The 57,317-nt window shown below is 35.5% G+C and carries 49 protein-coding genes, 2 tRNA genes, 1 pseudogene, 1 riboswitch and 1 other annotated feature; of the genes and pseudogenes, 43 read left to right on the top strand and 9 right to left on the bottom strand.

The features are described from left to right. The 9 genes and pseudogenes from tuf to NH286_RS06000 form a co-directional block, all read left to right on the top strand. Positions 1–128, top strand: a pseudogene (gene tuf / locus NH286_RS06040) (elongation factor Tu); the annotation flags it as partial. 218 nt (positions 129–346) lie between these two features. After that, entirely contained in the window at positions 347–568 is a 222-nt protein-coding gene (locus NH286_RS06035; RefSeq protein WP_265237615.1) for a hypothetical protein, read from the top strand. A gap of 32 nt (positions 569–600) precedes the next feature. Next, positions 601–1,413 carry a hypothetical protein gene (locus NH286_RS06030; RefSeq protein WP_265237613.1) on the top strand — a complete coding sequence of 271 codons (813 nt, stop codon included), beginning with the start codon at positions 601–603 and terminating at the stop codon, positions 1,411–1,413. Then, complete coding sequence (locus tag NH286_RS06025; RefSeq protein WP_265237612.1) at positions 1,394–1,990, top strand: response regulator transcription factor; 597 nt, start codon at positions 1,394–1,396, stop codon at positions 1,988–1,990. Before NH286_RS06030 ends, NH286_RS06025 begins: the two co-directional genes overlap by 20 nt. A 151-nt stretch (positions 1,991–2,141) precedes the next feature. After that, positions 2,142–4,397 carry a formate C-acetyltransferase gene (gene pflB, locus NH286_RS06020; RefSeq protein ID WP_265237610.1) on the top strand — a complete coding sequence of 752 codons (2,256 nt, stop codon included), beginning with the start codon at positions 2,142–2,144 and terminating at the stop codon, positions 4,395–4,397. A 129-nt stretch (positions 4,398–4,526) separates the two neighbouring features. Next, positions 4,527–5,243, top strand: a complete 717-nt coding sequence (pflA, locus tag NH286_RS06015) for a pyruvate formate-lyase-activating protein (RefSeq protein ID WP_265237608.1) — start codon at positions 4,527–4,529, stop codon at positions 5,241–5,243. A gap of 9 nt (positions 5,244–5,252) precedes the next feature. After that, positions 5,253–5,924 (top strand): Crp/Fnr family transcriptional regulator, encoded by a 672-nt coding sequence (locus NH286_RS06010; RefSeq protein ID WP_265237606.1) that lies wholly within the window; start codon positions 5,253–5,255, stop codon positions 5,922–5,924. A 27-nt stretch (positions 5,925–5,951) separates the two neighbouring features. Next, a complete protein-coding gene (locus NH286_RS06005) occupies positions 5,952–6,764 on the top strand; it encodes a putative ABC transporter permease (protein WP_265237604.1) in 813 nt (270 codons plus the stop codon). A 64-nt stretch (positions 6,765–6,828) separates the two neighbouring features. Next, entirely contained in the window at positions 6,829–8,166 is a 1,338-nt protein-coding gene (locus NH286_RS06000) for a hypothetical protein (protein ID WP_265237602.1), read from the top strand. Positions 8,167–8,229: 63 nt separating this feature from the next. On the opposite strand, the gene NH286_RS05995 is transcribed toward NH286_RS06000, so the two are convergent. Next, positions 8,230–10,941 carry an ATP-binding cassette domain-containing protein gene (locus NH286_RS05995; RefSeq protein ID WP_265237600.1) on the bottom strand — a complete coding sequence of 904 codons (2,712 nt, stop codon included), beginning with the start codon at positions 10,939–10,941 and terminating at the stop codon, positions 8,230–8,232. 105 nt (positions 10,942–11,046) lie between these two features. Here NH286_RS05995 and NH286_RS05990 point away from each other — a divergent pair, with 105 nt between their 5' ends. The 7 genes from NH286_RS05990 (at position 11,047) to NH286_RS05960 (ending at position 17,210) form a co-directional block, all read left to right on the top strand. Beyond that, on the top strand, positions 11,047–11,664 hold the full coding sequence (locus NH286_RS05990; protein ID WP_265237598.1) for a class I SAM-dependent methyltransferase: 618 nt from the start codon (positions 11,047–11,049) through the stop codon (positions 11,662–11,664). 24 nt (positions 11,665–11,688) lie between these two features. Continuing rightward, complete coding sequence (locus NH286_RS05985) at positions 11,689–12,696, top strand: hypothetical protein (protein ID WP_265237596.1); 1,008 nt, start codon at positions 11,689–11,691, stop codon at positions 12,694–12,696. Between the two features lie 64 nt (positions 12,697–12,760). Further along, positions 12,761–13,921 (top strand): nucleotide sugar dehydrogenase, encoded by a 1,161-nt coding sequence (locus NH286_RS05980; protein WP_265237594.1) that lies wholly within the window; start codon positions 12,761–12,763, stop codon positions 13,919–13,921. 4 nt (positions 13,922–13,925) lie between these two features. Continuing rightward, complete coding sequence (locus tag NH286_RS05975; protein ID WP_106459870.1) at positions 13,926–14,603, top strand: hydrolase; 678 nt, start codon at positions 13,926–13,928, stop codon at positions 14,601–14,603. Next, entirely contained in the window at positions 14,603–15,526 is a 924-nt protein-coding gene (locus NH286_RS05970; protein ID WP_265237591.1) for a P1 family peptidase, read from the top strand. Before NH286_RS05975 ends, NH286_RS05970 begins: the two co-directional genes overlap by 1 nt. Positions 15,527–15,681: 155 nt before the next feature. Beyond that, positions 15,682–16,884 (top strand): cation:proton antiporter, encoded by a 1,203-nt coding sequence (locus tag NH286_RS05965; RefSeq protein WP_265237589.1) that lies wholly within the window; start codon positions 15,682–15,684, stop codon positions 16,882–16,884. After that, positions 16,881–17,210, top strand: a complete 330-nt coding sequence (locus NH286_RS05960) for a P-II family nitrogen regulator (protein WP_265237587.1) — start codon at positions 16,881–16,883, stop codon at positions 17,208–17,210. The genes NH286_RS05965 and NH286_RS05960 overlap by 4 nt, the downstream gene beginning before the upstream one ends. A gap of 85 nt (positions 17,211–17,295) precedes the next feature. Here the strand turns inward: NH286_RS05960 and NH286_RS05955 are convergent, their stop codons facing one another. Next, on the bottom strand, positions 17,296–18,045 hold the full coding sequence (locus tag NH286_RS05955) for an SDR family NAD(P)-dependent oxidoreductase (RefSeq protein WP_265237585.1): 750 nt from the start codon (positions 18,043–18,045) through the stop codon (positions 17,296–17,298). A 158-nt stretch (positions 18,046–18,203) separates the two neighbouring features. On the opposite strand from NH286_RS05955, the gene rpsF reads away from it, so the two are divergent. The 5 genes from rpsF to NH286_RS05930 all read left to right on the top strand — a co-directional run bounded on the left by rpsF (position 18,204) and on the right by NH286_RS05930 (position 21,933). Then, positions 18,204–18,488, top strand: coding sequence for a 30S ribosomal protein S6 (gene rpsF / locus NH286_RS05950; RefSeq protein WP_106459874.1), 285 nt, complete (start codon positions 18,204–18,206; stop codon positions 18,486–18,488). 1 nt (position 18,489) lies between these two features. Then, positions 18,490–19,032 (top strand): single-stranded DNA-binding protein, encoded by a 543-nt coding sequence (locus NH286_RS05945; RefSeq protein ID WP_265237583.1) that lies wholly within the window; start codon positions 18,490–18,492, stop codon positions 19,030–19,032. A gap of 21 nt (positions 19,033–19,053) precedes the next feature. Then, positions 19,054–19,281: a 30S ribosomal protein S18 gene (rpsR, locus tag NH286_RS05940; protein WP_106459876.1), complete on the top strand. Its 228-nt coding sequence runs from the start codon at positions 19,054–19,056 to the stop codon at positions 19,279–19,281. 292 nt (positions 19,282–19,573) lie between these two features. Then, positions 19,574–21,538 carry a sodium-translocating pyrophosphatase gene (locus tag NH286_RS05935; RefSeq protein ID WP_265237581.1) on the top strand — a complete coding sequence of 655 codons (1,965 nt, stop codon included), beginning with the start codon at positions 19,574–19,576 and terminating at the stop codon, positions 21,536–21,538. A 62-nt stretch (positions 21,539–21,600) separates the two neighbouring features. Beyond that, on the top strand, positions 21,601–21,933 hold the full coding sequence (locus NH286_RS05930) for a hypothetical protein (RefSeq protein ID WP_265215385.1): 333 nt from the start codon (positions 21,601–21,603) through the stop codon (positions 21,931–21,933). Between the two features lie 167 nt (positions 21,934–22,100). On the opposite strand, the gene NH286_RS05925 is transcribed toward NH286_RS05930, so the two are convergent. From NH286_RS05925 to NH286_RS05910, 4 genes are all read right to left on the bottom strand, one after another. Beyond that, positions 22,101–22,190, bottom strand: a tRNA-Leu gene (locus tag NH286_RS05925). A gap of 41 nt (positions 22,191–22,231) precedes the next feature. Then, positions 22,232–22,951, bottom strand: coding sequence for an amino acid ABC transporter ATP-binding protein (locus NH286_RS05920; protein WP_265237579.1), 720 nt, complete (start codon positions 22,949–22,951; stop codon positions 22,232–22,234). Further along, a complete protein-coding gene (locus tag NH286_RS05915; protein ID WP_265237577.1) occupies positions 22,938–23,642 on the bottom strand; it encodes an amino acid ABC transporter permease in 705 nt (234 codons plus the stop codon). The genes NH286_RS05920 and NH286_RS05915 overlap by 14 nt, the downstream gene beginning before the upstream one ends. 6 nt (positions 23,643–23,648) lie before the next feature. Continuing rightward, complete coding sequence (locus NH286_RS05910) at positions 23,649–24,416, bottom strand: transporter substrate-binding domain-containing protein (RefSeq protein WP_265237575.1); 768 nt, start codon at positions 24,414–24,416, stop codon at positions 23,649–23,651. 42 nt (positions 24,417–24,458) lie between these two features. Beyond that, positions 24,459–24,690: a binding site (T-box leader), on the bottom strand. Positions 24,691–24,784: 94 nt separating this feature from the next. Here NH286_RS05910 and ispE point away from each other — a divergent pair. The 10 genes from ispE (at position 24,785) to thiE (ending at position 34,876) form a co-directional block, all read left to right on the top strand. Further along, entirely contained in the window at positions 24,785–25,630 is an 846-nt protein-coding gene (gene ispE / locus NH286_RS05905) for a 4-(cytidine 5'-diphospho)-2-C-methyl-D-erythritol kinase (RefSeq protein ID WP_106459882.1), read from the top strand. Continuing rightward, positions 25,623–26,375 carry a glutamate racemase gene (gene murI / locus NH286_RS05900; RefSeq protein WP_106459883.1) on the top strand — a complete coding sequence of 251 codons (753 nt, stop codon included), beginning with the start codon at positions 25,623–25,625 and terminating at the stop codon, positions 26,373–26,375. The genes ispE and murI overlap by 8 nt, the downstream gene beginning before the upstream one ends. Further along, complete coding sequence (locus NH286_RS05895; RefSeq protein WP_106459884.1) at positions 26,372–27,277, top strand: exopolyphosphatase; 906 nt, start codon at positions 26,372–26,374, stop codon at positions 27,275–27,277. The genes murI and NH286_RS05895 overlap by 4 nt, the downstream gene beginning before the upstream one ends. A 2-nt stretch (positions 27,278–27,279) precedes the next feature. Then, on the top strand, positions 27,280–29,463 hold the full coding sequence (ppk1, locus tag NH286_RS05890) for a polyphosphate kinase 1 (RefSeq protein ID WP_106459885.1): 2,184 nt from the start codon (positions 27,280–27,282) through the stop codon (positions 29,461–29,463). Between the two features lie 230 nt (positions 29,464–29,693). Next, positions 29,694–30,692, top strand: a complete 999-nt coding sequence (locus NH286_RS05885; RefSeq protein WP_106459886.1) for a M15 family metallopeptidase — start codon at positions 29,694–29,696, stop codon at positions 30,690–30,692. Between the two features lie 8 nt (positions 30,693–30,700). After that, complete coding sequence (locus NH286_RS05880) at positions 30,701–31,072, top strand: RidA family protein (RefSeq protein ID WP_106459887.1); 372 nt, start codon at positions 30,701–30,703, stop codon at positions 31,070–31,072. A 735-nt stretch (positions 31,073–31,807) separates the two neighbouring features. After that, positions 31,808–32,293, top strand: a complete 486-nt coding sequence (locus tag NH286_RS05875) for an NUDIX hydrolase (protein WP_106459888.1) — start codon at positions 31,808–31,810, stop codon at positions 32,291–32,293. Between the two features lie 136 nt (positions 32,294–32,429). Further along, a riboswitch (TPP riboswitch) is annotated at positions 32,430–32,530 on the top strand. A 405-nt stretch (positions 32,531–32,935) separates the two neighbouring features. Continuing rightward, entirely contained in the window at positions 32,936–33,481 is a 546-nt protein-coding gene (gene thiW, locus NH286_RS05870; protein ID WP_106459889.1) for an energy coupling factor transporter S component ThiW, read from the top strand. Further along, complete coding sequence (gene thiM / locus NH286_RS05865; RefSeq protein WP_265237570.1) at positions 33,450–34,265, top strand: hydroxyethylthiazole kinase; 816 nt, start codon at positions 33,450–33,452, stop codon at positions 34,263–34,265. Before thiW ends, thiM begins: the two co-directional genes overlap by 32 nt. Next, positions 34,262–34,876, top strand: a complete 615-nt coding sequence (gene thiE / locus NH286_RS05860) for a thiamine phosphate synthase (RefSeq protein WP_265212969.1) — start codon at positions 34,262–34,264, stop codon at positions 34,874–34,876. Before thiM ends, thiE begins: the two co-directional genes overlap by 4 nt. Before the next feature lie 63 nt (positions 34,877–34,939). Here the strand turns inward: thiE and NH286_RS05855 are convergent, their stop codons facing one another. Next, positions 34,940–36,157 carry an FprA family A-type flavoprotein gene (locus NH286_RS05855; RefSeq protein ID WP_265212971.1) on the bottom strand — a complete coding sequence of 406 codons (1,218 nt, stop codon included), beginning with the start codon at positions 36,155–36,157 and terminating at the stop codon, positions 34,940–34,942. 203 nt (positions 36,158–36,360) lie between these two features. Between NH286_RS05855 and NH286_RS05850 the strand changes: the two genes are divergently transcribed. The 4 genes from NH286_RS05850 to NH286_RS05835 all read left to right on the top strand — a co-directional run bounded on the left by NH286_RS05850 (position 36,361) and on the right by NH286_RS05835 (position 40,756). Then, entirely contained in the window at positions 36,361–38,037 is a 1,677-nt protein-coding gene (locus tag NH286_RS05850) for an acyl-CoA dehydrogenase family protein (RefSeq protein ID WP_265237568.1), read from the top strand. Positions 38,038–38,108: 71 nt separating this feature from the next. Continuing rightward, a complete protein-coding gene (nadE, locus tag NH286_RS05845) occupies positions 38,109–39,902 on the top strand; it encodes an NAD(+) synthase (protein WP_265237566.1) in 1,794 nt (597 codons plus the stop codon). Beyond that, positions 39,892–40,692, top strand: coding sequence for a metallophosphoesterase (locus NH286_RS05840; protein ID WP_106459895.1), 801 nt, complete (start codon positions 39,892–39,894; stop codon positions 40,690–40,692). The genes nadE and NH286_RS05840 overlap by 11 nt, the downstream gene beginning before the upstream one ends. Further along, a tRNA-Arg gene (locus NH286_RS05835) sits at positions 40,683–40,756 on the top strand. Before NH286_RS05840 ends, NH286_RS05835 begins: the two co-directional genes overlap by 10 nt. A gap of 77 nt (positions 40,757–40,833) precedes the next feature. On the opposite strand, the gene NH286_RS05830 is transcribed toward NH286_RS05835, so the two are convergent. Together NH286_RS05830 and NH286_RS05825 are read right to left on the bottom strand one after the other, a co-directional pair. Further along, positions 40,834–41,520 (bottom strand): thermonuclease family protein, encoded by a 687-nt coding sequence (locus tag NH286_RS05830; protein WP_265237563.1) that lies wholly within the window; start codon positions 41,518–41,520, stop codon positions 40,834–40,836. After that, a complete protein-coding gene (locus NH286_RS05825) occupies positions 41,513–41,932 on the bottom strand; it encodes a Fur family transcriptional regulator (RefSeq protein WP_265237561.1) in 420 nt (139 codons plus the stop codon). The genes NH286_RS05830 and NH286_RS05825 overlap by 8 nt, the downstream gene beginning before the upstream one ends. A 98-nt stretch (positions 41,933–42,030) precedes the next feature. Between NH286_RS05825 and NH286_RS05820 the strand changes: the two genes are divergently transcribed. Genes NH286_RS05820 through NH286_RS05785 form a run of 8 tightly spaced genes read left to right on the top strand, consistent with a single transcriptional unit; the run spans position 42,031 to position 56,227 of the window. Then, positions 42,031–43,107 carry a metal ABC transporter solute-binding protein, Zn/Mn family gene (locus tag NH286_RS05820; RefSeq protein ID WP_265237559.1) on the top strand — a complete coding sequence of 359 codons (1,077 nt, stop codon included), beginning with the start codon at positions 42,031–42,033 and terminating at the stop codon, positions 43,105–43,107. Positions 43,108–43,133: 26 nt separating this feature from the next. Further along, positions 43,134–43,793, top strand: a complete 660-nt coding sequence (locus NH286_RS05815) for a metal ABC transporter ATP-binding protein (protein WP_265237557.1) — start codon at positions 43,134–43,136, stop codon at positions 43,791–43,793. Further along, positions 43,787–44,602: a metal ABC transporter permease gene (locus NH286_RS05810; RefSeq protein WP_265237555.1), complete on the top strand. Its 816-nt coding sequence runs from the start codon at positions 43,787–43,789 to the stop codon at positions 44,600–44,602. The genes NH286_RS05815 and NH286_RS05810 overlap by 7 nt, the downstream gene beginning before the upstream one ends. 60 nt (positions 44,603–44,662) lie before the next feature. Beyond that, positions 44,663–45,385 carry a peroxide stress protein YaaA gene (gene yaaA, locus NH286_RS05805; RefSeq protein WP_265237553.1) on the top strand — a complete coding sequence of 241 codons (723 nt, stop codon included), beginning with the start codon at positions 44,663–44,665 and terminating at the stop codon, positions 45,383–45,385. Next, positions 45,382–46,503 (top strand): exonuclease SbcCD subunit D, encoded by a 1,122-nt coding sequence (locus tag NH286_RS05800; protein WP_265237551.1) that lies wholly within the window; start codon positions 45,382–45,384, stop codon positions 46,501–46,503. The genes yaaA and NH286_RS05800 overlap by 4 nt, the downstream gene beginning before the upstream one ends. Next, complete coding sequence (locus tag NH286_RS05795) at positions 46,493–49,528, top strand: AAA family ATPase (RefSeq protein ID WP_265237549.1); 3,036 nt, start codon at positions 46,493–46,495, stop codon at positions 49,526–49,528. The genes NH286_RS05800 and NH286_RS05795 overlap by 11 nt, the downstream gene beginning before the upstream one ends. Next, positions 49,525–52,881, top strand: a complete 3,357-nt coding sequence (locus tag NH286_RS05790) for a PD-(D/E)XK nuclease family protein (RefSeq protein WP_265237546.1) — start codon at positions 49,525–49,527, stop codon at positions 52,879–52,881. The genes NH286_RS05795 and NH286_RS05790 overlap by 4 nt, the downstream gene beginning before the upstream one ends. Beyond that, entirely contained in the window at positions 52,868–56,227 is a 3,360-nt protein-coding gene (locus NH286_RS05785) for a UvrD-helicase domain-containing protein (RefSeq protein ID WP_265237543.1), read from the top strand. Before NH286_RS05790 ends, NH286_RS05785 begins: the two co-directional genes overlap by 14 nt. The last annotated feature ends 1,090 nt before the right edge of the window (positions 56,228–57,317 follow it).

The following is a 57,317-nucleotide window of genomic DNA, read 5'->3' as shown; positions in this document are numbered from 1 at the left end:
CAGGAGACAACGCAACATTCAAGATCACACTTCAAAAGCCAATCGCTCTAGAAGAAGGTCTAAGATTCGCTGTTCGTGAAGGTGGTAGAACAGTAGCATCAGGAGTTGTTTCTAAGATAGTTAAATAATCCCATTTGGTGATTAATTTACAACAATTTCAATAAATTTAAAAAGACAAGCTTCAGGGCTTGTCTTTTTTTAATCATTAATTATGCAGAAATGTCCCATATATATAATTAACAAATAGCGATAAGATAATACTAAGAAAAGAAAGGAGTACACCTTATATATTTTAAAGCTAAATATATAAATTTACTATGAAAGCTTGTAACTAGGAGCATTTGAAATGAAAAAAAGTGGAATAATTATATATATTCTTACCATAGCAATATTGGCAAGTCTAACTATTATATGTATACCTAAAGCTTTTACAGGAAAAATAATTTATATTATTTATACTATATTTTTCCTAGGACTGACATTAATAACAGGTATGATGTTTAGAAAGTATAAGCAATTAATAAATGATAAGGAAGAGATGGGTGACATAAACTCATATTTTGATTAATTTATTATTTATATGAATGTAGGAGTATGAATTTGAAGAAAAATACTGGGATTTTAATTTATTTTATATTTACAACTTTATTAGGCTTTATTACAGTACTCATGATCCCTTTTGCTTTATATAAAGATGAATGGTTTTTATATATAATTATATTAATTTTGATTTTTTCAATCTTTTTATCAGGTTTTATGCTAAAAAAGTATAAGGATATATTAAGATTCTATGATATTGCATATTACATTGCAAATGAAAGAGAAGAATTTGCAAGAATAATTCATGATGAAATTATTCAGGATTTATATAGTATTATCAATAATTTAAGTCTAAGTAAGGCTGATATTGATTTAAGCAGAGAAATTACTAGAAATTTAGAAAAGAAATCACGTAATATAATGATGCAATATAGAAATTCCTTATTGGATGAAGTAGATATTTTAGATAATTTTAGAAGTATAGTATATGATCTTGAAAATTTATTTCCCAATAAGCACTATAGTACTGAAATGGATATATTGTTAGATGAAAATAAGTTAGACAATAAGGATAAACTAAGGATATTAATAATTATTAGTAAGGAGCTATTAAATAATATTTATAAACATTCCAATGGTTATAAAATAGAATTTAGAATCTATATAGCTGATGATGGTTATAAAATTGAAATAGTAAGCGATGGAGCGAATGAAGAAGACTATCATAACATTCTTAACTCAAAATCAGGAATTCTTTTTATTAAATTTTTAGTGGATTCAAATGGTGGTAGTATTGATTATTTTTATGAAGATGGAATCTTAAAAACGAAAGTATTTATTAAAGGTGATGGAATTGAAAATAATTTTACTTGATGATCATAAAATATTTGGTGAAAGCTTATCAAGACTATTAGAAGAAAAATCTGAAATTTCAGTATGTTCATACACTAACGATGTTAGTAAATTATTTAAGTTATTAGATGAGAATATTTATGATATATGTCTTATTGATTTAAGTCTAAATAATTCAAATTCAGGTTTTGATGTATTAAAAAGATTGAATAATGAAAATAATTGTATAAAAAAAGTAATCCTATCATCATATAATAATCCTATATATAAAAATAATGCGTATAAATTAGGGGCTGATGCATATTTTACAAAATCAATTGACGTTGATTTCTTGTTAGAAAACCTTAAATTAATATGTGATGGAAAATACAATAGAGTTGATAATTTATATAAAGATCTTTTAACAAGAAGAGAAAAAGAAGTCCTAAAGGAAATAATTAAAGGTAAGAAAAATTCGGATATAGCAAAAGAACTTTTTATTAGTGAAAGGACCCTATATCATCATATAGAAAGTATTTATGATAAGCTTAAAGTAGACAATAAAGTTGATTTATACTCTAAGGCTATTGAGCTTGGCTATATCGAACCAATAATTTAAAATCTAAAAACTATTTTTAAAGACATGCTTCAGGGCTTGTCTTTTTTTTATGGCCAAGTGACCAAGGTCACATACAAGAAAACTTTTTCCATATATAATATAGTCAGAAAATAAAAAAGCTTAGCTTTTAAAAAATATATTAGGAGGAAGTATGGAAAAATTAGCATACGATGGATTTAAGGGACAGAAGTGGAAGGATGAGATTAACGTTCGTGATTTTATCCAAGAAAACTACACACCTTATGAGGGAAGTGATGAATTTTTAGCTGGTAAGAGTGAAAAAACAAGGAAACTGTTTGACCAAGTAGAAGAATTAATTAATAAAGAAATAAGAGATTCTTACAGAAATGCAGATACAAGCAAGTTTTCTTCTATAGATGGGTTTGACGCAGGCTATATTGACAAGGAAAACGAAGTTATAGTTGGTCTGCAAACTGATGAAGTTCTTAAAAGAATAGTTAACCCTTATGGTGGCTACAGGATGGTTGAGCAATCTCTTGAAGCTTATGGTCAAGAGATGGATCCTGTTCAAGCTAAGTATTTTAAAGAATTTAGAAAAACTCATAATGAGGGTGTTTTCGATGCCTATACAAAGGATATGAGAAAGGCAAGAACTGTGGGACTTTTGACAGGTTTGCCAGATGCCTATGGTCGTGGAAGAATAATAGGTGATTATAGAAGAGTTGCCCTATATGGTATTGATAGGTTAATAGATGAAAAGAAAAAAGACCTAGACAAGATAGAAATAGATGAAACAAATTTAGAAGCAACTATAAGACTAAGAGAAGAAGTAAGTGAGCAAATCAGAGCCTTAGGAAAAATTAAAAATATGGCGGCTAAATATGGCGTAGATATTTCAAAACCAGCTACAGATGCTAGGGAAGCTGCACAATTTTTATACTTTGGCTACCTAGCAGCTGTTAAGGAAAACAATGGCGCTGCCATGTCAATTGGTAGAAATGCAGGTTTCTTAGATATTTATATCAAAAGAGATATGGATATGGGTATCCTAGATGAGTTTGGTGCTCAAGAAATAATAGACCAACTTGTTATCAAACTAAGACTTGTTCGCCATCTAAGAACTCCAGACTATGATGAAGTTTTCGGAGGAGACCCAACTTGGGTAACAGAATCAATTGGTGGTATGGGTCTAGATGGAAGGACTCTTGTTACAAAGACAGCCTTTAGATACCTAAATACCCTAATAAATCTAGGATCTGCTCCAGAACCAAACATGACGATTCTTTGGGCTGAAAAACTTCCTGAAGGTTGGAAGAAGTTTTGTTCTAAGGTTTCAATTCTTACAGATTCTATCCAATACGAAAATGACGACTTGATGAGAAATATGTATGGGGATGACTATGCCATAGCTTGCTGTGTATCAGCCATGGAAGTGGGCAAGGAAATGCAATTTTTCGGAGCCCGTGCTAACCTTGCAAAATCATTGCTATATTCAATAAATGGAGCAGTTGATGAAAAGAAAAGGAATAAGGATGGCAGCCTAATAAGAGTCTTTGATGATATTGAGCCAATCACTACTGAATATCTAGACTATGATCAAGTCCTCACAAATTATAAGAAAGTCTTATCAGAATTAGCAGGACTTTATGTTAAAACCCTAAATGTTATCCACTTTATGCATGACAAATACGCTTATGAAGCTGGACAAATGGCCCTTCATGATACCTATGTAAAGAGGAATCTTGCGACAGGAGTGGCTGGACTTTCAATAGTAGCTGATTCCCTATCTGCAATAAAATATGCCAAAGTTAAAGCAGTAAGGGATGAAAATGGAATAGCTGTAGACTTTGAAACTGAGGGAGACTTCCCTAAATATGGCAATGATGATGATAGGGTAGATGAAATAGCTGTAGAAATATTAACCTACTTTAGCAATGAGCTTAAAAAACACGCAACCTATAAAAATTCTAAGATAACCCTATCAGCCTTAACCATAACATCAAATGTAATGTATGGTAAGAAAACTGGATCAACACCAGATGGAAGAAAGGCAGGAGAAGCCTTTGCACCAGGTGCAAACCCAATGCATGGTAGGGATGAGTCAGGTGCACTAGCAAGTCTAAACTCAGTAGCTAAGCTTCCTTACGAATGTGTATGTGAAGATGGCATTTCAAATACCTTCTCTATAGTGCCAGATGCCCTAGGTAAGGAAGAAGAGGTAAGGATAGAAAATCTAGTAAATATAATGGATGGCTACTTCGGCCAAGACGCCTTCCACCTAAATGTAAACGTCCTACAAAGGGAAAAATTACTAGATGCCTACCATAACCCAGATAAATATCCAAACTTAACAATCAGAGTGTCAGGATATGCTGTTCACTTTAACAGGCTCACAGATGAGCAAAAGAGAGAAGTCCTAGAAAGAACCTTCCATCAAACAAGATAGGAAAATATTTTAAAAATAAATGTAAGGGGGACTCAGTAGAGTCCCTTGGACTTTTCTTTTATAAGATAAGTAGATTTTACTATATACAAGAGAAATAATTTTAAATAAGGATAATTTTAAGGAGTTTATATGAAAGTTCATTCTATAGAAACAATGGGACTAGTTGATGGACCTGGGATTAGGACTGTATTTTTCCTATCAGGTTGCCCTTTAAGATGTGCTTTTTGTCACAATCCCGACACCCAATCTCCTACTTTTGGTAGGGAATTTAGCCTGGATGAATTGGTAAAGATGGCCCTTAGGATGAAACCTTATTATAAAAATGGAGGCGGCGTTACCTTATCAGGTGGTGAGCCTCTTTTTAGTGGAGAATTTGTCCTTGATGCCATAAGAGCTCTTCATAAGGAAGGAATCCATGTGGCAATTGACACTTCAGGTATAGGAAATCCAAAATATAATAGGGATATAGTAAGGGAAGCTGACCTCATTATCCTTGATATAAAACACTATGACCCTTACTTTTTTAAGGCCCTTACAGGAATTGACCAAAAGCCTCTTCGCGAATTTATGAAACTAATAGAAGACTCTTCTACCAGGATTTGGATTAGGCATGTAATGATGCCTTTTGTGACAGATACAAAAGATGATATGGAAAAACTTATCGAATTTATATCTCCCCTCAAGAAGAATATTGATAAGTTTGAAATTTTGCCTTACCATACCATGGGTGTTGATAAATACAAGCTTTTGGGCAAGGATTATAGGCTTAAAAATATGGAGCCAATGGATAAGGATAAGGCCAAGGCTCTTGAAAAATATGCTAGAGATATGATAAAATCCATATAGGAGTAATATATGGATAGGAATGAAATAAAAATTTTGTCATATCTTGATGAAAAAGAATTAAATAGCTTTCGAATAAGGCCTCAAGTCTTAGAATATAGGAAGGGAGATATCATATTTTCCTTCGGTGATGAGCCTAATTTTATGTATGTTATCATAGAGGGTTTTGTAAAAATTTCTATGTATCTTACAGATGGAAGGGAGCAGATTTTGTATACTTACAAGAAGGATGATTTCGTAGGGGCTCATAATCTATTGACTGATGAGAATTATTTATATGAGGCCACAGCCCTTGATAAGACAAGGGTTCTTCTTATATCAAAAATTGATTTTGATAATATTTTAAAAAAGAACAATGACATCCTACTTAAGATTTTGGACCAATCCTTTAGGAGGATTAGGAGGAGTGAAGAGCTTATTGATAGGCTGGTTGGCCTAAATGCTGATATGAAGGTGGCCAAGCTCTTACTTGATCTGGCCTATGATATAGGTGTTGTCAAAAAGGATGGAGTTTTGATTAGATCCCACCTAAGCCGTGAGGAACTTGGCTCTTATTCGGGAGTTGTAAGGGAGACCCTATCTAGGAAACTTTCTAGCTTTGAAGATAGGGGTCTTATCAAAATTATTGCTAGGGGCAAGATTTTAATTACAAATATAGAAGCTCTAGAAAAGATGACTTCATAATTTATATAAATAAGGGGAGATGATTTTATGAATTATTACATAGGATATTTTTTTGTCTATGCCTTTATCGGTTGGATAATGGAGGTGGCCTTTCAAGGTGTCCACAGGGGTAGGTTTATCAATAGGGGCTTTCTTAATGGACCCTTATGCCCAATTTATGGCTTTGGAGCCCTGGGAGTTATTTATTTTTTAACAGATATAGCAAAGACTAACAAATTAATTTTATTCTTTGGATCTGTCTTTATTGCTACAGCCTTAGAGCTTGTTGGGGGCTTTTTACTTGAGAAAATCTTTCATAAGAAGTGGTGGGACTATTCCGGTATGCGATTTAATCTTGGCGGCTACATATGCCTTGAATTTTCAATACTTTGGGGCCTAGCTTGTTTTGTCTTATATGAGGCAGTTCATCCTATGGTTGTAAGGTTTTTTACATTCTTGCATCCTAAATTTATTTTTTATACCAATCTTATCTTACTCATAATTTTTGCTATAGACCTTGCCCAAACTATCCTCACCCTTGTCGGCTTAAATAAGAAATTTAAGAAGCTAGAAGCAGCTAGCAAGGATATTAGGGAAGTTTCTGATGATATTGGTAAGCGTGTCTATGATAGGACTATGGCTATAAAAGAAAAGGGCGAAGAGATTTCTGAAAGACCTGAAATCAAAGAACTTGAAGGAAAAAGAGCCAAGGTTCGCTCTAATCTTAAAGACCTTGAGAGCAAACGAGCTAAGCTTCGTGCAGATTTAATAAGTAAATTTGATAAGATGGGTGAGAGAAGAATTATAAAAGCCTTCCCTAACTTATTAGATGATTTGCTTGATAAGATAGATAAGAAATAAGCTTAAAACTATAATATCTTTGAAAAATAGGCAAAAACAAGTATTATTGTAGGATGGAGGAATTATGAACAAGAAAACAATAACGATAATGCTTGCCTATGTAGGAGTCTTAACTGGAGCAGGACTTGCATCTGGTCAAGAACTCATGCAATATTTTGTATCCTTAGGGATTTCAGGCATGGTCGGCATATCTATAGTAGCAGTTTTACATATGCTCATAGGTGGCGTCCTACTTATCCTAGGAAGTCATTATCTAGCAACAGACCATTCAGATGTTTTTAGCAAGATAACCAACCAAGTTATTTCGAAATTTATGGACTTTTCTCTTATATTTACCTGTTTTGTAATAGGTTTTGTAATGATAGCAGGGGCAGGTTCTAACCTTAACCAGGCCTTTGGAGTAAATATAAATGTCGGTAGGGTAATATGTGCCTTAATGATTGTAATAATCGGCATGATGGACTTTGATAAGGTTAGTAAGATAATCGGATCATTTACACCTTTTATTGTCGTACTTAGCCTAATTGGGGGAATCTATACCTTTACAACAGCTGATATTAATTGGCAAGAACTTGATAATTTCGCAAGGACTCTACCATCAAATTTCAACTCACTTAGCCTTACAGTTTTAAACTATTTTGGTATGTGCCTGATGACAGCTGTATCAATGGGATTTGTCCTAGGTGGAGATGAACTTGCAAGCGAAGATGCAGGCAGGGGCGGCCTTTTAGGAGGAGCCATAGCTGGAATCATGGGTATAATCATTGCCTTTACCTTATTTATCAGGATAGAAGATGTTTACAGTCTTGATATACCGATGCTTGAAATAATCAAGGAAATCAATCCTTACCTTGGAATCTTCATGGCCCTTATAATTTTTGGCATGATTTTTAATACAGGAATTTCCCTATTTTATGCTCTTGCCAGAAGATTTTCAAAGGGAGAGGAAAAGAGATTTAGGCTAATGCTTATAGGCCTTACCCTAGTAGGATTTATCCTATCTTTTGCAGGCTTTAAAAAGCTAGTTTCCATATTTTATCCAATAATCGGCTATGTGGGAATCTTTATGATAGGCCTTTTAGTTTATGCATACTTTAAGGAAAGACAAGAAATCAAAAAAGAATCCCTAAAAAGAGTCGGAATTAAGCACTATATGAGAAAGAAGCTTGACGAAGATGTAGAATTTACAGAAAATGATGAGTTTAGGCTCAAAAGGTTAATAAGTTCTTCTCATATAGACAATAAGGAAATGCTCGAAAAGGCAGAAGAAACTGTACAAGAAGAAATCGACGCTGAAAATGAAGATTATGATATAGAAGATGCCAAAGAAGACATTTCAGATCTTAAAGAAGAGATTAGTAAACTAAAAGAAGAAATTGACCTTCTTAAAGAAGGCAAATAAAAAGAAGCTTAAGCTGGTGGCCCAACCCTTATTTGGGTTGGGACCACCGGTTTGGCTTCTTTTTTATTCAGCAGATAAGGCTTCCACTGGGTCCTTGTTTGCAGCTATCCTTGATGGGATGAGCCCTGCTATTAGGCTTAAGGCTACTGAGATTAGGATTAAGATAAGGGCTGCTTCTAGAGGAAGTTTTGCTCCGATATCAGCAAATCCTGACATTTTTACCATTATCCTTGTTATAAAGATATTTAAAATATAGGATAGGCCGACTCCTATGAGACCTGATAAGAGGCCTATTATCATGGTTTCTGCCATAAAGACCTTGTAGATATCTTTTTTGCTAGCACCGATTGCCCTTAATATTCCAATTTCTTTGGTTCTTTCAAAGACTGAGATATAGGTGATAATTCCAATCATGATTGATGAAACTATTAGGGAAACTCCCACAAAGGCTATGAGTATATAGGAAATTGCTCCAATTATATCTGTGATAGACTTTGAAATTATCCCGATTAGGTCGGTAAAGGAGATTTGATTTTCAATATCTTTTCCTTGGTTATATTCGTCGATAAAGACTTTGACCTTGTCCCTATTTTCAAAATTGTCTACATAAATCGAAATCTTTGATGGATTTTTTTCTTCTATATAGCCTAGGTTTTCCAGGTTTTTCTTGTAGGAAAAGTCTTTTAGGAAGTCATCGTAGATTTCAAGGAAGGTATTTTTATCATCTTCTTTTAAAAGATAATCTACCATTTGCTTGTTATTCTGAGACTCGTTTGGACTAGCAAGACCCTTGCCTACCATGGCAAGTTTTTTGCTTTCCTCTTGCATTTTCTTCACCAAATCTTCCTTATTTTGAAGAATCCATCCATTGACCCTTGCAAGGTCAGTTTCGGTTAAATTATTTAGGTAGTCCTTACTTTGCTTTATTTTTTCATCGTCATTTGCTGCCCTAAATTTTAGGCCGTTTAGGACATTGGTATCTTGGTTTTCTATTTGTTTTTTGATAATCTCCTGATTATTTACATAGGCAATCATATCCTTGGTAAAGCCCTCCGTATAGGCTAGGGGAGTTTGGATTATCCTATTGTCATCATCCTTTGTCTTTTTTGCTATGCCTACGATTTTAAGGGTCTTGGCGTCTTTGATTTTCTCATCTACTTTTGCCTGATTCTCCTTAATAGATACAAAGTTATTGCCTTCTTTTTCGTAATAATCGGAAGGGCTTAGGATTTTATATTCCTTGCCGAGGATTTCTTTTGAATCTAGACTGACCTTTTTGATGTCAACTTTTTTCTTATCATCCAAACCTTTTAAGATATCTTCATATTCTTTTTTTGGAAGAAAGCCTAATTCATAAAATTTGGACCTTAGGATCTGATTGTTGTAGTCGGTGAAAAGGATTAGTTCACTAGGATTTTCTGGCCAATGACCTGCTACAATTTCATATTCATCCTTGACCATAGGGGAGATTTGTCCATCCTTTGTAGTAATTAGTTGGGATATATTTGGGTTTTGCTTAGAAGCTCCAAAGGCAAATAGAAAATTAAAACCAGCAGGTCTTGAATTTTCAAAATCAGATCCATCTGTATTTACAAGCTCTCCCTTAGGGTCCTTTGTGAAGATATCAAATTTACCATCGTAGGTGTAGGAGATAAAGTGGTTTCCGACTTCATTAGATAATTTTTGGTCATTAGCCTCTAAGTATGACTTGAATTTCTCAAGGTCATTTTCTAAGCCGTTGCCAGAAAGCTTGGACCTATTTTTAAGGCCTATGTCATTTGATGCGACCTTGCTTTGATCTGTATTTTTATTTTTATCTTCTCCCATTTGGCCAAGGGAAGCTAAGTCGACTGAGCTTTTCTCAATTTCTATAGGATAGGATTTGAGGGCATTTTTCTGGTTTTCTTCGATAAATACGCTTGCACCATTTGAAATGGATAAGATTAGAGCAATCCCTATTATCCCGATTGACCCAGCAAAGGCTGTAAGGAGGGTCCTGGCTTTTTTATTTAAAAGATTATTAAAAGAAAGGCCTAGGGCTGTCTTAAGCTTAAGGGCAATCTTAGAAATCTTGAAATTATCGGATGTATCAGTATCCTCGTAAGGATTTGAATCTGATATAATTTGACCATCTTTGATACCGATTATTCTTGTTGAATACTCTTCGGCAAGGGACTGGTTGTGGGTTACCATGATTACAAGCTTATCCTTAGCAATTTCCTTTAAAAGGTCCATGATAGCAAGGGATGTTTCGCTATCAAGGGCACCTGTAGGCTCATCTGCCAGAAGGATTTGTGGGTCATTTACTAGAGCCCTGGCAATGGCGACACGCTGCATCTGTCCCCCTGAAAGCTCTGATGGCTTTTTGTGGATGTGGTCTTTAAGGCCGACTCTTTCAAGGGCCTTGATGGCCTTTTCTTTCATATTGGCAGTATCCTTATTAGATAGGGTGAGGGAAAGAATTACATTATCAAGGACAGATTGGTGGGAAATTAGGTTGTAGGATTGGAAGATAAAACCTATCCTGACATTCCTATAGTAGTCCCAGTCCTTGTCGGTAAATTTCTTTGTCGACCTGCCATCTATAATTAAATCACCTTCATCATAGCGCATAAGACCGCTAATTATATTAAGGAGGGTAGTCTTGCCACCTCCAGACTGGCCTAAGATTGAAACAAATTCATTTTCTCTAAATGAGATAGACACGCCATCAAGGGCTTTCTGAGAAAAGCCCTGAGTGTGGTAAATTTTTGATATATTTTTAAGTTTTAACATATTTTTCCTTTCTGGTCTATTATACATTTTTTCAAACCTATGCAAAGGAGTATAATCTAAGCAAAAAGTACTTATAATAAGTAAATGTTAAACTTGGAGGAGACAATGCTAGATAATACAGGCTTTGACTTATGGGCGAAAACTTTTGATCAGACAGTCAAGGAAACTGATGATGAAAAGTCCTATCCCTTTGCCGGTTATAAGGAAATTATAAATGAGATTTATAAGAGGATTTTAAATTCTAAAGTTCATAGGGTATTAGACCTGGGCTTTGGAACAGGAAGGCTAGCTCATGCCTTATATGACCAGGGTCTTGAAATTTTCGGTCAAGATTTTTCAGAAGAGATGCTAAGGCTAGCTAAAGATAAGATGCCAAAAGCAAATTTATACTTGGGAAATCTTGCTGATGGCCTAGCTAGTGGTTTGATTGATAAAAAATATGATGCCATTGTTGGAACATATTCCCTCCACCATTTGGATGATAAGGAGAAAGTAGTCCTCATAAAGTTTTTACTTACTCTCCTTAATGATGGCGGAAAAATATATATTGGTGATGTGACCTTTGAAAGCCGTAGGGATTTGGACGCTTGCAAGAGAGAAGCGGAAAAATATTGGGATGATGATGAGATTTATTTTGTATATGATGAAATAAAAAAATCCTTTCCTGATATAAACTTTGAAAAATTTTCCTTTTGCGCAGGTCTTTTGACTCTTGCTAAATAAATTTAAGAAAAATAGAAAGATGATATGGGCGATATAATAATTATAGGGACTGACCTAAAAGATTTTAAGAAATTACAAGTAAATACAAGGTTTTATAAGTCTTTGGGTGCTGATTATATAATTTTAAGGCTCTCTGATAAGCTTAATGAGGCAGGGATAAAAGAACTTTTTAATCTTAATGATTATTATAATAAGCAAGGTCTGGGGCTCGGCCTAGGCTTCGACCTTAGGGATTTGATGGCAGCTTTACTTTCTAAACCTGCTTCAGCCATTGATTTTTCTGATCCGAAAATTAGAAAAAGCCTTTATCATTTTATTGAATATTTAATTAAGCATGGGATTTCATTTTTAAATTTAGAAGGTCTGGAAAATTTAAAAAGTTCTAGTTTGGGACTTTTTGAAGCTATAAGAGAGCTTAACAAAAATACCTTTTTTAATAAGGAAATTACAAGCCTTGGAACCTTTAAAAATCAGAATCTAAGTATGAGGTCCCTATCAAATCCCAAGCTTCCTGGCCTAAGCCTAATTGGCTATGATGGGCAGGTAAGAGATTTACTTAAGCTTAGTTTAAATTTTAGGGAAACTGGGTCTGGACTTTGTTTGACTTATTCAAATTTTTGGCAGGATGGAATTAATTACCGAAATTATCCAATCTATGCTAAGAGGATGATTTACATGACCTTATTTTTCCTGAAATCTAGCCTTTATGTAAATGAGAGTGATTTAGATTTTGATGATGTGATATTTTTACGAAAGCTATTTGATCTTAAAAGCAAAATCGCTAGGGTAAGAGGCCTTAGGAAAATTCTCCCAAAAGAATCTGAAATTATAGCCTTTATTAGGCAGCAAGATGACGAAAAGATTTTATTCTTAGCAAATAAGGGCCAAAATGAAGTCTTAATTGATATAGGCTACCAGGTTATGGATTACAAAAAATATAAATATTTGCTAGGTTCTTATACATCAAGGAGTCTTTATAGAAATATCCTCTTAAGACCCTACGAAGCTGTCGCTTTTATAAGGTCTAAATAATTGTAAAAGTCGCTAAATATTGTAAAATCTAATATAGATAAGTCAGGAGACATCAGGAGGAAATATGAAAATTGTTGTACTTGGCATGGGCTATGTGGGCCTTTCAAATGCTATTTTGCTAGCTCAATCAGAAGAGGTGGTTGGGGTAGATATAAGTAAAGAAAAAGTTGACCTTATCAATAACAATATATCACCAATTAAGGATGATTACATAGAAAACTATCTTAAGAACAAAGAATTAAATCTAGTGGCAAAGACTAGTGGAGTAGATGATTTTAAGGACAGCGACCTAGTAATCCTTGCTCTTCCTACAAATTATGATGAGGAGGAATCTTATTTTGACACATCTTTCTTAGACGATGCTATAAAGGAGATTAAGGCTATAAGGAAAGACTTGCCAATTCTTATAAAATCAACTATACCAATAGGCTACACCAAAAAAATAAATGACTTATATGGATGTGACAATATAATATTTTCGCCAGAATTTTTAAGAGAGGGCAGGGCACTTTACGATTCTTTGAATCCTTCTAGGATTATTGTTTCAAATGAAGGGGGCTTTGGAGAGAAAATCGGAAGTCTTTATAAGAAAGAAGCCCTAAATGACCCAGAACTTATTCTTATGGGCTCAAGCGAGGCTGAGGCTGTAAAGCTATTTGCCAATACTTACCTTGCCCTAAGGGTGGCCTTTTTTAATGAGCTAGACTCCTTTAGCTTGGCCAAGGGACTTGACTCTAAAAATATTATAAGGGGTGTGTCAGCTGATCCAAGGATTGGAGACCATTACAATAACCCATCTTTTGGTTATGGTGGTTATTGCTTGCCAAAGGATACCAAGCAGCTTTATGCTAACTTTGCCGGCATACCAAATGCCTTATTTAAGGCAATTATTGATTCCAATGATATCAGAAAAGATTATTTAAGCAGAGACATTATGGATAAGAAGCCAAAATTAATCGGCATTTATAGGCTAGTTATGAAAAAGGGTTCAGATAATTTTAGAAAGTCTGCCATCTTTGATGTGATTGAAAATCTCAAAAAAGAGGGAGCAAATTTAATTATATATGAGCCAAATATTGACGGCGATGATTTTGAAGGCATGAAGGTCGTTAATAATTTAGAAGAATTTAAAAAGGCAGACCTAATCTTAGCAAATAGGCTTGAAGACGAGCTTATAGATGTAAGAGAAAGGGTCTACACTAGAGATTTATTTAACAGGGATTAATATTATGACAGATAAAAAATTCGTACCCGAGGTACATTCTAAACTTAGAAAATCATTTATATCAGTGCCAGAAGAAATCTATAAGGCAAGTGGGATTAAGATTTTTGATAAGAGAATTAAGTCTCTGCTCTTTACGACAGACCTTGCAATAATTAGAAATTCAAATGCCGACTCAATTATGGCAGTATATCCATACACACCCCTTAATTCTATAACAGAATCTATAATTTCAATTGCAAGCGTGCCTTGCTTTATAGGAGTGGGTGGGGGAACAACTCAAGGGCCAAGGTCAAGGGCGATAGCCTATTATGCTGAGCTTGCAGGAGCCTATGGAGTGGTAGTAAATGGGCCAATTCCTCACGAAGATATAGAAGAGATTTCTAAATTTGTAGACATACCAGTCATAGCCACTGTGACATCCCTTAAGGATGATTACAAGGCTAAAATTGCGGCAGGAGCTGAGATTTTAAATGTATCAGGGGGCAAGTATACAGCAGATTTAGTTGCCCACATTAGGGCTGATATTGGAGATAAGTTTCCAATAATTGCCACTGGTGGTAAGGACGGCAAATCCATCCTAGAGACCATCGAAGCTGGGGCAAATGCCATCTCCTACACTCCACCTTCATCATCAGATGTCTTTGGTTCAATGATGGATAAGTATAGAAACGAGGATATCTGATGTATGGTGGACATTTTACTGATGTTGGAAATATCAAATTAGGTCACGCCCAAGACTTAGATGGAGGAACAGGCCTAAGCATAATCCTTCCAGATCCAGGTAATACTGCAGGAGTCGATGTAAGGGGAGGGGCGCCAGGTACAAGGGAGACTGACCTATTAAATCCTCTAAACCAAGTTTCAGAGCTAAGCGGCCTTATCCTTTCAGGAGGGTCTGCCTATGGACTTGAGGCTTCCTCGGCTTTGATGAAAATCCTTGAAAAGGAAGGGATTGGTTTTAATGTAGGTGTGGGAGTCGTGCCAATAATTAGCCAGGCGGTTTTATTTGACCTAGCCTATAAAAGTTCTAAGGCAAGACCAAATGCAGCCATGACACAAGAGGCTTATGATAATGCTACCTATGAAGATAAGAGCCAGGGACTAGTTGGAGCAGGGACTGGAGCAACAGTTGCCAAGGGACTTGGGCCAGACCACTTGATGAAATCAGGACTTGGCCAAGCTTCAATAAAAAGGGGAGACCTAGTTGTATCTGCAATCTTGGCTGTAAATGCCTTTGGAGATATTTATGATTACAATAAGGGCCTTCAAATTGCAGGACCAATTATAGATGGCAAGATGGTCAAAACCATGGATTACCTAGACCAAATCCTAGGCTCTTTTGCTGATATCAAGCCAACTAACACAACAATTGGGGCAGTAGCAACCAATGCGACCTTTACTAAGACTGAGCTTACAAAAATAGCCGGCATGGCCCATGATGGCTATGCTAGATCGATTAATCCAGTCCACACAATGATGGATGGGGATACAATATTCTCCTTAGCTACCAATAAAATCAAGGCAGATATTAACCTGGTTGGTGCCTTGGCAGCTGATGTCATGAGCAAAGCCATTGCCAATGCTATTTATAGCATAGGAGAATAGAAAATTAATTCTGATAATCAAGAGGCTAGGAAATCCTAGTCTTTTTCTTTGCCTATAAATTGACAAGATTAGCTTATATTTACTTAAATAGTATAATATATATGTATTATAATATATCTTATAAAATTATGAAATAAGGATGGAGGAGGATTTTATTGGATATTCAGATTAAATTAGCCCTGATGATTTTTTTGGGAATTATTGGAGGCAAGATTTCACGAAGGTTTAAATTGCCAAATGTCACTGGTTATATAGTGGCTGGTTTGTTATTAGGACCTTCATTTTTAAATGTTTTAAGTGATGCTAACCAGCCTATGGTCGACTTTGTAAATGAGCTTGCCCTAGGAATTATTGCCTTTTCGATTGGAAGTGAGTTTAGGCTAGAAGATTTGAAAAAGCTTGGCAAGGACGTCTTTGTAATCACTGTTTTTGAGGTCCTTGGGGTCTTGATTTTAGTATTTTCAGTCATGTATTTTATTTTGGACAAGTCCTTTGTTTTTTCAATTATCATAGCTTCTATGTCAGCAGCTACTGCTCCAGCAGGGACAATGATGGTTATTAGGCAATTTAGGGCCTATGGGCCACTTACCAAGACAATTTTACCAGTTGCAGCCCTTGATGATGTCCTTGGAATTATAAGCTTTGGAGTTTCTATGTCCTTGGCCAAATTTGCCATCGGGGAAAAGAGCTTATCAATACCTATGATGATACTTAGTCCTCTGATAGAAATTGCCCTGTCATTTTTATTAGGACTTTTAATTGGCTTAGTATTTATCTATTTAATTAAGAAAGTTAGGTCAAAGGATGATGAGCTTTCGTCAATTATTACAGTAATTTTATTATCAACTGGTCTTGCAAACTTCTTCAAACTTTCACCACTTTTAGTGAATATGGTGGTGGGTGGAGTGCTTGTAAATTATCATAACAATTCAAGAAAGGTTTTTGATAATATAAATAATTTTGCTCCACCTATCAATCTCTTGTTTTTCACTTTTGCAGGGGCTAAGCTTGACTTATCAGTCCTTATGTCAATAGGATCACTTGGAATATTTTATGCCCTGTCTAGAGCGGCTGGGAAAATATCTGGAGCATCGCTTGGCGCTAAGCTTGTTGGCGCCGAAGATACAGTTGTCAAATGGCTAGGACTATCACTCTTATCCCAAGGCGGGATTTCTATTGGTTTATCAATGATTGTAGCAAGAGAATTACCAGATTTTGCGAACGAGATAATCACAGTTATTCTATTTTCAGTCTTGGTATTTGAAATCCTAGGGCCAATCCTTGCCAAGGTATCAATTACAAAGGCAGGCGAGGTAGATGGTTTGAAAAGAAAGCTAGTAAAGGAGAAAAAGTCATGAAGGCGTTATTTTTAGTTTTAAATAAGACAGAAAAATTAAATGACATTTTAGAAAAATTTGTAGAAGTGGGGGTGACAGGAGCGACAATCCTTGATTCTCAGGGGATGGGATCAGCCCTTATTGAGGGAGAAATACCACTTTTTGGTGGAGTTTTAAGGTCGGTTATGGATAATAATAGACCTTATAATAAGACGATTTTTACCCTTCTTGATGATGAAGATCTAAGGGCGGCCAAGGATGCTGTTAAGGAAGTCCTAGGAGATATGAATCAGCCTGGAGTAGGCTTGATGTTTAGTATAGATGTGGGAGATGTTGTTGGAATATAAAGATTAAGAGGCTTGGGCCTCTTTTTTCTTGCCCAAATAAAAAATTCCTAATCCAAAAATGGACCTAGGAATTTTTAAATAAAAGCTACATAAAGGTTGCCCCGTCACAGTAGAGGATTTCTCCTGATACGTAGGAAGCCATATCGCTTGCTAAAAATAAGACTGCATTTGCCACATCTTCTGGTTCGCCAATCCTTTTTAATGGAATCATTTGTTTGACAGGTTCGATTTGTTCTTTAGGAAGGACTTTTACCATGTCTGTGTTTGTAACACCAGGAGCAACTGCATTTACCCTAATTCCATAAGGACCAAGCTCTCTAGCAAGGGATATGGTTAGGCCATTTATAGCAAATTTACTTGCCGGATAGGCAACTCCAAGTTGTTGGCCATTTTTACTTACCATTGATGAGAAGTTTACAATTACCCCGCCCTTCTTCTCTATAAAATGAGGCAGAATCTTGTGGATCATATTGTAGGTGCCATTTACATTTATATTCATTACATTGGCAAAATGAGCAAGGTCAGCATCAAGGCTTGGGATATTATCTGAAACTCCTGCACAGTTTACTAGGATATCAACCTTGCCGAAGTCACTTAGGACTTTTTCTACAAATTCTTTTACACTTTCTTCATCTGTAAGCTTTGGCCAGTAACCCTTAAAATTTTCCTGATTATATTTTTCCTTTAAGTTCGCAAGGGCCTTGTTAGCAGATTCTTCTCTTGAACCAAGAACAGCAACTTTTGCTCCATTATCTAAAAATTTTTCCGCAACGGCATAACCAATACCTCTTGATGAGCCAGTTATGATTGCAACTTTTCCTTCTAATAATTTCATATTTGCCTCCTTTATTTCTTAATTAATACTTACCCATTTTAGAAAATAAATATCCTTAAAGATATTATTTGACATAAGGATGCTAAAGGAGTATTATTACTAGGAATTCTCTACTCCGTAGTATAAACGGGGTCAATAGTCCATAGGGAGGTGAAAATATGAATATATATGAAGCAGTATTGATTTTCAAAACTGACTTAGCTGATGCTGACAGAGTAGCTCTTCTTGATAGATTTAAAGGTCATATCGAAGAAAATGGCGAAGTTGTATCAGTTGATGATTGGGGAAAGAGAAGACTAGCATATGAGATTAACGATCTTAAAGATGGTTACTACTATATCGTAGACTTCAAAGCTGAACCAGATCACATCAAAGAATTCGAAAGAAGATTAAGACTATCTGATTCAATTCTTAGATACATGGTTATAAGAAAAGAGGACTAATTTGAATAAGGTTATACTGATAGGTCGCTTAACAAGGGACCCAGAGTTAAGGTACACACAATCAAACCAAGCGGTTTGTACATTCAATTTAGCTATTGATAGAAGATTAAGCAGAGAAAGAAGAGAAGAAGCGGAAGCATCTAATCGTCAAACAGCGGATTTTCCAAGAATCACAGTTTGGGGTAGACAAGGCGAAAATGCCTCTAAATACCTCAGTAAAGGAAGTCAATGTGCAGTAGAAGGTAGGATCCAAACAGGAAGCTACCAAGATAGAGAAACAGGTAAGACTGTTTATACAACAGATGTTGTTGCTGATAATGTTGAGTTTTTAGGCTCAAGAAATGACGGTCAAAGATCAGCTAATAGCGGATCTTTCCCAGGTGACAACCAAGATACCTATAATAACAATTATTCTCAAACTAATAACTACCAAAATCAAAATTATAATCAACAAAACCAAGGCTCAAATAGCTTTGGCGGCAATGATGACTTTTTTGATGATGACTTTACTGAAATCCAAGACGATGGAAGAATTCCCTTCTAGATTATAGAGAAAGGAATAACAATGGCAGTAAGAAGATTTAAACCAAGAAAAAAGGTTGATCCATTTGTTAAAGACCCATCTAAAGTAATAGATTACAAAGATATCGAAACTCTTAAAAGATTTATTACTGACAGAGGTAAAATTCTTCCAAGAAGAGTTACAGGTCTTAACGCTAAACACCAAAGAGAAATAACAAGAGCAATCAAAAGAGCTAGACAAGTAGCTTTATTGCCTTACGAAGAACAATAAGAATAATAAAAAATATATAAATTTCAATAAGCAATTAGAAGGGGTGCGCCGGCATCCTTTTTTATTTGTGACATTTAGTTTTTTTAAGAAAAATCTTAAATTTATCAAAAACTTTTACTTTTATGATAGTTTTTGGTTAAAAAATAAGTATAATTAAGTATATAATATGAGGCAGTATGATTTTAAGGATTTTTCTTTTTGGAATATTATTAAGAAATTTCTTTTTGGAAACTTTTATATTTATAATTTGAATCATACAGCCCATAAAAATTTAATAACATTAGGAGGAAATATGTTTATAGAAATTTTATCCCTCTTTGTAGCTATTTTGGCTTTAGTCCTAATGGCTTTCAACATAAGAGAGAGGATATTACCTGTTTCTAAAGGCTCAGAAAGAATGAGCGAGATATCAGGTTATATCAAAAATGGAGCTATGACTTTTATTTCAAGTGAGTATAAGTTTATCGCTATTTTTGTAGTTGTAGTTTCAATCCTTATAGCTATTTTCCTAGATTATAGGATTATGATTTGCTATATAGTAGGTTCAGCTTTTTCAATGCTAACAGGCTTTATAGGAATGCTTACAGCTACAGAATCTAACGCAAGATGCACTAACGAAGCTATGGAGGGTGGTAGATCTAGAGCCCTAAAGCTTGCCTTTACAGGTGGTTCAGTAATGGGACTTGCTGTTACAGGACTTGGATTTTTAGGTCTTGTAGTAAGCTTTATGATCTTTAGAGATCCAGCAATTGTAATGGGTTATTCCCTAGGTGCCTCATCTGTAGCTCTATTTGCTAGAGTTGGTGGTGGTATTTATACAAAGGCTGCTGACCTTGGTGCAGACCTTGTAGGTAAGGTTGAAGCAGGAATTCCAGAAGATGACCCAAGAAATCCAGCAGTAATTGCAGATAACGTTGGAGATAACGTAGGTGATGTTGCAGGTATGGGAGCAGACTTATTTGAATCCTATGCAGGAGCAATCATCTCAGCTATAACCCTAGGTCTTGTATCTTATGGTGAAGTAGGACTTAAATTTACCCTACTATTAGTATCAATCGGAATCCTTGCATCAATTGCATCAACAATTCTTTTCCTAGGAAAGAAACACAAGAGTCCACAATCAGCTTTAATGCAAACAATCTACTTATCAGGATCTATAGTTATTGTAGCAGCCCTTATCCTTTCCTTATCATATTTTGGAAACTTAAGAGCAGCCCTAGCTATAATTACAGGCATCATAGTAGGTATTTTGATAGGACTATTGACAGAAATTTATACATCAGACCATTATAAATTTGTAAAAAATATAGCAGAAGAATCAAAAACAGGTGTTGCAACAAACATCATAGCAGGTCTATCAACAGGAATGCTTTCAACAGTTTATCCAATAATCCTTATAGGACTTGGAATAATCGTAGCCTTCTGGGCAGATGGAGTCTTTGGTATAGCCCTATCAGCAGTAGGAATGCTTTCAACAACAGCAACAACTGTAACAGTAGATGCTTACGGACCAATCACAGATAATGCTGGAGGAATCGCCGAAATGGCCAAACTTCCAAGTCATGTTAGAGATATAACAGACGAATTAGACTCAATTGGTAACACAACAGCAGCTATTGGTAAGGGTTTTGCCATAGGATCAGCAGCCCTAACAGCCCTATCACTATTTGTAACATATTCTGAAACACTTAAGCTAGAAACAATATCAATTCTAGATTCTAAGGTAGTAGCAGGAATGTTTGTAGGCGGTATGCTACCATTCTTATTCTCAGCCCTAACCATGAACTCAGTAGGTAAGGCTGCGACAGAAATGATTGAAGAAGTAAGAAGACAATTTAAAAACGACCCAGGTCTACTAGAAGGAACAAGCGAACCAGATTATCAAAAATGTATTGAAATCTCAACAGCAGCGTCCTTAAAAGAAATGATCCTACCAGGTATACTTGCTATAGTAGTTCCAATATTTGTAGGCAAGGTCTTTGGACCAGAAACTCTAGGCGGCCTTCTTGCAGGAGCCCTAGTAACAGGAGTATTACTTGCAATATTCATGTCAAATGCAGGTGGTGCTTGGGACAATGCCAAAAAACACATTGAAACACTTGATGGAGAATTTGGTAAAGGTTCAGAAGCTCACAAGGCAAGTGTCGTGGGAGATACAGTAGGTGACCCATTCAAAGACACCTCAGGCCCATCACTAAACATCCTAATCAAGCTAATGACAGTAGTATCAGTAGTTTGTGCAGGCTTATTTATCTAAAACATCAAACGGCGGTTTAAAAACTGCCGTTTTTTTGATATAATCAAATAAAGGAGCAAGTCATGAGCATATATTTATTTGAATATCTAGTCCAAATCTTAGGAGGTCTTGGCCTAAGCTATTTTAGGGGCTATAGAGACCTAGAATTTATATTTTTTGTCATATACATAGCAGGTATCATAATGATGGTCTATCACAACTACAAAATTATGGACAAAAGCTGGATGGCCTACATAAACTTTGACCTAATCTTTGTAATAATAGTAATAGGAATCCCCAAATTATTTGACCTAAACGGATTTGAAATCCCAATCATGGTGATTGTGGGTCTAATCTATGCCTATTTGATGGATAAGAAGAAGCATAAAGAAGTTGAAGATAAGGGTGATATTTAAATTAGATATAGATTAATTTTATGTAAAATATTTTAAATAGGAAAAACTTTATCTAGGTTTAAAATATGGCGAATTAAAAAATGTAAATACATTAGCAAATTATAAAATTAGAAATATAACTACAAAAAAAGAAGGTCAATGCCTTCTTTTTTTATGTTAATTAAGTTTGGTGCGGGATAGAAGATTTGAACTTCCACGACCTAAAATCGGTCACAAGATCCTTAGTCTTGCGCGTCTGCCAATTCCGCCAATCCCGCTTAGTATCACTATTAAATGATACTATAATTTTTATCTTTTGTCAAATTATTTTTCCTAAGAAATCTTTGGCCCTGTCTGTTTTTGGATTTGCAAAGAAGTCTTTTGGGCCCTTACTTTCTTCGACAATTTTTCCTGCATCCATAAAGATTAGCCTGTTTGATACTTCTCTTGCAAAGGCCATTTCGTGGGTTACTACAAGCATTGTCATGGCATCATTTGCAAGATCTGCCATTAGATTTAGGACTTCTCCTACCATTTCTGGATCGAGGGCGCTGGTTGGTTCATCAAAGAGCATGATTTTTGGATTCATCATGAGAGCTCTTATTATTGCTATCCTTTGCTTCTGACCACCTGAAAGCTCATCTGGATAGGAGTCTTTCTTATCTGATAGACCGATTCTTTCTAGGAGCTCTTTTGCCTTTAATTGGGCTTGCTCCTTATCTAGCTTGCCCCTTAGGACTGGAGCTAGGGTTAGGTTGTCTATTATTGTCAAGTGAGAAAAGAGGTTGAAATTTTGAAATACCATACCTATTTCTTCTCTAAGACTATTTATATTTATATCTTTTACATTTTCTCCTAAAAATAATATCTCGCCGCTATCTATCTCTTCTAGGAGGTTTAGGCTTCTTAAGAAGGTTGATTTTCCTGAGCCTGAAGGGCCAATTATTGAGATTACATCAGCTTTATTGACTTTTAAGTCTATTCCTTTTAGAACTTCGTTGTTTGCAAAGGACTTGTGGAGATTTTTAACTTCTAACATGTTTTACCTTCCTTTCCATGGCTTTGAAGGCTTGCTCTATTAGAATTACTATAATTAGATAGATTAGAGCTGCCGCAAGGTAAGGGACACTGGCCTTAAAGGTTTTGGATATTATTATTGATGCCCCACGAGTTAGGTCTGCTAGGCCTATGAATCCTGATATTGATGTCTCCTTTAGGAGGGTTATTACTTCATTGCCGAGGGCTGGTAGGGCATTTCTTAAGGCTTGGGGAAGGCTTATCTTAAAAAGTGCTTGGTTATATGATAAGCCAAGGCTTCTTGCTGCTTCTACTTCTCCTTTAGATACTGAATTTAGCCCGCTTCTTATAACTTCAGACATATAAGCTGCTGAGTTTAAGGTGAAGGTTGCTATGGCAATGATTACCAGGTTATCAAGTCCTACTAGGATTACGTTAAACATAATTAGTAGTTGGATGGTTGATGGAGTCCCCCTTATTATTGTTATAAATAGGCCTGCTAGTTTATCAAGAAGATTAAGGGCAAAGCCTTTTGGATTGTCCCATTTTGGATTGAGGTCTAGCTTGGCCTTTTTGATTATAGCAAGGATTAGGCCTAGGATGAAGGATAATATCAGGGATACTATACTTACTAGAAGGGTTATTTTAAGCCCTTCTAGCAGGTAAATATACAGATTATCATCTAATAGATTTGTCTTAATTAAGTCAAACATCAGGGCCTACTTATATTTTTTGACAATTTTTTCGATTGTGCCATCGTCTTGTAGTTCTTTGATAGCTTTATTTATTATCTCTTTTGCTTCATCTTCTTCCTTACCAATAGCAAAGGCATAGTCTTCAGATTCGTAGTCAGCTTCCATGATTTCTAGGTCATCGTTGGCAGCTAGGAATTTTTCTGCTGAAGTTTTGTCCATTAAGATTGCATCGACTTTTCCATTTTGAAGGGCAAGAACTGCATCAGGATATTTGGCAAAGGCGGATACTTTATCAAATTCTTCTTCAGCTATCTCATTTCCTACTGTACCAAGTTGGCTACCAATTGTTTTATCTTTTAGGTCATCTTTTGATTTGATTCCGCTATCTTTCTTTATTAAGAATATTTGAGTACTAGATGCGTAAGTATCTGTAAAGTTAACATTTTCAAGCCTTTTTGGATCTACAGTCATACCAGCAGCACCTATATCGGCCCTGCCCGAACCAATTGATGCTATGATGTTGTTAAAGTCCATATCTTTAATTTCTACGTCAACTTTCAATTTTTCGCCAATGGCCTTTACAATTTCTGGGTCGATACCAACAATATCTTCACCCTCATAAAATTCATATGGGGCAAAGTCCGCACTTGTTGCTACAGTTAATTTTCCATCTGCAAGGATACCTGGTAATTTATCTGCGCTTTCTGCTTCCTTAGCATCCTTAGTATTATTATTTGATCCACATCCTGTCATTAGTCCTGCTAATAGGACACCGATTAATAGTTTTTTCATTATAAATTCCTTTCTTTTTTGGGCATAAAAAAAGCTCCTCCCTCTAGGGACGAGTTTACCGTGTTGCCACCCAATTTCTCTTATTTCTCACAAAATAAGACTTAATAAGTACTATCATACCTTATGCTGTAAGGGGCACACCCCTAAGGCCCTACTCTTATTTCAGGTCTTAAGCTCAAAGACTCTCTTCATCTTACCCTTACCTGTCTTCTTCCACTGTACAAGACTCGCTAGAGGATTTATGTAAGATTACTCTTCCTATCATCGCTTGTTATGCTTTATTATATACCCTTTATTTTTCCTGTCAAGCTATTTAGATAAAGTATAGAAAAAATAATCATAAAGGATATAATAATTTTGAGGTATATATGATTAAAAAATGTTTTGCAAAAGTGAATCTAAGCCTTGATATTCTAAAGAAGAGAGCCGATGGCTATCATGATATAGATACAATCATGGCAAGGATTAGCTTATATGATAAGTTAGAAATTAAAAAGACAGGGACAAGTGAATTTGAGTACCAGTCTAATATAGATTTAGGTCATCTGACAGATAATTTGATCTACAAGGCTTACAAAAAATTAGCTCCTTTAGCTTATGAGAAGGGAGAAGACCTAGGAGTAGCTATCAAACTTAGGAAAAATATTCCCCTTGCAGCAGGCCTTGCGGGAGGGTCTACAGATTGTGCGGAAACCATTAAGGCCTTAAATGAGCTCTGGGACCTGGGTCTTTCAAAAAAAGAAATGGCTGAGCTTGGAAAAAGCCTAGGGGCTGATATTCCATTTTTCTTTGAAGAAAGCCTGGTAAGGGCTGAGGGAATTGGCGAGATAATAACACCTTTTACCAATAAAGTTAAGATGAAACTCCTCCTTATAAATGATGGGACAGAAATCGCATCATCTTATGTCTATAAGAGAACAAAAACCTATGGTCATATTGATAATGAGGCAATCATTTGTGGTTTAGAAAAGGGTAAGTCTGAGATAATCGATAGTTTTGAAAATGTGATGGAGGAAGTAGTCCTCAGAGATTTTCCTCACTTAAATACTATCAAAGAAAATATTTTGGCCAACGGAGCTTCTAGGGCCCTTGTTTCAGGTTCTGGAGCAACTGTATTTGGGATTTTCTTTGATGATGAGACTCTTGATAAGGCCTATGAGAATCTCAAAGATGTCTATGACTTTGTAGAAAAGGTGGACCTTATAGATGACTAATATAGGCGTGTTTGATTCAGGATTAGGCGGAATTGCTGTTTTAAATGAGCTAGCCAAGAAAAATGACGCCAATTTCTATTATCTAGGTGATAACCTAAGGGTCCCTTACGGCAATAGGCCAAAAGAAGAAATTAAAAAATTTGCTATAGAGCTTGTCACATTTTTAGAAAGATTTGATATAGACTTCTATATAATTGCTTGCAATACAATCTCAGTTACTTGCAAGGATTACCTTATAGAGCATTTCAAAAAGAAATTTATTGCCATTACAGATATGGCTGTTGAGGCAAGCCTTGAATATGAGGGAGATTACCTAGCCCTTGCCACCAAGGCCACAATATCAAGTCATTATATAAAAAATAAGATAGAAGCAAAAAAAGATGCCACAGTCTATGAAATGGCAGCTCTTAAGCTTGTAGATTTAATCGAAGAGGGATATCTTGAGGGACCTGACCTTGATGAGACACTTAGAGAATATTTATATCCTGCCAATGACAAGGCTCTTGAAAATATAATTCTAGGATGCACTCATTACCCGCTGATTAAAGACCAAATACAAAAAAATCTCACTTGCCAGGCAAATATCATAGATCCTGCAATTTATTTAGCAGATAAATTAGACCTAAGATCTGGCGAAAAAGGGGTAAATATATTTATGACAAAGAAATCAGCCAAGACAGAAAGACTGATTGACCAAATAATGGAAGTTGATTACAAATTAAATTACCTAGGAGATATCAAATGATTTATGCAATAATGGATATTGGTTCAAATACCGTAAGGCTATCAGTTTATAAGGAAAAAGATGGCGAAGCTATTAATCTATTTTCAGAAAAAGAGCAAGTTTCTCTAAAATCTTTCGTTAAAAAGGGCAGGCTTACAGAAAAGGGCATTTCAAGACTCTTACACACTTTAGGGAAATTTAAGGCAGTTGTGGATAATTTTGATGATATTGATGGTGTTTATCCTTTCGCCACAGCTACTGTAAGGGATGTGGCAAATAGGGCAGATGTCTTAAATCTGATCAAGGATAAGCTGGACCTAGATGTAGAAATACTTTCAGGCGAAGAAGAGGCTAAGCTTGCCTTTGTAGGTGCGGCTATTTCAACAGAAGTAGCAGAGGGTGTACTTACAGATATAGGTGGCGGTTCTTCAGAAATTGTCCTAATTGATCAAGGAAAGGTTATAAAATCAGTTTCCTTGTCAATTGGCTCTTTATCAGCCTTTAATGACTATGTCGATGGCTTATTTGCAGACAAATCTGATAAGAAAGAAATTGAAAAACGCATTGATCAGCTTCTTGAAGATAGCCTTATGTATGCAGAAGATCAAAAAATTCTTGCAGCAGTAGGTGGATCTGCTAGGGCTAGCTTAAAATTCTACAAGGAATATTATAAGCTTGATGATAGCGTTAGAAGCATGGATGCAAGCGAATTTAATAAGATGCTTAAGGAAATCTTAAAGGCAGATGACAGGTCTAAGCTAGATATGATTCTTGCTGTCAAACCTGATAGGGTTCACACTCTCTTGCCAGGAATGATAATTTTAAATAAAATTTGTAAATTTTTCTCAATCGATACAATAAATGTTAGCCAAACAGGTGTTAGGGAAGGGTATGTCTATAGCAAACTTTTAGGAAGGAAATAGCTATGACAGATATAAGCTTTACGCAAAATAGGGAGTTATCTTGGCTTGAATTTAACAAAAGAGTCATAGATGAAGCAAGGGATAAAAATGTGCCCCTACTTGAAAGGTTTAAGTTTTTATCCATATATGACAGTAACTTGGAAGAATTTTTTATGGTAAGGGTAGGATCTCTCACAGACCTATCTCACCTTAAAAAAGAACCTGTAGATGGCAAGTCAAAGATGACGGCCAGCCAGCAGATTGATGCGATTTTAGCAAAACTTGTACCAATGTATGAACAAAAGGATGATATCTACGAAGACCTTGTTTATGACTTGGCTGAAGAAGGGATAAAAATATCAAGAGTAAAAGATTTATCAGAAAGAGAGAAGAGTAGTTGTCAGATTTATTTTGATTCAAAAATCGAACCTATTCTTTCCTTTCAGATAATAGATAGGGTCCACCCAATGCCAAGACTCGCAAACTTAAGCCTTTCGGTAGTGTTTGATCTAGAAAAAAAGAAGGTTAAAAGTCAAAACCCAAAGGAAACAGTCGGAATAATTTACGTACCTGATAGGCTAGATAGGTTTGTTAGAATATCTGAATCAAATTATGTTTTTATCGAAGAGATAATCAAAGAATTTGGAAAAGAAGTCTTCGAAGGATACAAATGCCACAATTCCTATGTTATAAGCCTAACCCGCAATACCGATATAAGTTTTGATGATGATGATTACGATGTTGATATGGATTTTAGGTCCTATATGAAGGGAAAACTTAAAAAAAGAAAGAGGCTAGAACCAGTTAGGTTAGAGGTTGACAAGGACTTAAGTCTTCTAGATATAGATTTTTTATGCAAAAGCTTCGCTTTAGACAAAAAATCAATCTTCACATCAAGAACACCTATGCAATTAGGCTTTATCTATGATTTTATAAGTGCCCTTCCAGAAGATTTTCAAAAAGAACATTCATTTGAAGAATTTAGCCCACAAGCATCAGCCATGGTCGATCCTCAAAGGCCAATGATAGAACAAATTCTAGAAAAGGACCTAATTTTATCATATCCTTATGAGTCAATGGATCCTATGATAAGACTTTTAGAAGAGGCAGCAGAAGATCCAAGCGTTGATTCCATAAAGATAACCTTATATAGGATAGCCAAGGATTCAAAGATTGCAGCAGCTCTAATAAAGGCAGCAGAGGCAGGCAAGGAAGTCATCGCCCTAATGGAATTAAGGGCAAGATTTGATGAGAACAATAATATCTTGTGGTCATCAAGGCTAGAAGAGGCTGGTTGTAAGATTGTTTATGGCTTTGACCACTACAAGTGCCATTCAAAAGTATGTCTAATAACCAGGTATGAAAATGAAGAAATATCCTTTATTTCACAAATAGCTACAGGAAATTACAACGAAAAAACAGCCAAACTCTACACAGATTTTTCCTTCATGACAAGTGATATGGTAATTGGCCAAGATTGCAAAGATCTTTTTGATAATATCCTAATAGGAAATCTCGAAGGTACTTATAAAAAGCTCTTGGTTGCCCCAAAATCAATGCAAGTAGGACTATATGATCTAATAGATGATCAGATAGATAAGGCTCAAAGGGGAGAAGAAGCCTATATAAGGTTAAAAATGAATTCCATTTCTGATAGGGTTTTAATTAATAGGCTGGCAAGGGCATCTCAAGCAGGAGTTAAAATAGAAATGATGGTAAGGGGCATAACTTGCATCCTGCCAGGAATTGAAGGTAAAACTGACAATCTTGAAATTTACCAAGTAGTGGGAAGATTTCTAGAACATCATAGAATCTATCAATTTGGCAAGACTAATCCAAAAATTTATATATCATCAGCTGATTTTATGACAAGAAATATTAGAAATAGGATGGAAGTAGCTGTTCCAATAGAAGATTGTAGGATAAAGAAATATATATTAGACTTCACCAATCTAATGTTTTCTGATGATGTAAAGATGAGAAAAATGGATAGGTCAGGTTTTTATAAAAAGGTAGACAATATTAAAAATATTAATGCTCAAGAAGTTCTTATGATAAAATCCATTGAAGCTTCTAAAAATGTAAAAAATAAAAATCAATCAGACAATAATATAAATATAAATAAAAAGATTGATAAAAAATTGCAAGAGAAAAATATGAAAAACAGAAGCTTTTTAAGCTATATCGTATCAATTTTTAAGAAATAGTCAAAATAAAACTAAAAAATGTAAAAATCCGACAAATAAGTCGGATTTTTCTTATAAAACATCAAAAAATCCACATTTTGCCCTAGGTTTTTTTTCCAAAAGATGTTATAATGAATATAGCAAATGGTAAAACAGCGCTAAAGCTATGAATTGAAATATATTTATAATTATGCAAAATTTTACTTATCCAAAAGACTCACAAAAATATTGAAATAAATAGAGGATTGAAAATGTCAAACAAAGGAATAAGAGAGCTTAAGAGACGCAAAAGACGCGAAGCAAGAAAGAAAAGAAAAAGGGCGATTTTGCTTGGGGTAGGTGCACTACTTACAATCACCACCATCAAATTTGCCATACCTGAAAAAGATACCTACCAAATCAAAAGGCCAAGTGAATACAGAATGGCTTCAGGTGATCTTGTCAGAGAAACTAACGAAGATAAGAAAACGCAAGAACGTGATGTTCATGTAGCCACAGAGATTGGTTTTAAAGATACAGATATAGCAGATGAGCTAAAAATAGAAGATAGCTCATACCAAGATCAATTAATTGAATATGTCAAATGCATGCAAACCCAATATGCCTACCAATTTCCTAATGATTATTCAAAAACAGATAAATTCATTAAGGAAGGCGCATATTTAGGTTTTTATGGCTGTGAAAATGGCTTTGCCAAGGTAAAGATAGATGACACCTATTATTATGTAAATAAGTATGGACTTGCAAGGCTAGGTAAAAATGAACAGATAAAGGTTGTAAATGGCTTAGCTTATGTAAGTGAAGCCTACCCACTATCAGCTAATTTTGATCCAGGGGTAGATAAGACAGCCAGACGTGCTTTTGAGACAATGCGTCAAGATATGGCAAGGGAAAACCTAGACCTAAGGATAGCATCTGATTATAGAGGCTATGATCTTGAGCAAAAGATGTTTGAAGCAGGTGAGGTAGATGCCTCAAAACCTGGAACAAGTGAGCACCAACTAGGTGTGGCCTTCGATTTTTTTACCGAAGGCAGCAAATATAACGATAAATTTGAAGCGACAGCTCAATACAAGTGGCTAGCAGAAAATGCCTATAAATACGGCTTTATCGAGAGATATCCAAAAGGCAAAGAAAACATAACCCACCACAAGGCCCAACCATGGCACTTTAGATTTGTGGGTGTTGAAAATGCCAAAGAGATCTATGATAACAAGCTAACCCTTGAAGAATTCTTAAAAATTAACTAGGAGGAAATATGAAAGCAATAAATACAGAGAAAGCACCAGCAGCAGTAGGAGCATACGTACAAGCAATAGCAACAGATAATTTAATATTCACATCAGGCCAACTCCCATTAGATCCAGCAACAGGAGAACTTGAAAGTGATATCAAAAAGGCTACAAAAAGAGCTCTAGAAAATATCAAAGCTATAGTAGAAGAAGCAGGTTCATCAGTTGATAAAATAATAAAATGCAATGTATTTTTAGATAAAATCGAAGACTTCGCAGCCTTTAATGAAGTATACGAAGAATTCTTCGGTGACCACAAACCAGCAAGAAGCGCCCTAGAAGTAGCAAACATACCAAAAGGAGCAGTAATAGAAATCGAAGCTATAGCATTGTCCTAACGAGAACGAAGTTCGAGTTATGGAAATACTTATGCAGAGGTATGAACTTGTCCTCTTTTTCTGAAAGAAAATGAGCAGAAAGTTCCACCGATGCTATAGCCTTGTCCTAACGAGAACGAAGTTCGAGTTATGGAAATACTTATGTAGAGGTATGAACTTGTCCTCTTTTTCTGAAAGAAAATGAGCAGAAAGTTCCACCGATGCTATAGCCTTGTCCTAATTTGTCCTGAAGGAAAATTATGGAAAGACTTATGTAGAGGCATGAACTTATCTTTATTTTCTGAAATAAAATAATCAGAAAGTTCTGCCGATACTATAGCCTTGTCCTAGCGAGCACGAAGTGTGAGTTATGGAAAGACTTATGTGGAGGCATGAACTTGTCTTTATTTTCTGAAAGAAAATAAATAGAAAGTTCTGCCGACACTATAGCTTTAATTAAAAAAAGTTTTTGGCAAAAAGCAGTTGGTTGTGCCCAATTTTGAGCATATATTCTTAGAATTTGCGGATACATTTCAATAATTTTGTCAAAGCAATTTGAGTTTAAAAATACTTATAAAACGAGATTTTTAGCTTTTTTGATAATAAAATCATTTTATGATTTGTTTTATGATTCATTAAATAAATTGTTTAAAAATTCTCATTATATAAAAATCAAATCTAAGAAAAAACAAAGTTGACCCATCCGGGTCATTTTTGTTTTTGTGGAAATTGAAAATAGAGTTAGGGGAGATAGAGATGGATCAGGATTGTGGATTTAGAAAAGGTAATAAGCGGTTTAGGTATAGGGCGGCTGCCATTATAGTTGAAGAAGATTGCCTTTTGTTTGCGGGAAATGAAGTAGAGGACTATTACTATTCCGTTGGTGGCGGAGTACATCTGGGGGAAAGTTCTGAAGAAGCTGTAAAAAGAGAAGTATTCGAAGAAACAGGAATTAATTATGAAGTGGATTATTTGGCTATAATCCATGAGAATTTCTTTGTAGGAAGTTCTAATTTAGAAGGCGTCGATTGCCATGAGATTTGCTTTTATTACATGATGAAGCCTAAGGGCAATAAGAATCTTAAGAGTAATAGCTACACCATGGAGGGGCTTAAAGAATCTATGCACTGGATTCCAATTGATGAACTTGATAACTATAAAGCATATCCATCTTTTATTAAAGAATATCTTAAGTCAGATCATTGCGGCTTAGAACATATAATTACAGATGAGAGATCCTAAGATTTTTTGCCAATTTCTTAAGATATCCTCTTTATTTAGAAAAACTTTTCATTAATAAAAAAATTGATAAACTAAAAACTTATTTATAAGGAAAGTTTCGATTTTCATTGACAAAAAAATCATTTTATACTAACATAGGTATAGACAAGGGAGTTCTTTAAAGATCTGAGAGGAAGTTAATCTTCGACCTTAGCTGATTTGGATAATGCCAACGTAGCTAGTCGCAATCTTTTTTATGAGTTGATTCTTATCATGAATTTTTTTGAAACAGTCTTTGTGCTGTTTCTTTTTTTATTTCACTTTTATCTTTGATTAAACTTTCTTGTGAAGATCGTTTAGCGGTAGATCGGGCAGACCACTTTCTATCGCTTAAGAAAAGATGCTTACAAAGAAAGGTTGTAATTTAAAAAGAGATGAGCATTTACCACTTTAAATAATGCAGTGGAGGCGCTGGAATCTAAGTTTGTAGTTGACTTAGGTTTTTATAGGCTAGGTGGAGGATATAATTGTAGCAAGAATTTATTGCTATTTTTAATACCTTGCACCAAATTTCAAAGATATAGGAGGAGAATTTGTCGAGTCTATAGAAAAAATTAGCCAATTTATAAAAATTAGACCCAAACTCCTCAAAAGGAGAGTAAAATGAAAGAAAAAAACAAAACTTATATCATGATAACTTTATCCATGTTTGTAACAATTGGAGTAGTAATTTCACCCATCCTCAGATTTGAAGGCTTTGCGCCAACGGCTCACTTTGTAAATATAGTTTGTTCAGTCTTTATGGGACCTTGGTATAGCCTTGCAAATGCAATCCTCACTGCCTTTATCAGGATGACTTTTTTAAGTATTCCACCCCTAGCAGTGACTGGCCAAGTTTTTGGAGCTGTCCTTTCTGGAATTTTATATAGAAAGACCAAGGGCTCAATAATAGCAGCTGTAATTGGAGAAATAATAGGAACAGGAATAATCGGGGCAATAATATCAGCACCTGTTATGACACTATTTTTGGGAAATAAAAACATTGCCTTATTCTACTATATTCCAAGCTTTTTTATAGCAACTCTCTTAGGAGGATCAGTAGCTTTTATCTTCCTAAAGACCCTTCAAGGTTCAAATATGCTGATAAAGATACAAAATTCTTTAGGAATCCAAGCTTATGAAAAATCTAAAAGACCTAGTAAAAATTAGGGCGGAAATAAGAAAAAAAGAACCCCTAATCCATGCCATAACCAATCCCATAGCCATAAATATGGTTGCAAATTCAATCTTATTTGTGGGTGCCAAGCCAATTTGCGCTGAGCACCCACAAGAGATGGAGGATATAACTCCAAAGGCAGATGCCCTATCAATAAATCTGGGTAATATCAACCAGCAAAGGATGGAAGCCATGGATAGGGCATCTTTTTTTGCAAGTAAGAAGGGTCTACCTATAATAATAGACCTGGTAGGAATTGGGGCGAGCAAGTTAAGACTTGACTTTGCTAAAAATTTGCTTTATAAATATAAATTTTCTTTACTCAAGGGTAATGCCTCAGAAATTATAGCCCTAGCTAAGGGAGCTTCTTCTGCCAAGGGAGTCGATGTTGGTAAAGATGATGAGGATAAGAGCCTAGAATATTTGATAAAAACTTGCCAAGCCTTAAGTAAGAAATACCAGGCGGCAGTTCTTCTTACTGGTAAGATTGATATTTTGGTAAAAGATAATAAGTATTACCTAATAGAAAATGGTTGTCCAGAACTATCTAATATAACTGCAACAGGCTGCATGCTTACAGGCTTAATTTCAGCCTTTATAGCGGTGACCGATGTCATAAATGCAAGCCTACTTGCCATGCTAATTATGGAAATCGGTGCAGAAATGTCGGATAAAGATAAGCCTTACAGCTTTTTTGTAGATCTTATGGATAAGATTGGGACAATAAGTGATGAAATTATAATTGATCATGCAAAAATCAAGGAGGGAGAAATTTGAAAAAATTATATCTGGTGACAAATTCTGATAAATACACAGAAGAAGAATTTCTTAGAAGAATAGAGGAGGCACTTAGGGGAGGAGTGGATATCCTCCAACTTAGGGAAAAGGAAAAAACTGATGGGGAAATACTTGACCTTGGCAAAAAGGTCAAGGCCCTTTGTGATAAGTATAAGGTCCCTATGCTAATAGATGATAAGCCACATTTAGCCTGGGCCCTGGCTTGTGGGGTCCATGTTGGAGAAGATGATATGCCAGTTGGCCTTTGCAGGAAGCTTTTAGGGCCTGATGCCCTAATAGGAGCAACAGCCAAGTCGGTAGAAAAGGCCAAAGAGGCAGAGGAAGCTGGTGCTGATTATTTGGGAGTGGGGGCGATTTTTGAAACCAAAACCCATGTCAAAACCAGAAGGACCTCTGTAGAAACTCTAAAAGAAATCAAGGAAAAAGTAGCTATAGATGTCTATGCTATAGGCGGCCTTAATTTTGATAATGTAGATGTTTTAGAAGGATCTGCTGTCGATGGGATTTGTGTTGTAAGGGCTATAATGGATGCAGAAAATGTTTATGAAGAGACAAAGAAATTAAAGGGAAAAATAGAAGAAATTTTATAATAAGAACCCCAGGGCCAATCATTTTTAAGGATAGACCTGGGGTTTTGTTAATAAGAAAATATATTAGATTTCTGTATTTTTGATATCTTCAGCTATAACCTTAGCAAGTTCTTTAAGTTCTGCTATTTGTGGTTCTTTTACTGCTGAATTTATTTTTACATCTTCGCCGATGTATTTACATTTAGCCGGTTCTAAGATTTCTTTTGAAATCTCAAGGGATTTTCCGCCCCATGACCAGTTGTTTAAGAAAGAAACTGTTCTATTTTTATAGCCTGTACCTACAAGCTCTCTTAGGAAGGCATCCATTTTGTAATAAAGACCAGCATTGTAGTTGATTGGTGCAAATACTTGGTGGCTGAATCTATGGCAATCTGCTATTGGATATGATGGGTCCCAATCACTTACATCATATAAAACTATGTCTTCTACACCAAGCTTAGCTAGCTCTGCGGCAAGGATATCACTTGCTTGTTCTGTATCTCCATACATTGATGAGAATACTATAGCAACACCCTTATCTTCTGGAATAAATCCTGCCCAACGGCTGTATTTTTCAAGGATAAATTCGATTGATTCTTTATCCTTATAAACAGGTCCGTGTAGTGGTAGGATAGTGTTGATTGGAAGTCCTTCTACCTTTTTAAATAGGTTTTGAACCATCTTGCCTTGTTTACCAACTATATTTATATAGTAACGTCTAGCTTGTTCTAGCCAGTCACCCTTGTGGATAACCTTGCTAGCTTCGATATTACCAGCTATAGCATTGAAAGCACCAAAGGCATCTGCTGAGAAGAAGAGTCCTTCGTTTGTTTCATAGGTCATAAATACTTCTGGCCAGTGAACCATTGGAGCAAAGACAAATTTAAGATTTCTCTTACCAATATTTAGCTCATCGCCATCTTTGATTTCATAATACCTATCTTTGAAATTATCATTATAGAATTGTTCGTATAATTTAAATGTTTTTGCATTACCAACAAATTTACAATTTGGGTATTCCTTTAGGACAAAGTCTATGTTTCTGCAGTGATCAGGTTCCATGTGGCTTATAACTATATAATCAAGATCTTCACCATCAAGAGCTGCCTTGATGTTTTCTAGATATTGTCTAGTAAAGGCTCCCTCAACAGAATCCATTAGAACATTTTTCTCATCCTTGATTACAAAAGAGTTATATGAAACTCCATTTGGAACTTCAAACATATTCTCAAATCTTGCAATTCTGCGGTCATTTACTCCGACCCAGAATATATTATCAAGTACCTCTATTATATTGTACATACGCACTCCTTTATTATTATTTCAACTTAACTATACCTGTTTTTTGAGAAATAGAAACATTTTCTTGACAATAAATAAACAATTGCAAATAATTATCATTTTTATGTTTGGATTGATAAAATATGGGTATCATTTTATTAGGATATAAAAGTTATAACACTTTATACAATATAATTTATCTAATGAAAATAAAAGGAGAGTATATGTCATTTAATTTACCAAGAGATTTAGAAGAATTTAGAAAAGTCGTTAGGGCTTTTGCTGAGGAAAAGGTTAAACCTATAGCCTTTCACTTAGACCAGACTAAAGAATTCCCTGCAGAAATTGTAAAGGAAATGGGTCAAATGGGCCTTATGGGAATACCTTTCGATGAAAAATACGGTGGAGCAGGCTTAACTAACGAACACTATTCTATAGCAGTCGAAGAACTATCAAGAGTAGATGGTGGCGTAGGTGTAATTTGTTCAGCTCATACCTCACTAGGTACATGGGGAATCAATGAATTTGGTACTGAAGAACAAAAAGAAAAATATCTAAGACCTCTTGTAGATGGAACTTATATCGGTGGTTTCGGTCTTACAGAAGACAATGCTGGTTCAGACTCAGCAGGAACAGAAACAACTGCAGTAGATAAGGGAGATTACTACCTATTAAATGGTAAGAAAATCTTTATAACAAACGCACCAGAAGCCCAAACCTATCTAGTAACAGCAGTTACTGAACCAGGCAAGGGTAATCATGGTATATCAATGTTTATAGTTGATAAGGACTTTGAAGGTTTTACCTTCTCAGAACCATACGACAAATTAGGTATTAGATCATCAATTACAGCTGAGCTTCACTTTAAAGATGTAAAAGTTCCAAAAGAAAACCTACTTGGTGAACTAAACAAGGGCTTTAAATACGCAATGATGATCCTTGATGGTGGTAGAATTGGTATAGCAAGTCAAGCTCTAGGTATAGCTCAAGGTGCTTATGAATCAGCTCTAGAATACTCAATGAATAGAATTCAATTTGGTAAGGCAGTAGGTCATTTCCAATACAACTCTTTCACCCTAGCACAAATGGCTACAGAGCTTAAGGCAGCTAGACTATTAGTTTATGATGCAGCTAAGAAGAAAGATGCTCACGTAAAAGGCTACGGTAAGGATGCTGCAATGGCTAAACTTTACGCATCAGACCTTGCTGAAAAACTTACATCTAAAGCCCTACAACTATATGGTGGTTCAGGCTTTATCAAGGGTGTAGATGTAGAAAGACACTACAGAGACGCTAAGATTACTCAAATTTATGAAGGAACAAATGAAATCATGAAACTTGTAATCTCAGGCTACATCCTTCCAAAAGATAAGACAGCTAAAAAGGTTGAAAAACCAGTAGCTCAAGAAGCAGAAAAGAAACAAGAAATCTTCACAGGAGATCCAAAAGATGCAGCTAAGAAATTAGTAGCAGCTCTTGTAGCTGATGGTTATAAACTAAAGGCTGAACCAGTAGACCTAGAAGGCTCAGTTGAAGAAGCTGACAGGGTAGTAGCTATAGGTATGGGTATTGGTGAAGAAGGCAACGTAGAAATTGCTAAGAAGCTTGCAAATCTAACGGGTTCAGTACTAAGCGGATCAAGACCAATAGCAGAAGTTAAAAAATATATACCACTTAGACAATATATCGGACTTTCTGGTAGGAAATTTAAGGGAGACCTATATATAGGAATTGGTATATCTGGAGCAATGCAACACTTAAAGGGAGTAGAAGAAGCTAAAACTGTTGTAGTAATAAACAATGATGAATCAGCTAAGTTCTTCAAACACGCTAAATACGGTATAGTTGGTGACTTCCACAAAGTTGTTCCTGCTCTAATCGAAGAAATAGAAAAACTATAAAAATTTTAAGATGGGCCCTCCGGGGTCCTCTTTTTTTGTCCATAAGGGGTAAAATAAGATTAGGTGATAAAATGAAAAGAAAAATAAAAATTATGGCTAAAAATTTCCCACTAGCTCTTGGAAATGTAAAAGCCAATCTTAAAAAAATAAAAGAAATAATTAAGAATTGTGAAGAAGAGAAAGTAAATATTCTATGTTTGCCAGAGCTTTGCCTAACAGGGGCAAGCCTTTACGACTCATATTTAGAAGGCGACCTTCTAGAGGCGGCTGAAAATGGCCTAAGGGACTTAGTAGAATTTAGTAAGAACTTTGATTTGGCCTTTACTATAGGTCTACCAATTAAGACAAAATTTGGTATTTACAATGCGGTAGCCCTAATTAAGGGTGGAGACCTACTTGGACTTGTGACTAAGTCTGAACTTAAAAATTATGAAAAATCCATATTTTCTGATAAGCCAGAGGGAACATTTAGGGCTTTTGACTACGAACTAGATTACGAACCTTTTGTAAATTTCATATCAGGCCTTAAAATAGGAATATCTGTAGGTGAAGATGACTTTGAATCCTACCCAAAAGCCTTTGACCTCAAAAAGATGGGAGCTGATATTATTCTGAACCCGTCAGCTTTTACTAGAACAATTGGCTCTGATGATGATCTTAGAAAGGATATAGAGTATTTATCAAAAGACCTTATATATGTTAACGCCTCAGCAGGCCCTGGTGAGTCTTCAACAGACTTTGTCTATAGTGGATCAAAAATTCTAGCCAAAGACGGTAAAATTTTAGAGGGTGATACAGGAATATTTCTCATGGACATCCAGGAAATAGAATATGAGCCAAACTTCCATAATTTTACAGAAGAGAAGGTAGATGTAGAAAAATTTCCATACCTACCTAAGGAAGAATTTTCTTATGAATTTATGAAGGAAACCCTAGAAATAGGTGCCCTTGGCCTAATAAAAAGACTTGAGGCAATAGGTGCTGATAGGGTATTTCTAGGCCTATCAGGCGGCCTTGATTCGACTATGACCCTCCTTATCATAAATAAGGCCTATGACCTAATGGGTCTTGATAAGGATAAAATAGGCATTTACACCATGCCAGCCTTTGGCACAAGTGATAGGACCAAGTCAAATGCCTATAAGCTTGCAAAAAGCCTAGGACTTGACCTAAAAGAAATAAATATTAGCAAGTCTGTAAGTGCGCACCTTGCTGACATTGGTCACGATGGGATAACAGCAGATACAGCCTATGAAAATGCCCAGGCCAGGATGCGTACCCAAGTCCTCTTTAACCTAGCCAATATGTATGGGGGTCTTGTAATAGGAACTGGAGACTTATCCGAGTGTATGCAGGGATTTGCCACCTACAATGGCGACCACATGTCAAATTATTCCTTAAATGCTACCCTAATGAAAACTGAGCTTAGGTATATAATTAAATCCTATGCCCACTTTACAGATAATAAGGACCTAGCAGAAGTCCTAACTGATATTTTAGAAACTCCAGTATCTCCAGAGCTTAAGAGCGAGGATAAGGGAGAAATAAGCCAAAAAACTGAAGAAATCATAGGGCCTTACGAGCTAATAGATTTCTTTATTTACCAACACTTGACCTACCATAAAAAGGCTAAGGAAATCCTAGCTGATGCAATAATTGCTTTTGCTGATAAATATGATGAAAAAACTATAAAAAAATGGTTGATATCATATTTTAAACGCTTTACAGCAAGCCAATTTAAAAGGTCATGTGCAGTAGATGGGCCAAATATCACAGGCAGGTCCTTTTCACCAAGAGCAGGCTTCAGGATAGCCTCAGATATGTCAGCTAAGATGTATTTGGAGGATTTAGCAGATGAAAACTAAAAATAAGGTAATTTTGGCAAGCCTTGCACTAGCGGCAGGGCTTGGCCTAAAATACAACCACGACCAGTGCTTTGTAGCCAGGGAAAAGACAGAAACTTTTTATTCTGATAAGGTCGAATCAGATATAAAAATAACCCATATAAGTGACTTCCACTCAAATGTCCTAGTGAATCTAGAGGAAGTTCTAGGAAATATAAAAAAATTTGACCCAGACTTAATATTTTTAACCGGGGATATGATAGATTATCCTACAGATTCTAAAATAGAAAGGACCATGTATTTTATCAACAAGCTAGATGAGCTTGGCATAAAAACATACTTTGTAAGCGGCAACCACGAAGAAGCAAGCCAAGATTCAGAAAAATTCTATGCCCAGATCCAGGATTTAGGCATAAGATTTTTGCAAAATGAGGGAGAAAAGATTAAAATAAGAGATAATGACCTATATATTTATGGGACAAGTTATTTTGGGGCAAATCTTGCAGCCTTTGATCCAAGTGAAAATTCCTTAAACCTAGTCTTATCTCATTTTTCAAAGAAAATCAGGGATAAGTATGACCCAAGAATTGATTTTATATTTTCAGGTCACACCCACGGAGGCCAGGTAAGAGCACCTTTTATAGGAGCACTAGTTGCGCCAGGTGAGGGTTATTTTCCAAAATACGATAGGGGAGAATTCAAATACGGCTCATCCACAATCTATATAGAAAGCGGCCTAGGCAACACCTTCTTGCCACTGAGGTTTCTAAACCCAATCTCCTACACAAACATCACAATCAAGCGTCCTTAGTTTAATGGCAAAATAGGGGTGTCCGAAGCCCAAGATCAGGGTTCGATTCCCTGAGGGCGTGCCAAAGAAAAAGAACTGCACAAAATAACCGAATCCCCAAATCAGCAATACGGATGGGATAGGTCAATTGATGCAGTTCTTTTATTTTGCTGGCCTAAAACCAGCTTTTTTAGCTTCTTCTTCGCTATCAAAAATTATAGCGTTTTTATCTTTTGTGTTTTTATAGCCATGGCTGCCCTCTAGGTGGTAGAGGCCTGAGTTTTTGTTAGCTTTTACTTTTTTCTTGGCATTTTTCTTTCCATCAGACCAGATTCCTATAGCCTTATCCCTAGCCTTATCTTCTAGGGCTTCTAGCTGGTCTTGGTATTTGGTATCTGGCTTATAAAAGTTAGAAAAGGCAAGTCCTTCCTTAACCAGGATTCCATTTAAGGATTTTTTGCCAATATCATCTGTGCTGGGGTTTACGACTGGCTCTTCTAGCCAGATATAACGCAAAAGTCTGTCGTACTTATCCCTGTCTGATATATCTTTTTCTAGGTAAATTTCCTTATCTTTTAGGGTTTTTTCTGTAAAATCTTTGGCTTCTGGCCCCATAAATTCATCTGGATGGTCCCTATTTGCAATTTCAGGTGTATTTATTCCCACAAAGCGGACTTTTTCTATATTTCCGTTTATATTTACCCTGATTGTATCACCATCGATAATTTGAACAACCTGAGCTTTGACATAGGAACTTTGATTTTCTTCAACCTTGCTAGGTTGATTTTCTAAATCACAAGAACTAAGACTAAGGGCAAGGCAAAGGTATATTAATATTTTCCTAAGCATTTATCTTGGCCTGGCAGTCTGGGCAAATCCCATAAAATTCGAAATTATGGCCTTCGATAATAAAGCCAGTTTCTCTTTCGATTTGGCCTTCAAGCTCATGAATTGGGCAATTTTCTATTGTAAATTTCTTATGGCAATGGCTGCAAGTTATAAAATGCTTATGATCTTCCTTATTTATTTGGTAATAATTTATTCCGTCAAGATCGCTTGTCTTAAAAAGAAGATTGCTCTCTTCTAAGATATTTAAGTTTCTGTAGATGGTAGAAAGGTCAATTGCAAGTTCATCTTTTATTCCGTCATAGATATTTTGGCTAGAAACAGGGCTATCAGCCTCTAAAATATATTCAAGTATTATCCTCCTAGCCTTGGTAATCCTTAGATTTTTGTCTTTTAAGAGTTCGTTAAGCTTCATATTATCACTCCTTAAGATATTATTATACTTTTTATTTGACAGAGGGGTAATTTATTATATAATACTTAATGCAAATAACTTGCATAAAGGAGAATAATATGAAAAATAAAAATATATTAATGTTAATAGCCCTAAGCTTAGCCTTCACAGCTTGTGGTAATAAACCAGCACAAGAAGCAGATACAAAGACTCAAGTAGAAGAGCCACAAAAAACTGATAAGGAAGTAGCAAGCAATGAAATTTATGGATCTTTTTATCCTATTTACAATCTAACAAAACAAATAGCTGGAGATAAATTTGACGTAAAAGCTTTCAACTCTCTTACAAGCGAATCTCACGGCTGGGAGCCATCTGCTAAGGATATGGCAGAATTATCTGAAGCTAAATTGTTATTTATAAATGGTGCTGGCATGGAAGAATGGAAAGATTCTGTAGAAGAAAGTCTCAATATAGAAATGGTAGATACTTCAAAAGATTTAGACCTAATCAAGGCAAGTGAAGAAGACCACGACCATGACCATGACCACGAAGATGCAGACCACGATCACGACCATGAAGATGCCGACCATGACCACGACTATGACCACGAAGACGCAGACCACGATCATGATCATGAAGAAGGCGAAGAAGGTCACCATCACCACCATCATGGAGAATTTGACCCACACACCTGGCTATCTCCAGTAAATGTCAAAGCCCAAGCTAAGGTAATAGCTGATAAATTATCAGAAATTGACCCAGCAAATAAGGATTATTACCAAGAAAATTACGAAAAAATTGCAGCAGACCTTGATGGAATAATCGAAGAATACAAAGACAAATTCTCTAAAGTAGAAAATAAGAAATTTATAGTTCCTCACCAAGCTTTCGGATATATAGCAAGAGACTTTGGCCTAGAACAAATTCCGCTTGCAAGCCTAACATCAACAGATGATCCAGATGCTAAGGCTATGAAGGAAGTTACAGACCTAGCTAAGGCAAATAAATTAAACACAGTATTTTATGAAGCAGGCGGTTCAGATAAAGCAGCAAAGACCATAGCTGATGAAATTGGCGCAAAAGTAGCTCCACTTAACACCATGGAATTTGCAAGCAAAGAAGAACTAGATAAGGAAGTTAAAATCCAAGATATAATCAAAGAAAACCTTGAAAATATCTACAAATCTCTAGCATAATCCTATATTAAAAGCATAATATATACATGAAGCTTATAGAAATAGAAAAACTAAAATTTGGATATAATGAAAATTTAATATTAAAAGATGTAAATTTAAGTCTTGAAAAGGGTGACTTTGCCGTAATTTCTGGAGAAAATGGATCGGGAAAGTCAACCCTCATCAAGCTAATTCTAGGTGGACTTAAAAAGGATAAGGGGTCTATAAGACTTTTTGGTATAGACATAGAAGATTTTAAAAATTATGACAAACTAGGCTATGTCCCACAGGTCAATGATTCTGTAAAAATCGCCTTTCCTGTCACCTGTAGGGAATATGTAAGCCTAAACCTCTACAAGGATTTTAACATCTTCAAAAAACTTAAAAAATCTAACAAGGAAGATGTAGAAAATATCTTTACCAGCCTAAATATCAAAAACCTAATAGATAGGCCCTTCAACAAACTATCAGGCGGACAAGCCCAAAGAGTAATGATAGCAAGGGCCCTAGTAGCAAACCCTGACCTTTTAGTCTTAGATGAACCAACAGTAGGTATTGACCAAAAGTCCAAAGACGACTTCCTAAAACTCTTAGTCCACCTAAACACCAATCACGGGATTTCAATTTTAATGATAACCCACGAGATGGAAATTTTAGGCGACTATGTGGATAAGATATTTAGATTAAGGGAGGGAGTCATATGTTAAACTATGATTTTATGAGAAGGGCCCTAGGGGTAGGAATAATGCTTGCCCTAATCATTCCCATGATAGGTATGGTCATGATAAATAGAAAGACATCCATGATAGGAGATGCCCTTTCCCACTCATCGCTTGCAGGTATAGCTATGGGATTAATTATGTCAATAAATCCCATGTGGACATCCCTTATAATCTGTATAATATCAGCCTTTGCAATAGAATTAATCAGGAAAAAATTTAAAGAATTTGGCGACATGGCCACAGCCATCATAATGAGCCTAGGCATAGGCCTTGCGGCAATCCTTTCAGACTTTGCCCCAGGAGGCAAATCCTTTGAATCATACCTATTTGGCTCAATAACAACAGTATCATCTAGTGATTTGATCATGGTTAGTATAATATTTGTCCTAGTAAGCCTAGCATCCTTCTACCTCTACAATGCCCTGCTTTATATATCAATCAACCCCCTAATGGCAAGGCTAGCAGGAGTAAGGGTGGCACTTATTAATTCAATATTTACAGCCCTAACAGCCCTAACAATTGCAATTTCAGCAAAGATAGTAGGAGCCTTGATGATCACATCCCTAATGGTAATACCGGTAGCAAATGCCCTAATAATAGCCAAATCCTACAAGCAAACCTACATCATATCCCTAATATTTTCCCTAATATTCATGGTCTTAGGAATTACCATATCCTACTACGGCGGCCTAAAACCAGGCGGAACCATAGTAGTACTCGCCATAATCTCATTAATGATTACAGGCCTAATAAAGTTAATAAGCGATAAGCTAAAGAAAAAGATCTCTAAATAAAAAGGGGTCTTTTTTGTGTCCTCATATGTTATAATATTAATATATAAAGAAAGGATTTTTATGAAGATTATTATTTCACCAGCCAAAAGTTTTAAACATTTTGATAATATAGATACAGAGGGTCTGCTTTTTCCTGATAAGACTAGGGTTTTAGTTGATAAAATTAAGAAGCTTTCTATGAATGAGATGGGTAACCTCAATAGGACCAACGATAAATTGACCGAGAAGGCCTATTATGATTTCCAAGATTTTGATTTTGACAAGCTTAAAAATCCGGCGCTTTTTTCATATGATGGCCTTGTTTTTAAACAATTTAAGATGGAGGATTTTGATGATTTAGCTTATCTAAACGATCATGTTTATATCCTATCAGCCCTATATGGCCTTCTTAAGCCGATGACAGGGATTCGTGATTATAGGCTTTATTTTGACAATACCATGTATGACCTTTATGAATTTTGGGGCAAGGACATCTATAATAAGCTTTTTGAAGATGATGACCTAGTTTTAAATCTGGCATCTAAGGAATATACCAAGACCATCAGGACATTTTTAAAAGATGAGGATAAGTTTATCACTGTTGATTTTAAGGAAAATCGTGATGGCAAGCTTAAATCAATTGTCTCCTACATGAAGCAGGCAAGGGGAGCTATGCTTAGGGAGATTATTAAAAATAAAATCGAAGATATTGACCAGGTTAAAGAGCTTGTTATCAATGATTATAAGTATGACCCTTATAATTCTACGCCTGATACCCTTACTTTTGTGAGGGATAAGAGATGAAACTCCTCCACCTATCTGACCTTCATATTGGCAAAAGTCTGGGTAATTTTTCACTCTTGGAAGATCAGAAATATGTCCTTGATCAAATCTTAGAAATTATTGAAGAGAAAAAGGTCGAAGCTGTCATGATTGCAGGAGACATCTTTGATACAGCCCTTGCAAGTGCAGAGGCCCTTGATCTTTACAATTATTTTATAGAAAAAATCGTCTTTGACCTTGATGTACCTGTCCTTGCCATAGCTGGTAACCACGATTCAGCCAAAAGGCTTGATATCAACAAAAGATTTTATAAGACTAATAAATATTACCTAGCAGGTGAATTTAATAGGGATAAGGTCACACTTTTTGATGATGAGGGCCCTATTAATTTTTACCTCTTACCTTTCATGTCCCTGGCCAAGGGAGAGGTCATTTTTGGGGAAAAGCTTGATGATTTTACTAGGCTTTATGAGCTTGCCCTTGAGGGGATAGATTATAAGGATAGAAGTGTCTTAATCACCCACTGCTATGCGTCCTATAGCGAGAGTACTCTAGAGACAGCCTATAATGAGGGCCAAAAGCCACTTGTAATCGGTGGGTCTGACATGATGGATGCTAGTCTTTTTGATAAATTTGACTATGTGGCCCTAGGTCACCTTCATTCCGCCCACTTTGTCAAGGAAGAAAAGATAAGATATGCCGGGACCTTTATGCCTTATTCCTTTGATAAGAAGGATATTAATAAGTCTGTGACTTTAGTTGACCTTAAAAAAGATAGCCTTGACATAGAAAAAATCCCTATAAAGCTTCTTAGAGAATTTGAAGTAAGGCAGGGGCTTTTTGATGATTTGATTAGAGAAGATCCGTCAGATTCTTATATCAAATTTATCTTAGATGATGAGGCGACAGTTGAAAATGCCATGGCCAAGTTTAAGGCCAAGTTTCCAAATGCAGTCCTTATAAATTATGCAAATAAGTCTGTCTTTGACCTTGATGGGGAAAGCTTTGATATAGACCTAGACAATAAAAATCCCCTAGAGCTTTTTGCTGACTTTGTCGATTTTAAGGACAGTAGAAAGCTTACAGGGGCAGAAGTTGAAATCTTAAAAGAAGTGATTGGAGAAGATTTTGAAGGCTAAGAGACTAAAAATGCGAGGTTTTTTGACCTACAAAAATGAAATAGAAATAGATTTCACCAAGTTTTTTGATAAGAAAATCTTTCTCATATCAGGCCCTACAGGTTCTGGCAAGACTACGATATTTGATGCCATATCCTTTGCCCTTTATGGATCTATTCCTAGAGAAATAAGCCAAGAAAATATGAGGAGTGACTATCTTAAGGAAGATGATCCGGACACTTTCGTTGAATTTGAATTTGAAATTGGGTCAAAGACTTATCTTATAGAAAGATACCCTAATCAAAGGTCCATGGGGGCCAGGGGGCCAAGGAATCTAGGCCATAAGGCAAGTCTTTTTGATATAAGCGGTGAGAAGAAGCTTTTGGCAGATAAGCCAAGGGATGTAGAGCCCATAGTTAAGGAGATAGTGGGTCTTGATGTAGACCAATTCTCAAAGGTAATGCTCCTAGCCCAGGGCAAGTTCCAGGAGTTTTTATCAGCTAAATCAGATGTAAAGGCAGCCTTACTTTCTGATATTTTCAAGACCAAAAAATACAGGGATATAACAGATAGGCTCAAGGAAAGGGCCAAGACAAGCAAGAATAAAATTAAGGAAATTGATGATAAATTATCAAATATTATATCTTATGATGAAATTTTAAAAGAAGTCATAAATGGGGATTATATCTTGGCCCTTGATTTTAAAAATATCCTTAAAATAATAGAGGCCAATGAAAATAACCTTACTTTTAAGTTGGATGAACTTAAGGAGGAAGAAGAAAGACTAGATAAAAATATAAAAAATTCTTATAGGAACTTAGAGAAGTCTAAAAATACTAATGAGAATATTAGATCTTATCAAAAATCACAAGAGGCTTATAATCTTTTGTATAAGGATTTTGAAGAAAAATCCAAAGAAAAATCCGACCTAGATCTAGCTAGCTTTGCCAAGTCAATCAAAATCTATGAGGAAAGAATAGAAAAGACTCAGGGAGCAATAGAAAATTTAACTAAAAGCCTAGAGACGGATAAAAAACTTTTGGAAGAGAAAAATGATGAAGCAAAAAATCTAGAAAAAGACTTGGCAAAGATAGACAACCTTGCCAAAAATCTAGATAAAAATAAACTTGGTCTAGCAGAAAAGGAAAAGACCTACCAAGCTCTTGGCGAATTTTTATCAAATAAAAAAGCCTACGAATCTATAAAAACTATTGAAAAAGAAAAGCAAGACTTAGAAGAAAAGATAAAAAATATAGATGAGAATCTAGAAAACTTAAGAAAAATCTATGGACAAGCCCGTGAAGATAAGGCGAAACTTAGGGAAGAAGGCCTAGAACTTAAGGAAAAATTAAGGGCCAGAGAAGATAAGCTTGAAAGTCTCAAAAAAGATGAGGCAAGGCTTATAGAAAACAAGGCCTATGAGAAAGATATTGAAAGCTTAGGCAAGGAAAGAGAAAATTATCTTAACTTAAAAGATAAAGCGAGCCTAGATAGGGAAATTGACCAGCTAAATTATTTTATTGAAAGACTAAATAAAGATGGGATTTGCCCTGTTTGTGGGACTAAGCATGAAGAAAAAATCCCCCTTCACAAGTCAGAGGGCTTAGACTTTGATAAGATAGTTGGAAAGTTAAATGACCTTAACCTATCCTTTGAAAAGATTAGGCTACTTATTGATAAAAATATCAAAGATTTGGAAATGGACGATAGCTTTGAAAATATAAGGGGTCTTATAAAGGAAAATGAAGACCTTGTCAAATCTTATGATGACCTCTTAGCTAAAAATCAAAAGGAGATTGACCTTAAAGATAAGTTATTACAAAAGACAGAGGAAGAGGGGAAGACCTTGGGCCTTGAAAAAGAAAAGCTAGCCCAAGCTTTAAAAGAAATAAATGTTAAGCTAGACCGCCTCCAAGAGTTAAAAATCGCCTACCTTGGCCAGAAGGAGAAAATGGAGGGCCTTAAAAAAGAAGACCTATTAGCTGAAATAAAGTCATTTGAGAAAAATATAAAAGATGCAAGTGATTTTATAGAAAAGACTAAGGCCTGCGACCAAGAAATAAAACTTTCCCTTTCAAGTCTTAAGGCAGAAATTGGATCCTTTGAAAAAACTCTTTCAGAAAATAAAGAAAATCTCACAGCCTACAAAAAAGAATTTAAGGACAAAGTATCTGAAAAATTTGAAAATGAGGATGCCTACAGGGTTTATCTTGATAAATTTGATGAGTTCGACCTTTTAAAAAGAGCAAACGAAGAATATTTCAAAAATCTTGACAGACTAAAGGCTAATCTTGATAATCTAAAGGATTTTAAAGACCTTGAAATCATAGATTTAGAAATCTTTAAAGGGAAAATTATAGACCTTGAAGAAAAGGCAAAGGCTCTAGCTGATAGAAAACTATCCCTAAACCAAGGCTTATCTTCCTTTAAAAGGGCGGGCCTTGAGATAAGAGCCATAAGCCATGAATTTGAAAAGGAAAAGAATAAGTCTCTTAGTCTTACAAGACTTGCCGATCTTGCAAGCGGGACAAGTGGAGCCAATAAGGGAAGGGAGAAGATTGACTTTGAAACCTACATCCTTAGTGTCTACTTTGATAGGGTTCTTAACTTTGCCAATAAGAGATTTAATAAGATGACAGATGGTCAATTTACTATGATAAGGAAAAAGGAAGCGACTGATAATAGGTCCAAGGCAGGCCTTGACATAGAAATCCTAGATGCAAATACAGGCAAGCGCCGCCCAGCCACAAGTCTTTCAGGTGGGGAATCCTTCCTTGCAAGCCTATCCCTTGCCCTTGGCCTTTCTGATGAAATTGGAGCAGAAAATGGGGGAATCAGGATAGATACCCTATTTATAGACGAGGGATTTGGAACCCTTTCTAAGGAATTTCTGGATAATGCCATAAGGGCTATTGAAGAAATTTCTAAGGATGACAGGTTTGTTGGCCTAATTTCTCACGTGGATGAATTAAAAGATGCCATCGATGCCAAGATTTTGATAAGCTACGAGCCAAGCGATGGCTCAAAGATAGAGGTGAAAGCATGATTTCATTAATACTAGCAAAAAAAGACCAGGCCAAGAGTCTATATATTTACAAGGAAATAGAAAAAAGGATTGAAGCTGGCCAAAAATCAATCCTTATAGTCCCTGAGCAATACACCCTTGAGACTGATATAGACTTCATAAATAATATCAGATTTTCTTCAGTAATGGATGCTAAGGTCCTTTCCTTTTCATCATTTGCGGCCTTTTTCCTAGATAGGGCGGGCCTTGCCAAGCTAAAATTCCTAAATAAGGAAGGCAAGCTCATGATACTTACAAATATAATGCACGATTTAAATGATAAGCTCACTCTTTTCAAAAATTCCTATGGAAATATCGACTTCATCAATTCGATTACAGATTTGATTGCAAGTTTTAAGGATAATAATTTTGACCAAGATTTTTTTGAAAGTATTAAGGATACTGAAATAGATGAGGCCAGCAGGATAAAATTCGAGGAAATAAGGATAATTCTTGGTGCCTACCAGGAAGCTCTTTCAGGAAAATTTATTGATGGTGAGGACATGACCTCTCTTTTAGCAGAATCCATTAAGGATGCAGACTTTCTAAAGGACTATCACTTTTATTTTGATAAGTTTGACTATATGGAGGAAAGGAAACTTGAGGTTATATCTGCCCTTGCAAGGGAGGATATTGATATTACTATCGGCCTTAATCTTGATCCTAAAAATCTAAATGAAGCCCTTCCAAGAGCAGAAATATTTGACCCAGCCTTTGGCTTTTATAAAAAACTTAGATCTAATTTTAATTGTGCAATTATAGAAATGGAAAATACGGAAAATAAGGCAGACCTTGACCACTTCTTAGATAACTTTGATATTTTTAACCCAAGGCCATATCTAGATAAGCCTAATAATATTAGGGTTTTAGAGTCTATATCGACAAGGACTGAGGTGGAAAATATTGCCCTTCTTATCAATAAATTAATAAAAAGTAAGGACTTAAGATACAATGATTTTGCCATCTACATGACAGAAAATAGCGAATATGAAAATATTCTAGCTAAGACCTTCGATAGGTATGACATCCCTATATTTTTGGATAAGCGTAGGAAGATGAGTGATAATCACATTATAAAGACCTTCCTTGCCCTCCTTAGGCTTAGGGTTAATAAATACAGAAAAGAAGACCTCTATTATATACTAAATTCTAAGCTAATTGATTTTGGTGAAACTTACGAGGAAGATTGCCACATCTTCATCAAATTTATTGGCAAAAGAAATATAGCGGGTGCCATGTTTGAAGATGATAAGTATTTTATCCTGGATTATGATTTCTATGAAAAGTTTTTGGAAAATGATCCAAAAAGAGAAGAAAAGCTTAAGAAAAAGGAAGAAGAATACCAGGCCATAAATAGGGTAAGGGAAAAGATTTTAGAACTTTTAGTAAATTTAGATAATGAAGGAAATACAAGAGACCTTGTTGAAGGTATCTATAAGATGATTTCTGATTCATCAATAAGACTTGCCATTACAAGTTTTCAGGAAGACTTAAAGGACCTTGCAGCCCTTGATGATTATAGAGAAAATGAACAAATTTGGGATAAATTTATAGAGATTTTAGACCAATTAGTTTTAATTATGGGAGATAGAAAGACTTCTCTTGCCAGGATTTATAACCTAATAGAAGCCGTGACTAAGGACATTAAAATTGGCCTAATTCCACCATCCAAGGACCACCTTATAGTAAGTGATTTTAAGAGGGAGAGGGTTTCAAATAAGCAGATAAATATAATTTTAGGCCTTAATGATGCCTATTTTCCATCAGGAGAGTCTAGGGATTTTATCATAAATGATGATGAGAAGGAAGACTTAAAAAAGCGTGGGATAGACCTTAAATTATACGATAAGGACATGGAAAGTCTTGAAAAACTAAGCCTTTATAAGATAATCGTAGGATCTGATAAATTGATATTTTCCTATGCGCTGGCAGATAAGTCAGGCAAAGAACTTAAGAAAAGCTTGGTTTTAAATGATATTTTAAATATTTTCCCTCAGACGCAAGTGAAATCAATTACAAAACTTGAGCCTAGTCTTGCTGCATATTCTAAGGAAGGCCTTAAGAAATTTGCCCTAGAAAATTTGGAAAAAGCTAAGAAGAATGAAAAAATAAGTAAGGAAGACTTGGACTTAAGCCTAGATTTCATCAAGTATTTAAAAGATAATTTAGAAAAAACCGACAATCAGAAAATCTATGATTCAATCTTTAAGGGACTCTTTTTTACCAATGACAAGGCTCCGCTTAATTTAGACCTTGCTGGCAAGCTTTATGGGAAAAGGGCCTATTCAGTTTCAGAAATTGAAACTTATTCACGTTGTCCTTACAAATATTTTATCTCCTACGGCCTAAGACCTGATGTTGAAAAAGATTTTGACATAGACCAGATGGAAATAGGAAATATCGTCCACAAGTCACTTGAAGAGCTTTCAAGATTATTAAAAGAAGAAAATATCGACGATATCACAGATGAAAAACTCGATAAGCTTTTAGAAGAAAATTTCAAAGAAGGTATTGATTTAAATTTAGAAACCTTGAGAAAAGATTCTCCTAAAAATGCCTATATCCTTGAAAATATGCTAAATTCTGCTAAGAGAAATGCAAGGGAGATCAAAAGGGGTCTTAAAAGGTCAGACTTTAAACTCTTTGCATTTGAGGAAAGCTTCGATAAGGGAGGATTTTTTGACCAGGTCGATATAGATGGGGAAAACTACCTAAGGGGCAGGATTGACAGGATAGATAAGGCAGGAGATTTAATTAGGATTATAGATTATAAGACAGGGGCCAAGAGTTTTAAACTTGTAAATGTCCTAAATGGCCTAGACCTTCAGCTAATTGTTTACATGATGGCAGCAAGTGATAAAGATTTTAAACCTGTAGCTTCATTCTACTTGCCACTTAGGGATGAGATAGAAAAAATGGATAAGGTTTCACTTACAGATCAAGAAAATCTCAAGGAAATCCTAGCAGATAAGTTCCAGATGACAGGCCTTTTGCTTAAGGTAAATGAAGAAGTAATTAGGCTTATGGATAGGGACTATGACAAAGATAAGCTTGCAGTCTTTGACCCAAAGAAAAATGAAATTGTAAGCCCAGAAGATTTTGTAATCTTGACAGATTTTGCAAAAGATTTGATAAAACAAATTATTGAAAATATCAAAAAAGGCCTAATCGACCTAAGGCCTGTCAGGGAAGATAAGCAAAGAAAAGAATGTACCTATTGCGATTATAGGGGCATATGCAAGTTTGATGAGATAATTGATTCAGATAGGTTTAGGGATATAGACAAGTCCCTAAATATAGAAGATGTAAAGAGGGATGCTTATGACAGAGATTAAAAAAACCAAGGCCCAAGAAGCTGCCATAGACACAGAAGATAAAAATATAATAGTATCAGCTGCAGCTGGTTCTGGCAAGACCTTTGTCCTAGTTGAAAGAATCATCAGCCTAATGAAGAAATATCATATAGATATTGATCAGATGATAATTGTAACCTTCACCAACAAATCAGCAATCGATATGAAAAATAAGATAAGGACTAGGCTAGAAGAAGCGGCAGATGACTTTGACCCAGCCTTTCTTAAAAGACAGATAAAGCTTTTAAAGACTGCACAAATTAAAACTCTCCATGCTTTTTGTTCTGATATGATTAGGGAAAATTTCTATTATTTTGATAAGTTAAGTCCTAATTTTAAGGTCCTAACAGAAAATACATCTATTATTATGAGGGCAAATGCCATAGATGAAATATTTGATGAAGAATATGAAAAGATGACAGATGACTTTAGGATCTTTTTAGAAAATTTCGCCCAAAATAGAAATGACTCACCTGCCAAAGGTCTTATTCAAGATACTTACAACATGATAATCGGCCAGATTGACCCACTTGCTTGGCTTGATAAAAACACAAGGTCAGCAAATATTGGTGACAAGCTTAAAGAGATTTCAAAAAAAGCTCTAAGGGACATGAAGGATAAGGCTTTTAAGCTAACAGTCATGGCCAATGAAAATGACATGAGAGAAAAACTCCAAGAGCTTGTGACAGAAGATTATTCAATATTTTTAGACCTTGAAAATAATCTTGACTCTTGGGAAGAATTTTTAGAGAAAATAGAAAAGGTAAAGTTTGGAAGACTTTCTTCATCCAAAAATGATGATAAATTCCTTTACAGTATCCTAAGAACTGACAGAAATTCCTATAAAAATTCTCTAGATAAGCTCAAAAATCTGGTAAGAAATACATCTTCTGACCTTATAAGCCTTACAAGCCATAAGGAAGAAATCCTCTTAGGAGAAATTAATAGGCTTACAAGACGTTTTATGGAAGCCTTTGATCAGAAGAAAAAGGCCAAATCTTATCTGGATTTCAACGATCTCGAGCAATATTTTATAAGGCTCTTAGATAACGAAACTGCAAGAAATAAGCTTGTTGATAAATTTGAATATATCTTTTTCGATGAATACCAAGATTCAAATGAAATTCAAAACTATATAATAGAAAAGCTTAAGAGGGAAAGAAGGCTATTTTTCGTAGGAGACGTCAAGCAATCAATTTATGGTTTTAGGAGGGCAAGGCCTGACTTATTCCTAGAAAAGCTTGATATATACGAAAGGGAAGAAGATTCTGTTAGGATAAATCTAAATGAAAACTTCAGAACTGATAAGCTGCTCTTAGATTTTAATAACTATATCTTTGACAGGATAATGACCAAAGAGACAAGTGGCATTGACTATAAAAACGGTGGCCACAGGTTAAATTTCGGAAGGGATAAGGAAAATCCAAATGCCAAAGTAGGCCTAAAAGTACTTGATAAGGCTGTAAATGAGGAAGATTACCTGGTTAAACTCATAAGAGATTTAGTAGGGGAAGGCTATGCCTATAAGGATATAGCAATTGTTTTAAGAAGCGGAAATAAGTCATATGTATATGAAGAAGCCTTCAAAAGGGCAGATATTCCTTATTTTAACGACATATCAAAGGTATCATTTTTGGCAGCAGAGGTTAATTTTTTCATAAATCTTTTAAAATATCTTGCCAATCCTAACGATGATATTGTCCTTCTTTCTGTCCTAAGAAGTGAAATTTTTAACTTCAGCGAAGATGACCTGGTAGAAATAAAGCTTAAGACCCAGTCATATAGGTTTTATGATTGCTTTGAGAACTTTGATGGCAATGAGCAAATAAAAGCAAAAATTGATAATTTTAAGCTGATCATAAAGGATTTAAAAAATAAACTCGCCATCTATTCCCTATTTGATTTTGCTAACTATCTTTTTGAAAAAACTGGACTTTATGACTTCCTCATGGCAAGGGATTTGGGAGCTGATAGGATAAATAATATAGAATCCCTAATCGACCTTATGGCAGAATACGACTCGGCTAATGACAATGGTCTTTATGGATTTTTAACCTATTATGAAAATATTTCAAAGACCCAAAAAGATACTATAGACCAGTCAAGAGATTTATCTGAAGAAGAGGATCTGGTAAGGATAATGACCATCCACAAGTCAAAGGGGCTAGAATTTAAGGTAGTAATACTTGCAGATTCTTCAAGGACCATAAGAAACATGCACTCATCAAAACTTGCGATTTTTGATGATAAGCTAGGTATTGGAATTGATGTGGCAGATTATGATAGCAAGGTCAAGGTCTCATCTATAAATAAAAAGCTAATTGAAAATAAGCTTATCGAAGAAGACAAAAAAGAAGAGATGAGAATCCTCTATGTAGGTCTAACCAGGGCTGAGGAAAGGCTATATATAACAGGAACTAAGTCACAAAGCTCTTTAGCAAAGCTTTATCAAAATGTAGATTATCTTGAAATGTCAAGCCACCTAGACTGGATTCTCTCAAGCCTATCCTTCGATAAGATAGGTGAGGAAATTTTTGCTAAAGACTACTTTACAGATGATTTTGATAAGCGAGTAGATATATCATATCTTGAAAGCCTAGAAGATGAAAAAGTCAGGGAAAGTAGGGATATAGGTAAAATATTTGAGGATATCAAACCTAGTGCAAATTATAAAAAAATAGAAGACCTAATGGATTTTGTCTATAAGGGGGCAGATGATATAGGCGAAAGCCTTAAAAAATCAGTAACAGAGATAGCCAAAGACTTCAACAAAGAAGAGGAAGGCTACGAAAGATCATCCTTTGGGGAAAATTATTCAAATATAGACTTCAAAAAACCAGACTTCATAGAAGAAGAAAAAACCTACTCAGCCACAGACAAGGGAAGCCTAATCCACAAAGTCTTTCAGAAACTCCCAATGAAAGAATATGATAAAAAAAGCCTAAAAGCAGAAATAGAAATCTTAATAGAAAATCAAATAATAGAAAAAGAAGGAGCCAAACTTTTAGAAGTGGATAAATTTTTAGGATTTTTCCAAAATGATCTGATAAAAGAATTAATCAAGGAAGAAACACCATATAGAAAAGAAGAATCCTTCCTAATGCAGTATGAGGATTACTACGTAAATGGTCAGATAGACCTAATCTTTGAAAAAGAAGATGAAATAATCCTAATAGACTTCAAGACAGACAGGATAAAAAGAGAAGAAGCCTACAAAAAGCAGCTAGAAATCTACAAAAAAGCCTTAGAAGAAGCCTTGGGAAAAAAGGTAAGCATGGGGCTTATATATTGGTATAATAGTGGGGAGATTAGTGTTTACAATAAATAATGGGTATTTTAGGGGGATTCCCCCTAAAACCCCTTTTTTTATTTTTTAATAAATGGTTATTATTTACTTTAATTCTTCGTAATCTTATCTCATAACGAATCATTGTCATCAAGCTGATGACTTCGCCAAAGGGGGAGGGCCAAGAGTGTTTTATTTTAGTGATACAATATTATTAAGTATTGTTCTTCGTAACTTTCTCTTATATTTAATAATATTTATATACAATTGAATCTTCGTCTCAAGGGGGAGCCCCAAGGGACCTTCCGCATGGTCCCTCATCGGGCTCCCCCTTGCACCCCCTCCCCGTTACACCCCCAGGCGGCCCCTAAAGCGGGGAGCATGATAAGAAGCTTGCCTGCGGCAAGCCACTCTTGGTAGACAGAACCCCTTGTATTAGCTATCCCTAGTCTTAGTGATTTTGACATTGCGATGCCTAAAAATCTCAATCTAGCCCAAATATTTCTTTTATATTTACTCTACATCTCAGTAGTTACGGAAATTTAATATTCACTCGTGCGTCAGGAGATTTTCTTAACGGCACCTCCATTTACAAAATCTCCCGACCTTGAGGATATCGGTCAGTTTTCTGAGAGAAATATAACAACAAATCAGTCCTAAGGCTCGTTTGCCTTCGACAAACATTGCCATAAGTGGGTCTAAGAAACTAATTTATTGGGAGATTTAAAATAAAAAGTACCCGTAAAGAAAATCACACTGACAGCCACATTTAAATGCAAACAATGTAACTACTAAGATGACAAGTAAGTCTAAAATGCCAATTTGGACTAGATTGTGATTTTTAGGGGACTTTTGATTTTAAATCAGTAAGAACAAGGCCAACTATCTACGAAGTAATCCACAATATCAAAGAAGATTTTTGAAAAAAATCTTCCTGTTTCGCACTCCGCCTAAGGAGCAGAGGGGGTGAGGGAAATGGGGGTGTAAGGGGGAAAGCTGGAGGGGTATGGTACCCCCAAAAAGTTGTAGCTCAATTTCTTACAATACAAATATATTATAGATTGATGGTGGCCCTTTTCTATAGAAAAGGGCGATTTATCAAGATAATATACTGATTTTTTCTTTCGACCTA

It is taken from the genome of Anaerococcus sp. NML200574, from assembly GCF_026131665.1.
In the GTDB taxonomy this organism is placed as follows: Bacteria; Bacillota; Clostridia; order Tissierellales; family Peptoniphilaceae; genus Anaerococcus; species Anaerococcus kampingae.
Note: the sequence above shows the minus strand (reverse complement) of the source record. Positions and strands in the feature narration are given on the sequence as shown.

Bases quoted from the DNA above. Each gene is read 5' to 3' on its own strand.
- NH286_RS06035 (WP_265237615.1), top strand. From the start codon at position 347: ATGAAAAAAAGTGGAATAATTATATATATTCTTACCATAGCAATATTG.
- pflB (WP_265237610.1), top strand. From the start codon at position 2,142: ATGGAAAAATTAGCATACGATGGATTTAAGGGACAGAAGTGGAAGGAT.
- pflA (WP_265237608.1), top strand. From the start codon at position 4,527: ATGAAAGTTCATTCTATAGAAACAATGGGACTAGTTGATGGACCTGGG.
- NH286_RS06010 (WP_265237606.1), top strand. From the start codon at position 5,253: ATGGATAGGAATGAAATAAAAATTTTGTCATATCTTGATGAAAAAGAA.
- NH286_RS06005 (WP_265237604.1), top strand. From the start codon at position 5,952: ATGAATTATTACATAGGATATTTTTTTGTCTATGCCTTTATCGGTTGG.
- NH286_RS06000 (WP_265237602.1), top strand. From the start codon at position 6,829: ATGAACAAGAAAACAATAACGATAATGCTTGCCTATGTAGGAGTCTTA.
- NH286_RS05995 (WP_265237600.1), bottom strand. From the start codon at position 10,941: ATGTTAAAACTTAAAAATATATCAAAAATTTACCACACTCAGGGCTTT.
- NH286_RS05990 (WP_265237598.1), top strand. From the start codon at position 11,047: ATGCTAGATAATACAGGCTTTGACTTATGGGCGAAAACTTTTGATCAG.
- NH286_RS05985 (WP_265237596.1), top strand. From the start codon at position 11,689: ATGGGCGATATAATAATTATAGGGACTGACCTAAAAGATTTTAAGAAA.
- NH286_RS05980 (WP_265237594.1), top strand. From the start codon at position 12,761: ATGAAAATTGTTGTACTTGGCATGGGCTATGTGGGCCTTTCAAATGCT.
- NH286_RS05975 (WP_106459870.1), top strand. From the start codon at position 13,926: ATGACAGATAAAAAATTCGTACCCGAGGTACATTCTAAACTTAGAAAA.
- NH286_RS05970 (WP_265237591.1), top strand. From the start codon at position 14,603: ATGTATGGTGGACATTTTACTGATGTTGGAAATATCAAATTAGGTCAC.
- NH286_RS05960 (WP_265237587.1), top strand. From the start codon at position 16,881: ATGAAGGCGTTATTTTTAGTTTTAAATAAGACAGAAAAATTAAATGAC.
- NH286_RS05955 (WP_265237585.1), bottom strand. From the start codon at position 18,045: ATGAAATTATTAGAAGGAAAAGTTGCAATCATAACTGGCTCATCAAGA.
- rpsF (WP_106459874.1), top strand. From the start codon at position 18,204: ATGAATATATATGAAGCAGTATTGATTTTCAAAACTGACTTAGCTGAT.
- rpsR (WP_106459876.1), top strand. From the start codon at position 19,054: ATGGCAGTAAGAAGATTTAAACCAAGAAAAAAGGTTGATCCATTTGTT.
- NH286_RS05935 (WP_265237581.1), top strand. From the start codon at position 19,574: ATGTTTATAGAAATTTTATCCCTCTTTGTAGCTATTTTGGCTTTAGTC.
- NH286_RS05930 (WP_265215385.1), top strand. From the start codon at position 21,601: ATGAGCATATATTTATTTGAATATCTAGTCCAAATCTTAGGAGGTCTT.
- NH286_RS05920 (WP_265237579.1), bottom strand. From the start codon at position 22,951: ATGTTAGAAGTTAAAAATCTCCACAAGTCCTTTGCAAACAACGAAGTT.
- NH286_RS05915 (WP_265237577.1), bottom strand. From the start codon at position 23,642: ATGTTTGACTTAATTAAGACAAATCTATTAGATGATAATCTGTATATT.
- NH286_RS05910 (WP_265237575.1), bottom strand. From the start codon at position 24,416: ATGAAAAAACTATTAATCGGTGTCCTATTAGCAGGACTAATGACAGGA.
- ispE (WP_106459882.1), top strand. From the start codon at position 24,785: ATGATTAAAAAATGTTTTGCAAAAGTGAATCTAAGCCTTGATATTCTA.
- murI (WP_106459883.1), top strand. From the start codon at position 25,623: ATGACTAATATAGGCGTGTTTGATTCAGGATTAGGCGGAATTGCTGTT.
- NH286_RS05895 (WP_106459884.1), top strand. From the start codon at position 26,372: ATGATTTATGCAATAATGGATATTGGTTCAAATACCGTAAGGCTATCA.
- ppk1 (WP_106459885.1), top strand. From the start codon at position 27,280: ATGACAGATATAAGCTTTACGCAAAATAGGGAGTTATCTTGGCTTGAA.
- NH286_RS05885 (WP_106459886.1), top strand. From the start codon at position 29,694: ATGTCAAACAAAGGAATAAGAGAGCTTAAGAGACGCAAAAGACGCGAA.
- NH286_RS05880 (WP_106459887.1), top strand. From the start codon at position 30,701: ATGAAAGCAATAAATACAGAGAAAGCACCAGCAGCAGTAGGAGCATAC.
- NH286_RS05875 (WP_106459888.1), top strand. From the start codon at position 31,808: ATGGATCAGGATTGTGGATTTAGAAAAGGTAATAAGCGGTTTAGGTAT.
- thiW (WP_106459889.1), top strand. From the start codon at position 32,936: ATGAAAGAAAAAAACAAAACTTATATCATGATAACTTTATCCATGTTT.
- thiM (WP_265237570.1), top strand. From the start codon at position 33,450: ATGAAAAATCTAAAAGACCTAGTAAAAATTAGGGCGGAAATAAGAAAA.
- NH286_RS05855 (WP_265212971.1), bottom strand. From the start codon at position 36,157: ATGTACAATATAATAGAGGTACTTGATAATATATTCTGGGTCGGAGTA.
- NH286_RS05850 (WP_265237568.1), top strand. From the start codon at position 36,361: ATGTCATTTAATTTACCAAGAGATTTAGAAGAATTTAGAAAAGTCGTT.
- nadE (WP_265237566.1), top strand. From the start codon at position 38,109: ATGAAAAGAAAAATAAAAATTATGGCTAAAAATTTCCCACTAGCTCTT.
- NH286_RS05840 (WP_106459895.1), top strand. From the start codon at position 39,892: ATGAAAACTAAAAATAAGGTAATTTTGGCAAGCCTTGCACTAGCGGCA.
- NH286_RS05830 (WP_265237563.1), bottom strand. From the start codon at position 41,520: ATGCTTAGGAAAATATTAATATACCTTTGCCTTGCCCTTAGTCTTAGT.
- NH286_RS05825 (WP_265237561.1), bottom strand. From the start codon at position 41,932: ATGAAGCTTAACGAACTCTTAAAAGACAAAAATCTAAGGATTACCAAG.
- NH286_RS05820 (WP_265237559.1), top strand. From the start codon at position 42,031: ATGAAAAATAAAAATATATTAATGTTAATAGCCCTAAGCTTAGCCTTC.
- NH286_RS05815 (WP_265237557.1), top strand. From the start codon at position 43,134: ATGAAGCTTATAGAAATAGAAAAACTAAAATTTGGATATAATGAAAAT.
- NH286_RS05810 (WP_265237555.1), top strand. From the start codon at position 43,787: ATGTTAAACTATGATTTTATGAGAAGGGCCCTAGGGGTAGGAATAATG.
- yaaA (WP_265237553.1), top strand. From the start codon at position 44,663: ATGAAGATTATTATTTCACCAGCCAAAAGTTTTAAACATTTTGATAAT.
- NH286_RS05800 (WP_265237551.1), top strand. From the start codon at position 45,382: ATGAAACTCCTCCACCTATCTGACCTTCATATTGGCAAAAGTCTGGGT.
- NH286_RS05790 (WP_265237546.1), top strand. From the start codon at position 49,525: ATGATTTCATTAATACTAGCAAAAAAAGACCAGGCCAAGAGTCTATAT.
- NH286_RS05785 (WP_265237543.1), top strand. From the start codon at position 52,868: ATGACAGAGATTAAAAAAACCAAGGCCCAAGAAGCTGCCATAGACACA.